Origin of the sequence: Phreatobacter sp. (assembly GCF_022843985.1) — a bacterium.
GTDB lineage: Bacteria > Pseudomonadota > Alphaproteobacteria > Rhizobiales > Phreatobacteraceae > Phreatobacter.
Window position 1 is genome coordinate 1 of the sequence record NZ_JALHMP010000026.1, and the last position, 55,376, is coordinate 55,376.

The following is a 55,376-nucleotide window of genomic DNA, read 5'->3' on the forward strand; positions in this document are numbered from 1 at the left end:
CCGGCCAGAAGCCGAATGGCGGCGCCCTGCTCGCCCAGGTGCCGGCGGCGCTGCACCGCGACCCGGCCTATCTCTTCGCCCGCGCCCAGTGGCTGCGGCGCGAGGACCGGGCCGGCGAGGCGGCGGCGATCCTCGTCGCGGCGCCGCGCGATCCGGCCGTGCTCGGCAAGGCCGAGGACTGGTGGGTCGAGCGGCGGGCGCTGGTGCGCAAGCTGCTCGATGCCGGGCAGGCGCGCACGGCCTATCAGGTGGCCGCCAGCCATGCCGTCCGCACCGGCGCCTCGCGCGTCGATGCCGAGGCCCATGCCGGCTGGCTGGCGCTGCGCCACCTCAACGATCCCGCCAGCGCGATCCGCCATTTCGAGGCCGCGCGTCAGGCGGCGGCGACGCCGATGTCGCAGTCGCGCGCGTCCTACTGGCTCGGCCGCGCCCATGAGGCCGCCGGCCACCAGGGCTCCGCGCGCGCGCATTACGAGGCGGCGGCGCGGCATTCGACCCACTATTACGGCCAGCTCGCGCGCGCGAAGCTCGGCCTCGCGGACCTGCCGATCCGCCGGCCGACCGATACGACCCCGGCGAGCACCGCCTATGCGCATGCGCTCACGCTCCTCTACCGGCTCGACGAACGCGACATGGCGCGGGCGATCCTCATCGATCTCGCCACGCGCGCGAGCGACCACGGCACGCTCTACCAGGCGGCGGCGGTGGCGGCGCGGGCGCGCGATGCCAAGGGGGTCGTGACCCTCGGCCGGCTCGCCAACAACCGCGGCCTGCCCTTCGACATGCAGGCCTTCCCGACCCAGGGAATTCCCGATTACGCCCATGTCGGGCCGGAGGTCGACCGCGCGGTGGTCTATGCAATCGCCCGCCAGGAATCGACCTTCGACCACCGCGCCGTCAGCCATGCGGGCGCGCGCGGGCTGCTGCAGCTCATGCCTGCGACCGCGCGCGCGACGGCGCGCAACCACGGCCTCCCCTTCGACGAGGGCCGTCTGACCAGCGATCCCGCCTATAACGCGCGCCTCGGCGCGGCCCATCTCGGCGAGCTCATCGCCGAATTCAACGGCAGCTACATCCTGACCTTCGTCGCCTACAATGCCGGCCGGTCGCGCGCCCGCGAATGGATCCAGAGATATGGCGATCCCCGCGATCCCCGCGTCGATCCTGTGGATTGGGTCGAGAGAATCCCCTTCGCCGAGACGCGGAACTACGTGCAGCGGGTCATGGAGAACGTCCAGGTCTATCGCGCCCGCCTGGGCGGCGGCTCGGCGCTGCGGATCGAAGCGGACCTGCGGCGCGGCCGCCCGAACTGACCGGCCGCTGCAGCTCAGATTCCGATTCAGGCTGGTTTGCCGAATCCGGTCAGCGGCTTGTGACGGATTGCGCAGGTTCTGATTCCGATTCAACACGGCGGGCATGGCGCTGCGGCCATGGCGGCAGGGTGCTGCGCCTGACATGATCGCGCACCCCGTCGGTGGCGCGCATGATCGAAGCCTTCACGCTCCTCGACCTCCTGCAACGGGTCGGCGACGTCACCGCCCACCTGACCGGCCTGCCGATCCCCGGGCCCGTCATCGGTCTCGCCCTGCTGATCGCGCTCCTGGCCGTGGCGCTGATCGCCGCCGTGCTGCTGGTCACCGGGACCCCCTTCGAGACCTATTTGGCCGGTGTCCGGCCTCTGCCGCACTGGCCGTACCGCTGTGACGCAAGCGGCGGGAGGTGCGACGCGCCCTTCTGCCAACGGCGGCAGGCCCTGCTGGCCGGATCCCTCACCGGCATCGTCTCGGCCCTGGCTCTCGCCTGGATGGCCGGTGCGCCCTCCGCCATCCTGGCGAGCGCGGCGCCGAAATCGGTCATGGCCGGCATCGCCATGGGCATTGCCGAGCCGCTCGGCGGCCTCGCGGCGCTGACTGCCGTGGTGCTGGTGGCCACGGGTGTTTTCGTCGCGGTCGCTGCCGGTCCCCTGTTCGACGCCATTGGGATCAGGGACGTCCGCGCCCGGGGCTGCGCGGCGGGCCGCGCAGCGCATGGCCTCGGCACAGCGCGGACCTTCCAGGTGACCGGACGATGGACACCTTCGCCGGCATCGCGCTCGGGCTCAACGGCCTGTTGACGGCAGCCCTGGTGCCGCTGGTCGGGCGCTGGCTCGGCGCCTGACCCACCTCAGCCGCGCAGGGCCTTGCGCAGCGGCGCGCTCTGCGTCTTCGCCGGCTCCATCGCCTGGACCAGTTGGCAATAGGACGATCCCGGCAGCGGCGGGGCAAAGACATAGCCCTGCGCCGAACGCACGCCGCGCCGGCGGAGCGCCTCGACCTGTTCGAAGGTTTCGACCCCCTCGGCGATCACTTCCATGTTGAGGTGTGCTGCAAGATCGATGAGGCTGTCGACGATGGCGGTGGACTGCCGCTCGGCGCCCAGCGCGTCGATGAACAGTTTGTCGATCTTCATGACGTCGACCCTGAGCTTCAGCAGATAGCTCATGCCGCCATGGCCGGTGCCGACGTCGTCGAGGGCGACACGGACGCCCATCTCCTGGAAGCGGGCGATGATGGCGCGGGCGCCATCCATGTCAGGGAGCGGATCGCGCTCGGTGACCTCAAGCAGGATCTGGGTGAGCTTGAGGTCCGAATGCGAGAAGATCGACGCCACATCCCCGACGATCCGCTCGTCGCGGAAATGGGCGGCGCAAAGATTGAAGCCGCATTTGAGCCCCGGCCGGGTGGCATAGGTCGGCCCAAGTTCCTCCGCCGCCTGCCGCATCAGGTCGAGTGTCAGCGGGAAGATGAAACCGGAGCGCTCGGCCTCGCCGATGAAAGCGCCGGGCGGGATGAGCCGCCCGTCGGGTTTGCGCCAGCGGACCAGCACCTCGCAGCCGAGAATGCGGCCGGTATCGAGGTCGATCACCGGTTGGTAATGGGGGATGAACTCGCCGTTGCGCAGGGCCCGATACATGTCCGCCACCGGGCCGCGCTCGCGCCAGCCGAACAGGACCAGACCGGCCAGGGCAATGCCAAGGGCCATCCCGCCGCCAACCGCTGCCCCGACGATCCAGCCCTTCTGCTGACGCCAGGCCCCCGACGAGGCCGAGACCTCGACGCGAACCGGATAGTGTTCTGACACGAGCGCGGTCCTGACGTCGGCTGTCCCTGCGACACCGCCGGGTCCATGCACGGAAACAAGACGCCCGCCGGGCACCAGTTCGACATCGATGCCGAGACCGAGATTCGACACCTGGACCTCGCCATAGGGCACGAAAAGCCCGACCGCGATGATACCGCCGGTCATGGTGCCGGACGGGGATGCCAGGGTCAGGCGCAACGCCCGGCCGTGGGTCCCGCGCGTCAGGGCCACCGAGAGGGCAAGATGGGGGATGCGGGTCACATAGGGGGTCGAGGCCGCCGTGATCTGCGCCAGGCTGCCGATATTGTTGCAGCGGATCCGGCCGTCGGACCCGATGACGGCGATTTCCTTCAGCACCGGGGATTCGAAGACGAGCAGGCTCAGCGCTTCGCGATCGGCGGCGTTGCAGAACGCGATGTTGCGGGCCTGGGCCTCCTGCAGGGACAGTGTCGCCCGCTCGATGGCATTGTCCATGCGGCCCAGCACGATGGCCGCCTTTTCGGCGATCTGGACCCGCAACGTGCGGTGAAGCCAGGTCTCGGCGGCGAAATATGCGGCCATGGGCACGCCGGCGACCAGCATCGCGGACACCAACCAGACCAGGCCTCTTTTTCGCGAGACCGTATGCAAGGCTACCCCTTCGCCTGCCACGCAACCGGCGATCAACAGCCGAGATCACGTAAAATTTTCAGCAGTTTAGGGGGGGCGGCTTAATGGTGTCTTTCTTGACCTAACGTCATGGGATCGTTTCTTCCGCCCGCTCCTGCGCCTCGACCACGGCCAGCGCCGTCATGTTCACCACGCCGCGTGCGGTGACGGAAGAGGTGAGAATATGGGCGGGCCGTGCCTGGCCCACGAGAATGGGCCCCACCGGCAGGGCGTCGGCGAGGACCTTGATGACCTGGAAGGCGATGTTGGCGGCCGACATGTTTGGCATGATGAGGACATTGGCCACGCCCTTCAGGCGCGATGCGGGGAAGACGCGCTCGCGCAAGTCGGGCAGCAGGGCCGAATCCGCGTGCATCTCGCCCTCGACCTCCAGGTCCGGCGCCCGGTCGCGGATGATCTTCAGGGCCTTCTGCATCTTCAGCACCTGATCATCGTCATGGCTGCCGAAATCGGAATGGGACACCAGGGCGATCTTCGGCTCGAGGCCGAAGCGACGGACGTGCTCGGCGGCGGTGCAGACCATGTCGGCCAGTTCGTCCGGGCTAGGATCGGCGGTGACATGGGTGTCGGCGAGGAAGAGCGGACCCTTCGAGGTGATGAGCAGCGATAGCGCCGCGAGGCCGTTGGCGCCCTCCTTCAGGCCGATGACCTGGCGGATATGCCGCAGATGGGTGTTGAAACGCCCCTCGACGCCGCAGATCATGGCATCGACGTCGCCGCGCTCCAGCGCCACCGCTGCGATGGCGGAGTTGGAGGTGCGCATGATGGTGCGCGCCGCATCCGGGGTGACGCCGCGGCGGCCGGTCCGCTCGTGATAGGTCGCGACATAGTCGCGGTAGCGGGGATCGGATTGCGGATCGATGAGTTCGAAATCGACGCCCGGCTTCAGCGACAGGCCGAAGCGCTCGAGGCGCTGCTCGACGACGGCCGGGCGGCCGATGAGCACGGGGAAGGCCAATCCTTCCTCGACCACGACCTGGGCGGCGCGGAGGATGCGTTCGTCCTCGCCTTCGGCATAGATGACGCGCTTGGGGTTCTGCCGCGCCTTGTCAAAGACGGGCCGCATCAGCAGACCCGAACGGAAGACGAAACGCGACAGTTCCGCCTCATAGGCCTTGAAATCGGTGATGGGCCGGGTGGCGACGCCGGTCTCCATCGCCGCACGGGCAACGGCCGGCGCGATGCGGAGGATGAGACGCGGGTCGAAGGGTGACGGGATGAGGTTGCCGGCACCGAAAGTGCCGACCTCGCCGCCATAGGCCCGCGCCACAACGTCGGAGGGCGCTTCGCGGGCGAGCCCGGCAATGGCCCGCACCGCCGCCAGTTTCATCGGTTCGTTGATGGCGGTGGCGCCGCAGTCGAGAGCTCCGCGAAAGATGTAGGGAAAGCACAGGACGTTGTTGACCTGGTTGGGAAAATCCGACCGTCCGGTGCAGATCATCGCGTCGGGACGGGCGGCGCGCGCCTCGTCCGGCATGATCTCGGGATTGGGATTGGCCAGCGCCATGATCAGCGGGCCCTTGGCCATCTTCTGGACCATGGCGGGCTTGAGCACATTGGCAGCGGAGACCCCGAGGAAGATGTCGGCATCGCCGATGATGTCATCGAGGGTGCGGGCATTGGTGTTCTTGGCATAGACCTCCTTGTAGGGGTCCATCAGCTTCTCGCGGCCCTTGTAGACGACGCCCTCGAGGTCCGAGACCCAGATGTTCTCGACCCGGGCGCCGAGCTCGCGCAGCAGGTTGAGGCAGGCGATGGCGGCGGCGCCGGCGCCGGAGGCGACGATCTTCACGTCCTCGATCTTCTTGCCCATGATTTCAAGGGCGTTGGACACGGCGGCGCCGACGATGATGGCGGTGCCATGCTGGTCGTCATGGAAGACCGGAATGCCCATGCGCTCGCGCAGGCGGCGCTCGACCTCGAAACATTCGGGTGCCTTGATATCCTCCAGATTGATACCGCCGAAGGTCGGCTCCAGCGCTGCCACCACCTCGACGATCCGATCGACATCGAGGGCGTCGATCTCGATGTCGAAGACGTCGATGCCGGCGAATTTCTTGAACAGGACCGCCTTGCCCTCCATGACCGGCTTGGAGGCGAGCGGGCCGATATTGCCCAGGCCCAGAACGGCGGTTCCATTGGAGATGACGGCGACCAGATTGGCGCGGATGGTCAGTTCGGCGGCCTGGGCCGGATCGGCGACGATGGCCTCGCAGGCGGCGGCGACGCCGGGCGAATAGGCGAGCGCGAGGTCACGCTGGTTGCCGAGCGGCTTGGTGGCCTGGATCTCCAGCTTTCCCGGCCGCGGCTGCCGGTGATAGACGAGGGCGCCGGATTTGAGATCGTCCGTGATCGACTTTGTCATGCCATTGGTCTCCTCGGCAGGTCATGCGCAGGCCGGCCCGCCAGCGTCAATGTCCGGGATTGTCGCGCTGGCGGGAAGTCCCTCCCCGCGGCGAGCATCCTTGCCGCCGGGGAAAAGACCGTGGCGGGCGGCTTCGCCGTTGCGGGGCGGCGGAACAAGGGCTAATCGGGCTCTTCCAGCGAGACGAGCGCCGTGACCGACACATCCCCACCGAAGACCGGACTGACCTATTCGCAGGCTGGCGTCGACATCGACGCGGGCAACCGGATGGTCGACATGATCAAGCCGCTGGTGCGGGCCACCGCGCGTCCGGGCGCCGATGCCGAGATCGGCGGGTTCGGCGGGCTGTTCGACCTCAGGGCGGCGGGCTTCACCGATCCGGTGCTGGTGGCGGCCAATGACGGCGTCGGCACCAAGATCAAGATCGCCATCGAGACCGGCCGCCACGACACGATCGGCATCGACCTCGTCGCCATGTGCGTCAATGATCTCGTGGTGCAGGGCGCCGAGCCGCTGTTCTTCCTCGACTATTTCGCCACCGGCAAGCTGTCGCCGGAGGCCGCAGCGCAGGTGGTGAAGGGAATCGCGCTGGGCTGCCGGCAGGCGGGCTGCGCCTTGATCGGCGGCGAGACGGCGGAGATGCCCGGGCTCTATGCCGACGGCGATTATGACCTCGCCGGCTTTGCCGTCGGCGCTGCCGAACGTGGCACGCTGCTGCCGCGCCGGGACGTCGCGCCCGGCGACGTGGTGCTCGGCCTGCCCTCCTCCGGCGTCCATTCCAACGGCTATTCGCTGGTGCGCAAGATCGCCGCGGTCGCAGGCCTCGGCTGGGACGCGCCGGCGCCCTTCGAGACGGGCATGAGCCTCGGCGCGGCGCTGCTGGAGCCGACGCGCATCTATGTGAAGAGCATCATGGCGGTGCATCGCGGCACCGGCGCCCTCAAGGCTCTGGCCCATATCACCGGCGGCGGCTTCGTCGACAATATTCCGCGGGTGCTGCCGGAGGGCATGGGCGCGGAGATCGACCTCGCCGCCATTGCCGTGCCGAAGGTGTTTGGCTGGCTGGCGCAGGGCGGCAATCTCGCCCAGGCAGAAATGGTGCGGACCTTCAACTGCGGCATCGGCATGGTGATCGTTGTGGCGGCGAGCGAGGCGGCGCGGGTCGGCGAGGCCTTCGCCCTGGCCGGCGAGAGCGTCGTGACGCTCGGCCGCATCACGGCGGCGGCGGGAGAGCCGCGCGTCACCTTCACCGGAGCGCTCGCCCTGTGAGCGCGGGCTTGCCGGCGCGCAAGCGCGTCGCGATCCTCATTTCCGGGCGCGGCTCGAACATGGCGGCGCTGATCGCCGCGGCGAAGGCTGAGGATTATCCGGCCGAGATCGCCCTCGTCCTGTCCAATGTGCCGGCGGCCGGCGGTCTCGCCATCGCCGCGGCAGAGGGCATCGCCACAGCCACCATCGACCATCGCGCCTATGGCCGCGACCGCGAAGCCTTCGAGCGCGCCATGCAGGCGGTGCTGGAGGCGCACCGGATCGACATCGTCTGCCTCGCCGGCTTCCTGCGCATCCTGACCCCCTGGTTCGTCGGGCATTGGGAGGGGCGGATGATCAACATCCACCCTGCCCTGCTGCCCGCCTACAAGGGCCTGGACACCCATGCGCGGGCACTCGCCGACGGTGCCACCGAACATGGCGCGACGGTGCATTTCGTCACGCCAGGGATGGACGAGGGCGAGACCATCCTGCAGGAGGCGGTGCCGGTGCTGCCCGGCGACACGCCGGAGACGCTGGGCCAACGCGTGCTGGCGGTCGAGCACCGGATCTATCCGCTGGCGCTGCGGATGATCGCCACGGACTACACGCTGCTCTGACGCCCGGAATGGGCTGTGTCAGGCCGCCCGGATCCAGGCCTTGTTGTCGTGGAAGGCGGCGCCGCCGAAGGGCGCCACGGCGTCGGCGCCGGTCAGCACGTTGATGCCGCGTCCGCCCTCGTGGTCGGCATTGGCCCAGAGCCCCTCGGCGATCAGGGTCCCGGGACGGGTCTGGTCGGTCACCTTGGCGTGCAGGATCACCGTGCCGCGCGGCGACCCGACCTCGACCCGGGCGCCCTGGGCGAGGCCGAGACGGTCGGCGTCGGCGGGGTTGATCATCACCTCCGGTCGGCCCTCGCGCTTGCGGGAGGTCGGCGTCTCGGCGAAGGAGGAATTGAGGTAGCTGCGCGAGGGCGAGGTGGCGAGCTTGAAGGGATAGGTGGCGTCCGGCTCCTCGGTCACCGCCCAGTGGTCGGGCAGCGAGGGCATGGAGTCGACCGGCCCGAGCGTGCCGATGCTGGCATAGGGCACGTTCGGCCAGTCCGGCTTGAAGCGGAAGCGCCGGTCGCCATAGGCGAAGCCCTTGAGATAATGCGCGTCCTCGAATTTCGGCTGGACGTCGCGGAAATTGGTGACCTCCAGCTCGGCGAGCGTGCCCCAGCCGGAATTCTGCAGCGTCCAGTCGATGATCGCGCGCGGCGTCATGCCGAAACCCGGATGTTCGGCGCCGAGCCGCCCGGCGAGATCGCTGATCAGGTCGTGGTTGGAGCGGCACTCGCCGGGGGGATCGATCAGCTTCAGGCCGAGCATGATGTGCTGGTGCCCGCCGCCCTGGTAGAGGTCGTCATGTTCCATGAACATGGTGGCGGGGAGCACCAGATCGGCCATCTTGGCCGTGTCGGTCATGAACTGCTCGTGGACGACGGTGAACAGGTCGTCGCGGGCAAAGCCCTCAACGACCTTGGTCTGGTCGGGCGCGACATTGACGGGATTGGTGTTCTGGATGAGCAGCGCGGTGACCGGCGGGCCGTCGGAACCATCGGGCCGGCGCAGCGCCGCCCGCTCGCCGGTGAGGATGGCGCCGATGCGCGACTGGTCAAGGGTGCGGACGGCCGTGTCCTTGGCGTCGAGCCCCTCGATGAGCGACTTGCGCCAGTGATAGATGGCGCCGTTGTTGTGGAAGGCTCCGCCCCCCTCAACTTTCCAGGCGCCGGTGACGGCGGGAATGCAGGAGGCGGCATGCATGTTGACGGCGCCGTTGCGCTGGCGGCCGAAGCCGTAGCCGAGGCGGAAGAAGGTCTTCCTGTTCTCGCCGACCAGCCTGGCGAAGGCCTCGATCTCCGCCACCGTCAGGCCGGTGATGGCGGCGGCCCAGGCGGGGTCGCGGGACTGAAGATGGGATTCCAGTTCCGCCGGTACGTCCGTGAAATCCCTGAGATAATCGCGGTCGGCGAAACCGTCGCGGAAGAGCACGTGCATGACCGCGCAGGCCAGCGCCGCATCGGTTCCGGGGTTCAGCACGAGGCCGAGATCCGCCTGTTTCACCGTGTCGGTGCGGTAGATATCGACCACGACGATCTTGGCGCCGCGTTCCTTCCGCGCCTTCATGGCGTGGGTCATGACATTGACCTGGGTGGAAACCGGGTTGGTCCCCCAGATCACCACGACATCGGCCTTGGCCATTTCGCGCGGGTCGGCGCCGGCGAGCCGGCCTGTGCCGGCGATGAAGCCCGACCAGGCCATGTTGGTGCAGATGGTGGAATAGAAGCCGGAATATTTCTTGACGTGGCGCAGCCGGTTGATGCCGTCGCGCTGTACGAAACCCATGGTGCCGGCATAATAATAGGGCCAGACCGTCTCCGCCCCGTAGCGCCTCTCCGCTTCGAGGAACCTCTCGGCGGTCATCGCCAGGGCCTCGTCCCAGGAGATGCGCTGAAAGGCGCCGGAGCCCTTCGGCCCCTTGCGGATCAGCGGATGAAGGAGCCGGTCGGGGTGGTGGATGCGCTCGGCATAGCGGGCGACCTTGGCGCAGATAACGCCGGCCGTGTAGCTCTGCGCGGGATCGCCGTGGACGCGGCCGATCGTCGTGCCGTCGAGAACCTCCACCTCCAGCGAACAGGCCGAGGGGCAGTCGTGGGGGCAGGTCGTCTTCAGGCGCTCGACGCGGACGGGGGCGTTCATGGCGGCTCCGGTGTGCAGTGCGAAACTGGATCGTATCCAAACTGCAGGGCCTGGCGCCAATGAAAAAGGCGGGCCGCAGCCCGCCTTCGCGCATGGGTCGTCGAATTGCCGCCAGGGGGACGGCCAGTCCCCCGCACCCCGGCTATCAGGCCGGCAGGATCTCGTTCTGCGAGAAGAACTGGGCGATCTCGATACCGGCATTCTCGACCGAGTCCGAACCATGGACCGAGTTTTCGCCGACGGAGACGGCGTAGAGCTTGCGGATGGTGCCCTCGGCGGCCTGGGCCGGATTGGTGGCGCCCATGATCTCCCGGTACTTGGCGACGGCGTTCTCGCCCTGCAGCACCTGGACCACGACCGGGGCCGAGACCATGAAGTCGACGAGCTCGCCGAAGAAGGGGCGCTCGGAATGGACCGCGTAGAACTTGCGGGCCTCGGGCAGCGACATGCGGATGCGCTTCTGCGCGACGATCTGCAGGCCGGCGGCCTCGATGACGGCGTTCACCGCGCCGGTCAGGTTCCGCTTGGTGGCGTCCGGCTTGATGATGGAGAAGGTGCGCTCGATGGCCATGGATCGTTCCTTGAGGGATCGGGTGGGACAGGTGGCGCGCTTCTAGCAGCGCCCCGGTGCTCCCGCAACGTCCCCGCGGCCGCAGGCCTGCGGCCGGCTGAACCACGGGTGAAGGACCGCCTCAGAACGCATTCAGCGCGCCGGCCGCATTCTGTTCCCATGATCGCTGGTGCAGCGGTCGAACGACTGGAGATGGTGACGATGCGCAGCCTGGTTCTGTCCACCCTTGCAGGCCTTGCCGCCTTGTCGGCGGTGGTCATGGCCCCCTCCGACGCCGAGGCGCAGGTCGCCATCGGAATCGAGATCGGTGCCATGCCGGTGCAGTGGGGGCCGCAGCCCCACTGGGACGGCCCGCGCCGCCGCCATGGCCCGGCCCATGACGGTTTCTACCGCCCGCGCGGCCCCTACCACGGCTTCAACCGCCCGGCGCCGCACCCTTATGGCGGCCATGGCGGCTTCCATCCGCACCGTCCGGCCCGGTGGGAGCAGACCTGCTGGCGCGAGCGCCGCTGGGTCGAAACGCCCTGGGGCCGGGAAGTCCGCAACGTCCGGATCTGCCGCTGACGCCTGCTGGGCGGTCAGCCCGGAAGCTTCACGCGCGGGTCACCCTGAGCCCCACCCAGACCCGACCTGCGCGGGTACGGGCCCGCCACCGGAGACATCCGGCGGCGGGCTTCGTCCATTCTGCTCCCCGTCAGGCCTCGAGAATCCTGGCCTTGAAGAGCGCGCCGGCGGCATAGGCGGCGACGAGCGGCACCACCAGGAAGAGCCAGAGCTGCGACAGCGCGGTGCTTCCGACGAAGAGCGCCGGCCCGAAGGAGCGCGCCGGATTGACCGAGGTGCCGGTTACGGGGATCAGCAACAGGTGGATGGCAGCGAGCGTCAGGCCGATGGCGAGGCCGGCGAGGGCTGGCGATCCCGCCTTGGCGGTGACGCCGAGAATGGTCACGAGGAACAGGAAGGTGCCGACGAACTCGCCGATGACGGCCGAGCTCACCCCGTAGCCCTTGGCCGCATCCCAGCCATTCTGGCCGAGCCCGGCCGCGGTGACGTCGTAGCCGCCGGCCTTGCCGGCCAGCATGATGTAGAGAATGGCGGCGCCGACAGTGGCCCCGGCGAACTGGGCGATGATGTAGCCGGGAACTTCAGAGGTCGGCATGCGGCCGGCGGCCCAGACGCCGACCGTGACGGCCGGATTGACGTGGCAGCCGGAGACCGGACCGATACCATAGGCCATGGCGACGATGGCGAGGCCGAATGCGAGCGCGATCGGCAGCGTTGCGAGCGCCGAATAGGGCTGGCCGGCGCCGAAAACGGCGCCCTGCCCGCCGAGTGTCACGACACCGCAGCCGATAATGACCAGTGCGGCTGTGCCGATGAATTCGGCGACGTATTTCTTCATGGTGGCGTTCATAACCCCTCCTCCTCAGTTCCCCCGGTTGCATGGCTGGCCGGAGCTCGCGTCACCATAGCACCAGTGACGGTGACGGCACGGGGTTTCAACGGCTTTTGCAGCGCCCGGAGCCACGGCCTCCGGCGGCCGGCTTGCATTGCCCGCCGGCCTCCTTCAAAAGCCGGCCATGTTACAGATCAACGACCTGACCGTGCGGGTGGCAGGCCGCGTGCTCATCGACAATGCGTCGGTGACGCTGCCGCCGAATGCGCGCGTCGGCTTCCTTGGCCGCAACGGCACCGGCAAGTCGACCCTGTTCAAGGTCATCCAGGGCGAGATGGCCGCGGATGGCGGCTCGTTCAAGCTGCCGGCGCGGGCGCGCCTTGGCGGGGTGGCGCAGGAGGCGCCAGGCGGCCCGCAATCGCTGCTCGCCTTCGTGCTCGACGCCGACAAGGAGCGGGCCCGCCTTCTTGCCGAGGCGGAGACGGCGACCGACCCGCACCGGATCGCCGAGATCCAGACGCGGCTCGTCGATATCGACGCCCATTCGGCCCCGGCACGCGCGGCGGCGATCCTCGCCGGACTCGGCTTCGATACCGCAGCCCAGGCGCGACCCTGTTCGGATTTTTCCGGCGGCTGGCGGATGCGCGTTGCCCTGGCCGCGGTGCTGTTCACCGCCCCCGACCTGCTGCTGCTCGACGAGCCGACCAACTATCTCGACCTCGAAGGCACGCTCTGGCTGCAGGACTATCTCGCCAGCTATCCGCACAGCGTTCTCCTGATCAGCCACGACCGCGACCTTCTCGACGCCTCGGTCGAGCACATCCTGCATCTCGACCAGGCCAAGCTGACGCTGTGGAAGGGCTCCTACACGACCTTCGCCAAGTCGCGGGCCATCGAGATGGCGGTGCGCGAGAAGGCGGCCAGGAAGCAGGAGGACAAGCGGGCCCATCTGCAGAGCTTCGTCGACCGCTTCCGCGCCAAGGCGACCAAGGCGCGGCAGGCCCAGTCGCGGTTGAAGATGCTGGAGAAGATGGAGGCGGTGTCGACCATCATCGACCGGGACGTGCCGCCCTTCGTCATCCCCGAGCCGGCGCGCAAGGCCTCACCGCCGATCATCACCATGGAGGGCGCATCGGTCGGGTATACGGAGGGGCAGTCGATCCTGCGGCGGCTCGACCTCAGGATCGACGACGACGACCGCATCGGCCTCCTCGGCGCCAACGGCAACGGCAAGTCGACCTTCCTGAAGCTGATCTCGGACCGGCTGAAGGCCATGAGCGGTCGCATGGTGCGCGCCGACAAGCTGAAGATCGCCTATTTCGCCCAGCACCAGCTGGACGAGCTCCGGCCGGCGGAAAGCGTCTACCAGCACCTCAGGCGCCTGATGCCCGACGACCCCGAGGCGAAGGTCCGCGCCGCCTGCGCCCGCTCAGGCTTTTCCGGCGAGCGTTCGGACACGAAGGTGTCCTCGCTTTCCGGCGGCGAGAAGGCGCGCCTCCTCTTCGCCCTCGCGGTCTTCGAGGGCCCGCATCTCCTCATTCTCGACGAGCCGACCAACCATCTCGACATCGACAGCCGCGCCGCGCTGGTGGAGGCGCTGAACGGCTATTCGGGGGCGGTGCTGATCGTCTCGCATGACCGCCACCTCCTGGAATCGACGGTGGACCGGCTCTGGCTGGTGCGCGACGGCACGGTGAAGCCCTTCGACGGCGATCTCGACGACTACCGCAAGATCGTCCTGTCGGGCGCGACGCCGGGTCCCGACAAGACGGATCGGCCGGACAAGGTAAGCGAGTCGAAGCCGGCCGCCCCGGCGCGCGGCGAGGCCAAGGCGCTGGCGAAGCGCGTCGCCGAGATCGAGGCGACGATGGAGAAATTGCGCGCGGATATCGAGAAGATCGACCGTATCCTCGCCCAGCCCGGCTATTTCGAGGCCCATCCCGACAGCGCGGCGCAGGCGGCGAAGACCAGGGGCCTCAGGGAAAAGCAGCTCGCCGAGGCGGAAGAGGCCTGGCTCGAAGCGAGCGGGGAGCTGGAGGCGGCGGGCTAGCCGGCCCGGGCCGTGACCTCGACGAGATTGCCGTACATGGCGGCGGGGGACAGCGTGAAGCCCGCCCCGGCGGGCGACACGGGGATATCGGCGCGGCGGGCGAAGCCGGCCAGCACGGCGGGATCGCGGGCGCGCAGGCGATAGCCGACATAGAGCGGGTCCGCGGGTGGCTCCATGTCCAGGCCGTAGCGGGTCGACAAGTCCTCTGGCGCGAAGATGTCGAGCGTGACGCCCCCCGCCGCGACGATGTGGCAGCCGTCGTGCCGGCGCACCGGACAGTGCAGGATACGGGCGAACCGGTCCGCTAGGGCGGCGGGATCGGGCGCGACGACGAGCGCCGCATCGAGGCCGGTCACACCGTTGGGATGGGTGGTCCAATCCGGCCGCCGGTAATGCTCGACATTGTGGTAGCGGCAGGCGTTGAAGGTCAGCCCGGCCGTCTGCGGCAGGATGACGTCGAATTCCGGATGAACGGACGTGCCGTCGTCCAGCCGCCATTCGCGCCGCACGTGGATCGGGGCGGCGAAGGGCAGTCCCTGCGCCGCCAGATGGGCATGGCAGCGAAAGGCGTCCTCGGTCGAGAGCACCATGGACTTGATGCGCTCCTCGCCGCCGAGCAGGGCGGCCATGGGCGGCGGCAGCCGGGCCGGATCGGAGACCGACATGAGCTCGATGAAATTCGCCGTCCCCGGCGCGGCATCGGCGAACAGCACCATCTGGTTGGTGATGCCCATGCTCTCGATCTGGCTGACCGGCGAGAGGGTGAAGCCGAGGCGGCGGAACGTGTCGGCTGCCGCCGCGCCGTCGCGGACATAGGTCAGAAGATGATCGATCGCAGCGATCACCGGTTCAGCGGACTCTGTCGTCATCGGTCGATCTCCGCCACCGCGGCCTCCGCATGGCATGTCACCGCGTCGATGACCGGCACCCGATCATATCCGCGCCAGGTGAGCAGCGGCAGTTCGGTGCAGGCGAGAAGGACAGCCTCGGCACCCGCTGCCACGAGATCGTCCGCGATCTCCCTCGCCCGCCGCTCGGCGGAAGCCGTGACGAGACCGTCGGTCAGCTCGTTCTGGATGATGCCGTCGAGGTCGCATCGGCCCCGGTCGTCCGGGAGGCGCCAGGCCAGCCCCGCAGCCGCGATGCGCGCGAGGAGGGGGCCGGCGGCGAGACTGTGGGACGTGCCCAGCAGGCCGACGCAGCCGATGCCGCGCTCCTTCAGCACGGCGATGGCCGGGTCGAGGACATGGAGCAGGGGAACGGGAGAGGCGGCGGCGATCCGGTCGAAAATGCGGTGGGGGGTGACCGCGGTCAGGAGGCCGAGCGAGGCGCCTGCCGCCGCCGCCCGCCCGAACGCGGAGACGATCGCCCCCGCCACGCCGTCCCAGTCGCCGGCCCTGCCCTGCCCGAGCAAGACGTCGTAGCGCAGCGAGACGATGACGCTCTCCGCATTGGCATGCCGGCCGCCGCGCCGCTCGCAGGCCTCGTTGATCCGCTGGTGATAGAGCGCGGTCGAGCGCCAGCTCATGCCGCCGATGAGGCCGATCATTGCTTCTCGATCGCCAGGTCGGCGAAGACCCTCCCGACGATCTCGAGCTCGGACTCGATCGCCTGGCGAAACGCGGCGGGCGGCAGGGCGACGGGCGAAAAGGCGAGCGACTGCATGCGCGCCGCAACGGGCGGTGCGGTGATGACGGCGCGCGTCTCCTCTGCAAGCCGCTCGACGATGGCGGCCGGTGTCCGCGCCGGTGCCAGCATTCCCAGCCAGATGCCCATTCCGAAGATCGGCTCCTTCAGGCCGATCTCCGCGAACGTCGGCACGTTCGGCAGGAGCGGCGTGCGCGCCTCTCCCGAAACCGCGACCGCCTTCAACGCGCCGCCGTGGATGTGCTGCTGCGTGTTGGCGACGGAGGCGGTCGCGAGGCTGATGTGTTTCGCCACGAGATCCGTCACGGCCGGGTTCTCCCCCCGGTAGGGAACGGCATTCAAGCCGAGGCCGAGCTTCCGGTTGAACGTTTCCCCGAGAAGGTGCCCGAGGCCGCCAAGCCCCCAGTGGCCGTAGCTCGCCTTTGCCGGGTTCGCCTTGAAATGGGCCGCGAGGTCGGCGGGGGCGGTGGATGTCAGCTCGGCGCTGGCGGCCAGGATGATCGGCGCGCGGAAGGCCATCGTGACGGGGGTGAAGTCCTTCAGCGAGTCGTAGAGCGGCCGCCTGAACAGCAGCATGTTGTTCACCTGCGTGTCCGTCACGGTGAACAGGAGCGTGTGGCCGTCGGGGTCGGCCTTTGCCACCTCGGCCGCGCCGAGCATGCCGCTGGCCCCGGTCTTGTTCTCCACGAAGATCGTCTGCCCCAGGCGACGGCCGAGGCCTTCGGCGACGACGCGGGCGGTCGAATCGAGAGGGCCACCGGCCGCATAGGGCACGACGAGGCGGATGGGACGGCCGGGATAGCCCGTCTGGGCCCGCACCCCCGGCGACGCGACCGCGGAGGCCGCCAGCCCGGCGACAATGGATCGGCGCGTGATAACCATGGCATCCCTCCGTGTTTCGACGGGATCAGGACACCACGGCCGCCGCTGATCGTCAACATAGTTGACGATATCGACCGACAGATTTTTACCGTCGTCGCCGCCGCGCCACGTCGGCCGGCGGCTCCAGCGTGCGGTTCTTGCCCCGGACCAGGCGCAGGATGCGGCGCAGCGCCTCGAGTTCGCCCTGACCGATCAGCGCCGCGAGGTCGTCCTCGGCCTGGCGCAGCGCGGCGACCCCATGGGCCAGCAGGTCGCGGCCGGCATCGGTGACGACGACGACCTTGTTGCGTCCGTCCTGAGCGTCATCATCGACCCGCAGGAGCCCCCTAGCGCGGAACTGCATGACCAGCTTGCTCATCGCCTGTTTGGAAATCCGCGCCTGCGCCGCCATGGCGCTGATGCCGGCCCCGTCGAGCTGCATGGTGCGCATCACATGGACATGCGAGGCATTGATCCAGGGATAGCCGCGGGCCCGCAGGTAGGCCAGGGCCGCATGGTCGAAGCCCAGATGCACCTCGTCGAGCAGGCGCCCGAGATTGGTGAAGCGCAACTGTTCCAGGGATTGATGGGTCAGCGTCATGAGCTGACTATGCCTGACGTCGGCTGATTCATCACCTCGGGTCGGCGGGCGCGAACGCTCGCGCCGTCAGTTCTCCTTGATCGTCTTCCTCCACCGCGCCCGCAGCACGCTGGGGCGCTCGGGATAGCGCTCGTCGAGGAATTCGGCGGAGGCGATGCGGTCGGTGCGGAAGGAGCGGAAATCGCGGCGCAGTTCGCACCAGGCGATGAGGTGGCGGACGCTGTCGAAATAGCCGACCGCCACCGGCCAGAGGATGCGCTGGGTCGCCCTTCCCTGTTCGTCGCTGTAGCCCAGGGCGATCTTCTTGCCCTCGTGGATCCAGCCGCGGACGCGGGCGAGGTCGATGCGGTCCTCCGTCGGCTCCCAGGCCGGGCCGGTGCGGGAGACCGGGTCGAGCGCCACGTCGCGCAGCTTCTCCGGCACGATGGCGGCGAGCTTGGCGATGAGGTCGGCGGCGGCGCGCGCCAGGGCGGGATCGCCACGCGACTGGACCCAGCGGGCGCCGAGGGCGGCGGCCTCGATCTCGTCGGAGGTCAGCATCAGCGGCGGCAGGTCGAAGCCGCCCTCCAACACATAGCCGAGGCCGGCCTCGCCGCGGATCGGTACGCGCTGGCCGATCAGGGTGGAGATATCGCGGTAGATCGTGCGTTTCGAGGTCTCGAGCTCGGAGGCGATGGCCTCGGCCGTCAAGGGCCGGCGCGAGCGGCGCAGGATCTGGATGATCTGGAAGAGTCGGTCGGAAGGTCTCATGGCGACATCCTGCCGCAGTCCTGCTGCCATCGTTATGACAGCAGTCTGGCAACAGAACCAGCGTCAGCGGCGAAAACGCCGCGACCAGGCCAAGACGAGGACCAGCGCGAGGCCGAGGCTCGACACCGACAGGGCGAGCATGACGGGCACATAGCCGACGGCGCCGATGGCCAGGCTCGCCGGCAGGGCGACGAGGGTCATGGCGGCGAAGAACACGGCGTTGAACACCGCCATGGGCGTCGCCCGCTGCTCGGGCGGCGTGCCGTCGCAGATCCAGGCGGAGAGCACCGGAAAGCCGAGGGAATGGCCGAGGCCGAAGACGAAGCCGGCGACCACGACGCCGGTGATGGTCTGGGCCAGGGCGACCAGCGCCAGTCCGGTCGCCAGAAGCACGGCCCCGCCGGCAACGACGACGCGGCGGTCGATGGTCTCGATCAGGCCGAGGCCGCCGAAGCGGACCGCGAAGATCGAGATGGTGAAGGCGGTGAAGAAGGCGCCGACGATGACGCCGCGCTCCACCAGGAAGGGCGCGGCATAGGCGCTGATGAAGCCGAACATGTAGCCGTAGACGATGGCGGCGGTCAGCGGCAGCCAGATCCGTGGGCTCGCCAGCAGGCCGAGAATGCCGCCGACCGGACCCTCGGTCCTGTTGACTGGGCGGATCGTCCACAAGAGCGGCAGGCCGAGGACGGCGGGCAGCGCGCCGGCGATGAAGTACCCGCGCGTACCGAAGCCCTGGTAGAGGATTTCGGCGACGATGGGGCCGAAAGCATAGGGCAAGGGTGCCATGGCCGAGAGGAGGCCGAACAGCCGCACGAAGCGCGCGCGGGTCAGCCGCGTCGAGCCATAGGTCATGACCGGCGCATGGAAAAGCGCGAAGCCGGTGCCTTGGACGAGGCGCGAGGCGAGCGAGCCGAGGACGGTCTCGTGGGTGAAATAGAGACTGATGAAGCCGAGGGCGGTGAGCACCGCGCCGATCCGCACCGTCTGGAGGATGCCGATCCGGTTGGCGATGGGCCCGGAGAACAGGCTCATCAGCACCAGGGGAATGCCGTAGACGGCGATCAGCAGGCCGATGTCGTGGTGCGGGAAGCCGGCATCCTCCCAGACCACGGCGAGCAGCACGGATTGCTGGTTGGTCATGGCGGTCAGGAAGATGATCACGGCGAGACGCCAGAACTCGGACCTGGCGGCGCGATCGATGAAGCCGAGGGCAGGATCCGCTGACGGCAGGGCGTTCACGCCCGCTTCCCCCAGCGGCCGTTCTCGTCCTGCTGCCAGTAGGTGCAGGCATGGCCGGCGGATTTCGCCGCCTTCCAGCTGGCGCGGGCCTGGTCGAGGGCGTCGGGGTCGTTGCCGTCGAACATCAGCACGATGCGCTCATAGGCCGCGATGTCGGCGGGCAGCGCCGCACCGTCGACGAGAAAGCGGACGGTGGCGCCGTTGGCGCGGTCCGGGCCGGCCGTGAGCAGCACGGGCTGCAGCGCCGCATCGGCCTCGCGGTCGGTGCCATGCGGCAGGAAGCTCTCGTCCGCGTACGTCCAGAGCAGCGCGTCGAGGGCCTCGACCCTCTCGGGCGAGGCGGCCTCGACGGCGACCTTCCAGCCGCGTTCCACCGATTTTTCGAGCAGCACCGGCAAGACCCTTTCGAGCGGCTGGTTCTGCAAATGGTAGAACAGGATGTCGGTCACGAGTTCCGTCGTTTTTGCATGGCTCCGGGCGATCAGCGCTCGTAGCCGTCGGCGACGAACCTGTCGAGGAGCCTGACGCCCCAGCCGGCACCCCAGCTGCGGTTGAGATCGCCCTTGTTGGAATTCATCGCCGTGCCGGCGACGTCGAGATGGGCCCAGGGCGTATCGCCGACGAAGCGCTGGAGGAACTGCGCCGCGGTGATGGCGCCGCCATAGCGCCCGCCGGTGTTCTTCATGTCGGCGAACTGGCTGTCCATCAGCTTGTCGTATTCGGCGGCGAGCGGCATGCGCCAGACCTTCTCGCCGGTGACGAGGCCGGCCTCGGTGAGGCCCTTGGCCACGTCGTCATTGTTGGAGAAGAGACCGGCATTCTCCTGTCCGAGGGCCACCATGATGGCGCCGGTGAGGGTGGCGAGATTGACCATCACCTTCGGCTTGAAGCGGTCCTTGGCGTACCAGAGCACGTCGGCAAGGACGAGACGGCCCTCGGCGTCCGTGTTGATCATCTCGATGGTCTGGCCGGACATGGAGGTGAGAATGTCGCCGGGCCGGTAGGCGTTGCCGTCGGGCATGTTCTCGACGAGGCCGATGAGGCCGACGACGTTGACCCGCGCCTTGCGGGCCGCCAGCGCGTGCATGGCGCCGACGACGGCTGCGGCACCGCCCATGTCGCCCTTCATGTCCTGCATGCCCTCGCCGGGCTTCAACGAGATGCCGCCGGAATCGAAGCAGACGCCCTTGCCGACAACGCAGACCGGCGCCTCGCCGTCCTTGCCGCCGTCCCAGCGCATGACGACCACATGGCTGTCGCGGGTGGAGCCCTGCCCCACCGCGAGCAGCGCACCCATGCCGAGCTTCTTCATGTCCTTTTCGTTCAGCACCTCGACATCGACACCGAGGCGGGCGAGATCGCCGGCGCGCTTGGCAAATTCGGTCGGGTAGAGAACGTTTGGCGGCTCGTTGACGAGATCACGGGCGAGATCGACGCCGTCGGCAATGGCCTCGCGGGCCTTGTAGGCCTTGCGCGCGGCCTTGTCGTCTGCGACGAGGAGGGTGATCGCCCGCTTTTTGGCAGCGGTCTCGCCATCCTTCTTCTTCGTCTTGTAGCGGTCGAAGCTGTAGAAGCGCAGGCGCAGGCCCAAGGCGAAATCGGCGGCCTGGTCGGCATCGAGCGGGCCGGCCGCTGTGGACAGGATCACCGTCGCCTCGGTCGATGCGTCCGGCAGGCGCGCGCAGACGGCACCGCCCAGCTTGATGACATCAAGCTCCTTCCAGTCGGACGGCTTGCCGATCCCGGCGGCAACCAGCCGCGTGGCCGCGACCTTCTCCGGCGCGATGAGGTCGAGAAAGGATCCCGCCTTGCCCTTGAAACCGTCTTCGGCGGCGGCGCGGGCGAACAGGTCCTTGGCCGGAGCCAGGATGGCCGCCGTATCGCTGGACAGGGCCATATCCTCGCCAACGAGGCAGACCACGAGGCCGGATGCGGCAGCGGAGAGCGGAGCGAAGCTGATCTTCAGAGTGTCGGGCATGGGGCCAACTTGCTGTGGATGAGAATCGGGCGCAATGCCCTGATGCATCACACTAACGCGACGTTGTGGCCGACGGGAGACGCAGCGGCGGGAATCCGCATTGCGGAACGCCGCCACCTTGCCGCCGCCACGATCCGCTTCTAACGCTGGAGATGACGCAAGCGCGGGTTGGCGGACCCTGCTACCAGCATGAGCCGGGAATGGGATCCCTCGAACGCTACATCTTCCGGCAGGCAGCCCTCGCCTTTGCGGCCGGGCTGTTTATCCTGACATTGGTCGTCTGGATCACGCAGGTTCTGCGGCAGCTCGACCTCGTGACCAATAGCGGCCAGACCATCGCCCTGTTCTTCATGATGACGAGCCTCGGCATCCCGGTGCTGCTGGCCCTCATCGCGCCCATCGCCCTGTTCATCGCGGTCGTGCAGACGCTGAACAAGCTGAACGGTGATTCCGAGCTCATCGTGATGTCGGCCGCCGGTGTCTCGCCCGCCCGCATCGCCCGTCCGCTCGTCATTCTGACGGCTCTGGTCAGTCTCTTCGTCGGCTCGCTGTCACTGTGGCTGACGCCGACGTCGATCCGGCATTTCCGCCTGCTGTTGACACAGGTCCAGGCGAATCTCCTGACCGCCATCGTCCGCCCCGGCCAGTTTACCCAGGCCGACCGCGGCCTCACCTTCCATATCCGCGACCGCGCGCCCGGCGGCGTCCTGCTCGGCATCGTCGTCGCCGACACCCGCGACCCCCAGGTACACATGATTTATGTGGCCGAGCGCGGGGTCATCACCGAACAGCCGCAGGGCACGTTCTTCGTCCTGGAAAACGGCAATCTGCAGCGCCGGGAAGTCAAGGATGGCAACACGTCGATCGTCGTCTTCGACCGCTACGCCTTCGACCTGTCGCAACTGACCCAGGCGGCCGAAACGATTTATAGACCATCGGAGCGCTATACGTCCGAGCTCATGAACCCCGACCCTGCCGATCCCATGCTGGAGAGGTGGCGTGGGCGTTTCCGTCAGGAGCTGCACGACAGGTTTGCCGCGCCGCTCTACCCACTGGCCATGTTATGTATTGCGTTCGCCATGCTGGGACAGGCCCGTACGACGCGGCAGAGCCGCGGAGCCGCGATCGCCGGCGCGATCATTATCATGGCTGCCTTCCGCGGCAGCGGCTTCGCCGTGTCCGGCATCGTAGCGGCGCGCCCCCTGGCGGTGCCGCTCGTCTATCTCCTGCCGATCGCGACGATCCTGTTCTTCGGCGCCATGTCGCTGGGCTACATCAAGGTCCGGCCGCCCGCGGTGCTGGCGCGCCTGTCGAACGATTTCTCCGACCGCGTCTCCCGCCTGATCGCTGCGCGACTGGCACCGCGGGGCAATGCCTGATGGTGTCGACCTTCTCCCGCTACATGACGCGGAAGTTCCTCGCGGCGGTGGGCGGCACGTTTCTCGGGACGTTCGGCCTGGTCCTTATCGTCGACTTCGTCGAGCAGTTGCGCCGTGTCGAGGATGCGACGCGGGCGCCGACCCACCTCGTGGCGCTCCTGACCATCTATCGCGTTCCCGCCTTCATCGAGATCGTGCTGCCTTTCGCGGTGCTGGTCGGGGCCATGCTCTGCTTCCTCGGACTGTCGCGGAAACTCGAGCTGGTGGTGGCGCGGGCCGCCGGATTGTCCGCCTGGCAGTTCCTCACTCCGCCCATCTTGCTGGCCCTGCTGCTCGGCGTCTTCGCGGCCGCGATCTACAATCCTGTCGCGTCGGATTTCCGCGAGCGCAGCTTCAAGCTGGAATCGGAGCTGTTCGGCCGCGCTGTCTTCGTCGACCAGCGCACCAATTTCTGGCTCCGGCAGGCGACCCCCGCCGGCCAGGCCGTGATCAATGCCGCATCCGCGACCGAGCGGGGCCAGCGGCTGACCGGCGTCAGCGTCCTTGTCTATGGAGCGGACGGCACGTTCAAGGAGCGGATCGATGCCGAAGGCGCCGATCTCGGCGACGGGTACTGGCTGCTTCGGAAGGCCATCGTCACGCCGGTCGGGGCCGAACCGGTGAAGCACGAGACCTATCGCCTCGCCACCCAGTTGACCGCCGACCAGGTGCGCCAGAGCTTCGTCATGCCCGAACAGGTTTCGTTCTGGGAACTGCCACAATTCATCGAGCTCGCGCGCCGCTCGGGCCTGCCGACGGCCCGTTTCGAGCTGCAGTACCAGCTTCTCCTGGCCAGGCCCCTGCTGCTCGTCGCCATGGTGCTGGTGGCCGCCGCAGCGAGTTTGCGCTTCGCCAGGCTCGGCGGGCTGGGCAAGACGATTCTGGGTGGCGTGGTCGCCGGATTTTTGCTTTACGTGGGATCTGAACTTGCCGGCAATCTGGGGCGCTCGAATCTCGTGCCCCCGGTCCTTGCTGCCTGGTCGCCTGCATTTATCGGTGCGTTGATGGGTTTCATGGTTCTTCTGAAGCTGGAGGATGGCTGATGCTTCGCGCAGCACGCCGCCCGGCGGCTTCTACGGCCCGAATCGCCCGCTCTGCCCTGACCGCGACCGCCAGCCTCCTGGCCCTGGTCGTCGCGGCGGGCGGGTTCGCGCCCCTGCGCGCCCAGTCTGCCGGCGACTCGCCCGCGGCGCGGCCCCATATCCTCGATCCGACCCAGGTGCAGAACCAGCCGGTGCAGCGGCCTGCAGCGCGGCCCGCCGACCCTCTGCCGGCGGTCGGACCGACCTTCACCTCGACGCCGCCCGGCACGCCGATGCAGGTCAATGCGGGGCAACTCGTCTATGACGAGCGGACCAGCCGGGTGTCGGCGCGCGGCAACGTGCAGATCTACTATGACGGCCGGACCATCGAGGCCGATGTCGTCACCTACGACCAGCGCTCCGGCCGCGTGCGCGCCACCGGCAATGTCCGCATCACCGAGCCGTCGGGCAACATCGCCCACGGACAGGACATGGAGTTCGACCAGCAGTTCACCAATGGCTTCATCCAGTCGCTGAACATCGAGACCCCGGATCGCCGCTTCATCGGCGCCGCCCAGGTGACGCGGGAGGGTGGCGACGTCACCACGTTCGAGCGCGCCGCCTACACGGCCTGCGCCTCCTGCCGCGCCGACCTGTCGAAACCTCCGACCTGGGTCATCAAGGCCAAGCGCATCATCCACCGCGAATCCGAGCGCACGATCTATTTCGAGGATGCGCGCTTCGAGATGTTCGGGATTCCGATCGCCTATATGCCGCGTTTCTGGTCACCCGATCCGACGGTCCGCAAAGCCTCCGGTGTCCTCGTTCCCGGCATCGCAGGCTCCAACCGCACCGGCGTCGGCGTCGAGATCCCCTATTTCTGGAATATCCAGCCGAACTATGACCTTTTGATCGCGCCGCGCTACTATTCCCGCCAGGGCTTCATGCCGCTGGTCGAGTGGCGGCACGGGTTCGAGAGCGGCTTTTATTCCATCCGTGCCGCCGGCATCCGGCAGAACGACCCGAGCGTCTTCGCCTATTCGGACGGGACCCGGGAAGTCGGCAACCGCGAATTCCGCGGCATCCTGCACACGACCGGCATGTTCCGGATCAACGAGCGCTGGTCCGTCGGCTGGGACCTCAACCTCATGTCGGACACGGCGTTCCTCAGGGACTATTCCCTGTCGCTGCCGGGCCAGACCGAGGCCAATTCCCGCCTCTTCCTGCGCGGCCAGGGCCCACGGAGCTGGTTCGACCTGTCGGCGACGCGCTATGTCGGTATCACCGCCACCGACACCAACAACAAGATCCTGCCGACCTCGCATCCGGTGCTCGACTACTTCCGGGTCCTCGACCGCTCGGTCGCCGGCGGCGAGTTCTCGTGGCGCACCAGCGTCGTCAGCCTGAGCCGAGAACAGGCCGACGTCGCCACACGCAACTCGACTTTGACCGAGGTGGTTGGCGGCACCGCCCTGCCGCTGTTCTGCTATGCGACCCTGCCGCAGGGGCCGCAGCCGACCTATGTCAACCGCGTCGACCCGCGGAATTGCCTGGTGAACGGCATCGACGGCAATTATTCGCGGGCCTCGGTCGAGGTCGCCTGGCGGCGGCGCGTCATCGACGCGATGGGCCAGATCTGGGAACCCTTCGTCTCGGTGCGCGGAGACGTGACCTATCACCTGCTCAAGGACAGCAGCCCGCTCGTCGGATCGTTCTCGCGGCTCGCCCAGGACGACCGGATCTACACGCGGTTCATGCCGACCGTCGGCATCACCTACCGCTATCCCTGGATCGCGGCGACCGAATACGGGACGACAACGGTCGAGCCGATCGTCCAGTTCATCGCCCGGCCGAACGAGACCCAAATCGGCAACATCCCCAACGAGGATGCCCAGAGCCTCGTCTTCGACGATACCAACCTGTTTCAGGTCAACAAATTCTCCGGATGGGACCGGATCGAGGGCGGAGGCCGCATGAATTATGGCCTCAACGTCACCCACCGCTTCACCAACGGCACTTGGGTGAACGTCATGTTCGGCCAGTCGCTGCACCTGTTCGGCATCAACTCCTTCGCCGCCGGCGCCCTCTTCGACATGGCGTCGACAGGCGCCAATTCGGGCCTGAACAAGCAGCGTTCCGACTATGTGGCGCGGTTCCAGTACCAGATGGATCGCAATTTCCGCGTGTCGGCCTTCGGCCGGTTCGACGAGCGCACCTTCGCTCTTCAGCGTGGATCGGTAGATGCGACGGGACGTTTCGGCAATTTCGCCCTGACCGGGACCTATGGCTTTCTCGCGCCGCAACCCGACCTCGGCTACCAGGTCACGCGCAGCGCCATCGGCGCCGCGGTATCCTATACCCTGGCGACGAACTGGACCGTCTACGGCGCCGCCCGCTTCGCCTTCCAGCGGCAGAACCTGGCGGCGACCGTCGTGGCGGATCTGACCGAGCGGAACAAAATCGAAGGCCTCACCGTCGGCGTCAACTATCTCGACGATGCGATGCAGCTTGGCTTCTACTATTCCCGCGACTTCGCCGCCGAGGTCGTGACGCTGAACACCGTCGCGACGACGCGTGACGTCCACCGCTTCATGTTCAGGTTCAACCTGCGCACGATCGGCGAACTGAGCCTGTCCCAGAACGTCTCGAACTGGTTCAATCCGCCCTCGCAATGAGCCCCCTGCCCTGATTGCGCCACCCTCTTGGGCGAGGGAGCAGGCTCGGCATTCGTCCAATCCCCAAGGAGGCGCCACCATGGTCCCCGTGCGACCCTTGCTCGTCGCTGCTCTCGCCATCGCTGTTGCGGCAGGTGGCCTTACCGCCACGACGCCCGTCCGGGCGCAGGAAGGCCGCGTCATCGCCACGGTGGGCGGCGTCCCGATCACCAGTTTCGACATTCCCCAGCGCCAGCGCCTGCTGCAGATCCGCGAAGGACGGCCGCATTCGGCCGAACAGGCGCTGCAGGACCTGATCAACGACCGCATCAAATTCGCCGAGGCGCGGCGCTTCCGCGTCGAGGCCAGCGAGCAGCAGGTGGAGGCCGCCTATGCGCAGGTCGCCCAGCGCTCCGGCATCGATCCGCGCGGCTTCGACCAGGTGCTGCGCTCCCAGGGGATCGAGCCGCGGGTCTACAAGGGCAAGCTGCGCGCCGACCTGTCGTGGTCGAACCTGATCGGGGCGCGTTTCGGCCGCACGATCTTCATCACCGACACGCAGCTCGTCGAGGCCCTGGCGCGGCGGCAGGGCGCCACCCGCCCGGTCAATTTCGTGCTGCGCCCGATCGTCCTGCTGGTGCCGGCCACGGCGCCGGCGGCCCAGGTCCAGCGGCGGATGGGCGAGGCCAATGCGCTGCGCGGCCGTTTCTCCAGCTGCGCCACCGATCTGGAACAGGTCGGCCGCATTCCCGACGCCGCCGTGCGCGAGCAGTTCCGCCGCCTCAACACCGATCTCAGCCCGGCGTTCCGTCAGGTTCTCGACCAGACCGCCGTCGGCAAGCTCACGCCACCGAGCCGCACCCAGCAGGGCATCGAGATGATCGCCGTCTGCGCCAAGGAAGAGGCGAGCACCAGCGATACCGCTGCCCGCAACCAGGTGCGCGAGGAGATGACCACGGCGGAGATGAAGCGGATTTCGGACAGCTACCTCGCCCGGATCCGCCAGACCGCGGTGATCACCTATCGCGACGGCCGCGGCGACCGGCGCTGAACGGGCTGCCATGATCCTGCCTCTCGCCATCTCCATGGGGGAACCGGCCGGCATCGGTCCGGACATCGCCCTGATGGCCTGGCGGGACCGGGCAGCGCATCGCCTGCCGCCCTTCTACCTCATCGGCGACGCAAGCCTGATGGAGGCGCGGGCCTCCCGCCTCGGCATCGGCGTGCCGGTCGTGCCCTGCCTGCCGGAAGAAGCGGTCGAGACCTTCACCTTCGGCCTGCCAGTGCTCGATATCGGCGAGGGCATGGCCGACCGGCCCGGCGTGCCGACGGCGGAGACCGGGGGCGTCGTCATCGAGGCGATCCGCGCCGGCGTCGACCATATCCGCAGCGGTCGGGCCGGGGCCATCGTCACTGCACCGATCTCCAAGGCGGTGCTGGCCGAGGCCGGCTTCGCCCATCCGGGCCACACGGAGTTCCTCGGCGAGCTGGCCCGTGCCTTCCGCGTCGGGCCGGTACGGCCGGTGATGATGATCTGGAGCGCAACGCTCGCCGTCGTCCCCGTCACCATCCATATCCCGCTCGCCGCCGTGCCGGGGCGCCTGACGACGAACCTGATCGTCGAGACCGGCGCCATCGTCGCCCATGACCTCGCGACCAAATTCGGCATCGCCCGCCCGCGCCTCGCCGTCTGCGGCCTCAATCCCCATGCCGGCGAGGACGGCCTGATCGGCCGCGAGGATATCGAGATCGTCGCGCCGGCGGTGGCAGAGCTCAACCGCCTCGGAATCGCCGCCACCGGCCCGCACCCCGCCGACACGCTGTTCCACCCGCAGGCGCGCTCAACCTATGACGCCGTCCTCGGCATGTATCACGACCAGGTTCTGGCGCCGGTGAAGACCATCGCCTTCGACGAGGGCGTCAACGTCACCCTCGGCCTGCCGTTCATCCGCACCTCGCCCGATCACGGCACGGCCTATGCCCTCGCCGGCACCGGCCGGGCCCGCCCGGACAGCATGATCCAGGCCATCGCGCTGGCCGGCCGGCTCGCCCACAAGAAGCCCGCCGCTTGAGCGCCCCCGACCCCCTGCCGCCGCTGCGCGAGGTCATTGCCCGCCACGGGCTGATGGCAAAGAAGGCGCTGGGGCAGAACTTCCTGCTCGACCTCAACCTGACCGGCCGCATCGCCCGCGCCTCCGGGCCATTGGAGGGCGCAACGGTCGTCGAGGTGGGCCCCGGGCCCGGCGGCCTGACGCGGGCCCTGCTCGCCGGCGGGGCGGGCCGCGTCATCGCCATCGAGCGCGACGCCCGCTGCCTGCCGGCACTGGCCGAGATCGCTGCGGCCTATCCCGGCCGGCTCGAGGTGATCGAGGGCGATGCGCTGAAGGTCGATTTCGGGTCGCTGACAGCCGGCGCACCGGCGCGGATCGTCGCCAACCTGCCCTACAATGTCGGGACGAACCTCCTGACGGGCTGGCTCACGGGGGAGGCCTGGCCGCCCTGGTACCAGTCGCTGACGCTGATGTTCCAGAAGGAGGTGGCGCAGCGCATCGTCGCCGCCCCGGGCTCGGACCCCTATGGCCGGCTCGGCGTGCTGGCCGGATGGCGCACCACGGCCCGGATCATGTTCGACGTGGCGCCCTCGGCCTTCGTGCCGCCGCCGAAGATCACCTCCTCGGTCGTGCATCTGGTGCCGCGGGCGGAGCCCCTGCCCTGCGCGGTCAGGATGCTGGAGCGGGTGACCCTCGCCGCCTTCGGCCAGCGCCGCAAGATGATCCGCCAGAGCCTGAAGGGCCTCGTCCGCGATCCCATGCCGCTCATCGAGGCGGCCGGCCTCGACCCGACCGAGCGGGCGGAGAACCTGACGATCGAGGATTTCTGTCGGCTGGCGTGGCTGGCGGCGGCCTGATGATCAGGCCGACGGACCCGCGGCCGGGAGAGTGCCCAGCGCCAGAATGCCATCGAGATCCCTGCCAAGCTCGGCGATCAGCGCCTCGAGCTTGGGGCGGCGGCGCTGCTTCAGCCGCTCGGCATGGAGGATGGCGCGCAGCTCCATGAAGGCGCGATCGAGATCGTCATTGACCAGGATATAGTCGAAGTCGGCCCAGGCCTGGATCTCGGTGCGGGCCGTCTTCAAGCGCTTGAGGATGGCGGCATCATCGTCGCTCGCCCGCCGCTTCAGGCGCGAGACCTGCTCGGCCACGGAGGGCGGCAGCAGGAAAACCGTAGCCATGTCCTCGCGCACCATGGCGGCGAGCTGCCGCACGCCCGCGACGTCGATGTCGAAGAGGACATCCTTGCCGGCGGAGAGCGCCTCCTCCACCGCCCGGCGCGGCGTGCCGTAGAAGTTCCCGTGGACCTCAGCCCATTCCAGCAGCTCGCCGGCATCGCGCATCTGGATGAAGCGCTCGGGCGAGAGGAAAAAATAATGGACCGTGTCGATCTCATCGGCCCGCTTCGGCCGGGTGGTGACCGATACCGACAGCGCGATCTCGTTCTCGACCTGCAGGAGCTGGCGCGTCAGGGTCGACTTTCCTGCCCCCGACGGCGAGGTGAGGATGAGCATGAGGCCGCGGCGGGCCGTGACGGGATCGGCCATGCCTACTCCAGATTCTGGACCTGTTCGCGGAACTGCTCGACCACCGCCTTGAGCGCGAGGCCGGTGGCAGTGAGGGATACGTCATTGGCCTTGGAGCAGAGCGTGTTCGTCTCGCGGTTGAATTCCTGGGCGAGGAAATCGAGCTTGCGGCCGACGGCGCCGCCCTCCCCGATCAGCTTGCGCGCAGCGGCGACATGGGCGTCGAGACGGTCGAGCTCCTCGCGGATATCGGCCTTGGAGGCAACCATCAGCGCCTCCTGGTGCAGGCGGTCGGGATCGAAGTTGCGGCCCGGCTCCAGGAGTGCGGCGATCTGCTCGGCGATCTTTGCCCGGATCGCTTCGGGGCGCCGGCAGGGATTGTCCTCGGCCTCGCGCTTGAGGGTGGCGATCTCGTCGAGGCGGTCGGTGAGCACCGCGCCGAGGGCCGTGCCCTCGCTGCGGCGCATGTCGAGGAGGCGGGCGAGCGCGATCTCGAGGCCGGCAAGGACTTCGGCGGCGAGACGGGCCTTCTCCTCCTCGCTCTCCTCGGCCTCGACCACGTCGATGACACCCCGGATGGCGAGAAGACCGTCAATGGCGGGGGCGCGGGCATCGATCCGCTCGGCGACAAGTCGGGCGGCCTCGGCCACCTGCGCCAGCACGGCCTCGTTGATGCGGACCTCGGTCGTCGCGGTCTCGCGCTTGACCGTGAGGGAACAGAAGAGCGAGCCGCGGACGACGGCGGCAGAGACCTTCTGGCGGATGGCGGGCTCGGCGGCATCGAGGCTCGGCGGCAGCCGCAGCTTGACGTCGAGGCCCTTGGAATTGACGGATTTGATTTCCCAGGCCCAGAGGGCACTGCCCGCCACGCCTTCGGCACGGGAAAATCCCGTCATGCTGGACAGGGCCATGGCTTCCTCTGCGGCGGACTGACCTGCAGGGCGTTAAGTCGGAGCCACGGCGAGGTCAAGCGCCGTGGCCGCGGGCGGGGTCAGCGGGTCGCGCGCGCCGGCGTTCCGGCGGGGGCTGCCGGCGTATCCGCCGTGGCGGCAGGCGTGCCCGCGGCTTCGGCGCGCTCCCGCTCGATCCGCCGCCAGTTGGCGACGTTGCGGTTGTGCTGTTCGAGCGTCTCGGCAAAGGCGTGGCCACCGGTGCCGTCGGCAACGAAGAAGATGTCGCGGTGCCGCTGGGGATTGGCCACCGCTTCCATGGCAGCGCGGCCGGGATTGGCAATGGGCGTCGGCGGCAGGCCGTCGATCTGGTAGGTGTTGTAGGGCGTCAGACGCTGGATTTCCGACTGCAGGATCGGCCGGCCAAGCGAGCCGCGGCCGCCGACGATACCATAGATGATGGTGGGATCGGACTGCAGGCGCATGCGGCGGTTGAGGCGGTTGACGAAAACGCCGGCGACACGCGGGCGCTCCTCCGCCTTGGCGGTCTCCTTCTCGACGATGGAGGCGAGGATCACCAGTTCCTCCGGTGTGCGCAGCGGCAGATCGGCGCTGCGGCGCGCCCAGATCTGCTGCAGGAGACGCGCCTGGAACTGCGTCATCTGGTCGACCATCTGCTGACGGGTCGTGCCGCGGGTGAAGCGGTAGGTGTCGGGCAGGAGGGAGCCTTCGCGCGGGATGCGGGCGATGTCGCCGGTCAGGACGTCGTTGTCGCGCAGGCGGCCGACGATCTGCTCCGAGGTCAGCCCCTCGGGGATGGTGACGCGGTATTCGATGGGCTTGCCGTCGAGGACGATGGCCAGCGCCTCGGCAGTGGAGGCGCCGCGGGGGAACATGTACTCGCCCCATTTCAGGTCGCCGCGCACACCGTAGAGCTGGACGGCGGCGGAGAAGAGCAGCGCGCTGTCGATGACGCCGTTGCGCTCGAGCGTCTGGGCGATCGCTTCGGCCGTCGAGCCGCGCTCGATGAAGACGGCGCGGTCCTGCTGCAGCGGTCCCCTGGCGACGAAAGCCTGGCGCGCATAGAGGAAAGCGGCCATGCCGCCGACCAGGCCGACCAGCAGGATGGTGATGATCAGATTGCCGATGACGACCCACTGGTTGCGGGCATGGCGCGAGGCCGGGGGCGGCGGCGGGGCCGATTCGGGCTCAAGGGCCGCCCGCGGCGACTTGATGGCCGGGCGGGACCCGTTCTGAAGCGGGTTGGGTCCGGGATGATCGCTCATGGGGCCGCGCTCTGATCAGGTGCTCGCATCACCGGGAGTGATGCGCAGGGAATGTGGCGAAAGGCGGGTCCCGCCTCAGGCAGCAGCCCGGAAGATGACCGAGGCGTTGGTCCCGCCGAACCCGAAGGAGTTGGACAGGACGGTCTCGATGGCCCGCTGGCGCGCCACGTGCGGCACCAGGTCGATGGCCGTTTCGACGGAGGGATTGTCGAGATTGAGGGTCGGCGGCGCGATCTGGTCGCGGATGGCGAGAATGGAGAAGATCGCCTCCACCGCTCCGGCAGCACCGAGGAGATGGCCGATGGAGGATTTGGTCGACGACATCGATATCTTCGAGGCGGCATTGCCGACCAGGCGCTCGACGGCGCCGAGTTCGATGCCGTCAGCCATGGTCGAGGTGCCGTGGGCATTGATGTAGTCGATGTCGGAAGCGCTGATGCCGGCCCGCTTGAGGGCGGCCTGCATGCAGCGGAAGGCGCCATCGCCGTCCTCGGCCGGGGCGGTGATGTGATGGGCATCGCCCGACAGACCGTAGCCGATCACCTCGGCATAGATCTTCGCACCGCGCGCCTTGGCGTGCTCGTATTCCTCGAGCACGACCATGCCGGCGCCCTCGCCCATGACGAAGCCGTCACGGTCGCGGTCATAGGGGCGGGAGGCGCGGGTCGGCTCCTCGTTGAAGGTGGTGCAGAGCGCCCGGCAGGCGGCGAAGCCGGCCAGCGACAGGCGGCTGATCGGCGATTCGGTCCCGCCGGCCACCATCACGTCGGCATCGCCGAAGGCGACGAGGCGGGCGGCATCGCCGATGGCATGGGCGCCGGTCGAGCAGGCGGTGACCACCGCGTGGTTCGGGCCCTTGAGGCCATGGGCGATGGAAACGTAACCGCCAGCGAGATTGATGAGGCGACCGGGAATGAAGAAGGGCGAGATGCGGCGCGGGCCCTTCTCGCGCAGGATCAGGGCCGCCTCGGCGATGCCGTCGATGCCGCCGATGCCGGAGCCGATGAGCACGCCCGAGGCGTTCTGCTCCTCGGCCGTCCGCGGTTGCCAGCCGGCATCGTCGAGCGCCTGCTTGGCCGCACACATGGCGAAGATGATGAATTCGTCGACCTTGCGCTGTTCCTTCGGCTCCATCCAGTCGTCCGGATTGAAGGCGGCCGGCGCGTCGCCGCGCGGAATCTGGCAGGCGATCTTGGCGGCGATGTCGGAGACGTCGAAATGCGTGACCTTCGAGGCCCCGCTCTCGCCCTTGATGAGCCGAGACCAGGTTTCCTCGACGCCGCAGCCGAGCGGTGTCAGGAGGCCCATTCCGGTCACAACAACGCGACGCATCATCGTCTCACCCATTTCCCGCCCGGTGAACGAAAAGCCGGAGACGCTGCGCGCTCCCCGGCTCTTCGGTCGTCAAAGTCGCAGTTGACGGTGCTGAAATCAGGCGCTGGCGGCCTTGTCGAGGAATTTCACGGCGTCGCCGACCGTCAGGATCGTCTCGGCTGCGTCATCCGGGATTTCCACGCCGAACTCTTCTTCGAACGCCATCACGAGTTCGACGGTATCGAGGCTATCGGCCCCGAGGTCGTCGATGAAGCTCGCGGTCGGAACGACCTTCTCGGCATCGACGCCGAGCTGTTCCACGACGATCTTCTTCACGCGTTCAGCGGTATCGCTCATTAGATTATCCTCGTTCCATCCGACGATGAGGCACCGCTCTCGTACGGATGCGGTGTGCGGCTTTCAAGTCTTGCAGGCGGCGCGCCGCGTCGCCATGAATTCCGGATCGATTGGGAAGCCCCCTGCCCGAACCTCAAGGCTCTCTATCACAGGCCTTCCGGTTTTGCCAGCATGCGTCCCGATCGCCAAAATCCCCAGTTAGATCATGGCCATACCGCCATTCACGTGGAGTGTCTGCCCGGTGACATAGGCGGCTTCCTCCGATGCGAGGTAGACGGCGGCGGCGGCGATTTCGCTCGCCTGGCCGAGACGGCCGGCCGGGACGCGCGTCAGGATCGTTTCCTTCTGCTTGTCGTTCAGCACGTCGGTCATGGCGGTCGCGATGAAGCCCGGGGCGAGGCAGTTGACGGTGACATTGCGGCTGGCGATCTCGGCAGCAAGCGACTTCGACATGCCGATGAGGCCGGCCTTGGCTGCCGCGTAATTGCCCTGGCCGGGATTGCCGGTGACGCCGACCACCGAGGTGATCTGGATGATGCGGCCCCAGCGCTTGCGCATCATCAGCTTGGCAGCGGCGCGGCTGAGGCGGAAATTGGCAGTGAGATTGACGGCGAGCACCTGGTCCCACTCCTCGTCCTTCATCCGGATGAAGAGATTGTCGCGGGTGATGCCGGCATTGTTGACGAGGATGTCGAGGCCGCCCATCGCCGCCTCGGCGGCGGGGACCAGGGCATCGACCTCGTCCAGGGCGGAGAGGTTGGTGGGGATGACATGGGCACGGCTGCCGAGCGCGGCGGCGAGTTCCTCGAGCTTCTCGCGGCGCGTGCCCGAGAGCGCGACGGTCGCACCCTGGCGGTGCAGGGCCTGCGCGATGGCCCCGCCGATTCCGCCCGTCGCGCCGGTGACGAGGGCGGTCTTCCCGGTCAAGTCGAACATGGTCTCGAACTCCCTGTTGCCGTTCAGCCGCGCGCGGCCTTGAAGGCGGCGATGTCGTCGGGCGAGCCCACGGCGATGCCGGAGGCGCCGTCGGCGATGCGCTTGACGAGGCCGGTCAGCACCTTGCCGGAACCGATCTCGTAGAAGGTGGTGACGCCAGCTCCGGCCATGACGTTCACGCATTCGCGCCAGCGCACCGTGCCGGTGACCTGTTCGACCAGGCGCCGGACAATCTCGGCGGGGTCGCTGATCGGCGCGGCGAGGACATTGGCGACGACCGGGACGACCGGCGCCTTCACCGCGACCTTCGCCAGGGCTTCCGCCATGGTATCGGCGGCGGGCTGCATCAGGGCACAGTGGAACGGCGCGGAGACGGGCAGCGGAATGGCGCGCTTGGCACCGCGGGCCTTGGCCAGTTCGCAGGCCCGGTCGACGGCGCTCTTGTGGCCGGAAATCACCACCTGGCCGCCGCCATTGTCGTTGGCCGCCTGGCAGATCTCGCCCGCGGCAGCGTCTGCTGCAATGGCGACAACGGCCTCGAAGTCGAGACCGAGAATCGCCGCCATGGCGCCGGTGCCGACCGGCGTCGCCGCCTGCATGGCATTGCCGCGGATGCGCAGAAGCCGCGCCGCATCGGCGATGGAGAAGGTGCCGGCGGCGGCGAGCGCCGAATATTCGCCGAGCGAATGGCCGGCGACGAAGGCCGCGTCGCGGGCGAGGTCGAGACCGGCTTCCGCCTCCAGCACGCGGATCGTCGCCAGCGACACGGCCATCAGCGCCGGCTGGGCGTTCTCGGTCAGGGTCAGCGTTTCGATCGGGCCGTCCCACATCACGGCGGACAGTTTCTGGCCGAGCGCCGCATCGACCTCGTCGAAGACCGCCCGGGCGACGGGAAAGGCGTCGGCCAGCGCCTTGCCCATGCCGACGCTCTGGCTGCCCTGACCGGGAAAGGTGAATGCGGCTGTCATGGACCGGACCTCGCGACGCCCCAGAAGAAGGTGCGCGGGACTGGCATCGGGCCGGCGCCAAGTCAAGCGATGGACCACGTGATTTCACACTGGAAAGGTTTCAAACGCCTCTTGCGGGGCCGGCGCCAAGCCCGATATGTAATATTATAACACACGAGGGTCCCATGAACGCCGATGCCCGCCTGCCCGTCACCGTCCTCTCCGGCTTTCTCGGGGCCGGCAAGACGACCCTGCTCAACCACATCCTCAACAACCGCGAGGGCCGGCGGGTGGCGGTCATCGTCAACGACATGTCTGAAGTGAACATCGATGCCGACCTTGTCAGGGACGGTGGCGCCAACCTGTCGCGGACGGACGAGAAGCTGGTCGAGATGACCAATGGCTGCATCTGCTGCACCCTGCGCGACGACCTGCTCACGGAGGTGCGGCGCCTCGCCGAGAGCGGCCGCTACGACTACCTGCTGATCGAGGGCACCGGAATCGCCGAGCCGCTGCCGATCGCGGCGACCTTCTCCTTCCGCGACGAAGAGGACCAGGCGCTGGAGGATGTCGCGCGGCTCGACACGATGGTGACGGTGGTCGACGCCATCAACCTCCTGAAGGATTTCGGCAGCCGCGACTACCTGAGGGATCGCGGCGAGACGGCCGGCGCGGAGGACGAGCGCACCCTCGCCGACCTTCTCACCGACCAGATCGAATTCGCCGACGTCATCATCGTCAACAAGATGGCAGACGTCAGCGCCACCCAGGCCGACCTGGTGCTCAAGGTGGTGCGCGGGCTCAACCCGGATGCCCGGGTCATCACCACAGACTTCGCGAAGGTCGCTCTCGACGAGGTCCTGGCCACGGGACGCTTCGACCCGGACAGGGCGGAGATGCACCCGCTCTGGGCCAAGGAGCTCTACGGCTTCAAGGACCATGTGCCGGAGACCGAGGAATATGGCATCTCCTCCTTCGTCTATCGCGCCGCCCGGCCCTTCGATCCCGTCGCCTTCGACGCCTTCCTCAAGGCGACCTGGCCGGGGCTCATCCGCGCCAAGGGCCATTTCTGGCTGGCGACGCGCCCGAACTGGTGCGGGGAATTGTCGATCGCCGGCGCGGTCTGCCGCACCTCGGCCATGGGGTTCTGGTGGATCGCGGTGCCGAAGGCGCGCTGGCCGCAGTCGGACGAATGGCGGGAGATGCTGAAGCGTCACTGGCACCCGGTCTATGGCGACCGCCGGCAGGAACTCGTCTTCATCGGCACGGGCATGGACGAGGCGGCCATGCGCGCCGCGCTGGACGGCTGCCTTGTCGGGCGGGCCTCGGCGACGCGCTTCAATCCCGAGGATCATGCCCGCCTCGCCGACCCCTTCCCGGCCTGGCGCCGGGAGGCCGATGCGGCCTGACCCTGACGGCCAGGCTCAGTGGCCGGCGCGTTCGGTGAGCGCGACGACGAGTTCCTCGCCCTCGAAGAACAGCGTCTCGGTGCCGGCCGCATCGGGCGCCTCGTCGGCGAGCAGCTCTGTCTCGCCGCGGGCCACCGCGGCCAGCAGGGCGCGCCCGAGGGCGTGCCGCGCCCGATCATCCTCGGCATAGACGCCGAGCTCCTCGCAGGTCCGGTCGAACTTGCGCTTGATCATTGTCAGATCGCGCGCGGTCAGGACGCAGCCGCGGCGGGTGGTGTGGTGGATGTCGGCCATGGAGTCGCTCCCGGAAGGGTCCGCCTCGCGAACTATTGCGGTTTCTTTCATTCCATCACGGCAGGATCATGGCGGTCAGTCGGCGAGGCTGTAGCGCTTCTTCGGTTTCGGCGGCGCGCCGCGGGTGAGGTCGTCGGGCTCGCTGGGCTTGTCCGCGAAGGTTCCCGCGCCGATCTCGTCGCCTCCGGCCTTGTCGTCGCCGCGGTTGCCGGCCGCACCGCTGGGGGCAGAACCTGCAATGTCGCGCGAGGGGCGCCGGAGACCGGACTGGGGCTTGGCTGCCATTGTCGCCTCCTCATGGTCACCGGTGCGAGAACCCGCGAGCGGCGCATCGGGTTCCGTCGCCCGGCGCAGGAGGCCGCGGCGACCGGGGGTGCCGTCTGCAGGAACAGCCTTGAATCCCGGCGCGGTTCGCGTATAAGGCCGGCTTCGCTTCGGTCGGCCGGTGGCTGTACGGACGGCAGGCTTGCCTGCAGGATGGGTTCATCCGGCGTCCGGTGTCTCCGCCTTCGAGAAAACTGTCGGGCCTGTCCAGGGCTCGGGGGGCTTCGCGCCGAACAAAGCGTCACTCGAACCGGAGACAGGCCGAATGCCTCTCTATGAACATGTGTTCCTGGCGCGCCAGGACGTGACGTCTCAGCAGGCCGAAGCGCTTGCCGAGCAGTACAAGGGCGTTATCGAAGCCCATGGCGGCGCGGTGCCCAAGGTCGAGCCCTGGGGTCTCAAGTCGATCGCCTTTCGCGTTCGCAAGAACCGCAAGGCCCATTACACGCTGATGAACATCGATGCTCCCCCGGCGGCGGTCGCCGAGATGGAGCGTCAGATGGCGATCAACGAGGACATCCTCCGCTTCATGACCGTCAGGGTCGAGGAGCTCGAGGAGGCCCCGTCGGCCATGCTGCAGAAGCGCGACCGTGACGATCGTGGCGAGCGCGGCTTCGGCGGCGACCGCGGCTTCGGCGGCGGCGGCGGTCGTGACCGCGGCTTCGGCGGCGGTGGCGGCGGCTTTGGTGGTGGTGGCGGTGGCGGCGGTGCGCGCCGGTTCCGTGACCGTGATGGCGGGGATGTCGAAGCCTCCGCCGAAGTCGAACAGACGGAGGAGTGACCATGTCTGCCGCAGCCGGTGGCGCCCGTCGCCCCTTCTTCCGTCGTCGCAAGACCTGCCCCTTCTCCGGCCCGGGCGCGCCGAAGATCGACTACAAGGACGTCCGTCTCCTGCAGCGCTACATTTCAGAGCGCGGCAAGATCGTTCCGTCCCGCATCACGGCGGTGTCCGCCAAGAAGCAGCGCGAACTCGCCCAGGCGATCAAGCGCGCCCGCTTCCTCGGCCTTCTGCCCTACGTGATCAAGTAAGCTTGCCCCGCGTGGCGGGACGCCCCGCGTCCCGCCGCCGGCGGCTCGAAACGTGCCTTCTCACGACGTGACTCGTCGGCCGTGCCGGTTCCAACCGCCACGGCTGAAGCTGGGGATCTTCCCCTAACCCTCAGAAACGAGCGGGACAGCTGACGATGGGACCGACCCTCGCCATCGCCTTCGGGGCAGGACTTGCCTCCGCACTCCTCTTCGCGACGCTTGCGTCGGGGAGCCCGATGGCGCTCGTCCTGTTCTATTTCGCCGCGCTGCCCGTGCTGATCGCCGGGCTCGGCTGGGGCCACTATGCCGGCGCCTTCGCCGCGGCGATCGGGGCGCTGGCCCTGTCGCTGGCCCTGCGCTCGCAGTTCGGCCTGTTCTTCTTTCTGTCCGTCGGTCTGCCGGCCTGGGTTCTGACCTATGCCGCCCTGTCGCTGCGCCCGGCGCCGACGGAGGAGGATCCGCAGGCCGTCGAGTGGATGCCGGCCGGCATGATCCTGACGGTGATCGGCGTCGGCGCGGTGGGTCTGACCCTGTTCGCCATCATCGCGCTCTACGGGCTCGACTATGTCGCCTTCCAGGCGTCGATCCGGCAGGCCGTCGGCCGAACGCTGGAACAGGTCAACGTCGGCAGCACCGACCGCGAGGCGCTGGTGGCGCTGATGTCGGCGGCCGTCCCCGTCGCCGGCGCGGTGGTGTGGACTTTTGTCACCACCATCAACTTCTATTTCGCCGGCCGCATCGTCAGAGCCTCCGGCCGCCTCATCCGCCCATGGCCTGATCTCGCCGCCCTCAAGCTGCCCAAATGGACCGCGCTGGCCCTGCTCGCCGGCTCCATCGGATCCTTTGCGGGCGGTTTCCCTGGCCAGATCGCGTCCATCATCCTCGCGGTCGGCCTCGCCATCTACGCCCTCCAGGGCTTCGCCCTGGCCCACGACGTCACCCGCGGCTGGGGGATGCGCGGCTTCGCGCTCGGACTGCTCTACGCGCTCGCCATGGTGATCGGCTGGCCCATGATCTTCGTCGCGCTCGCCGGTCTGGCAGACGTGCTCTTCGACATCCGGGCACGGCGAAAGCCGCCCGCGCCTCCCTTCAACACATGACATTCAACTGACTGAACAAGGAGCATCATCATGCAGGTCATTCTTCTCGAGCGCGTCGCCAAGCTCGGCTATATGGGCGAAGTCGTCGACGTGAAGCCGGGCTATGCCCGCAACTTCCTGCTGACCACCGGCAAGGCGCTGCGCGCCACCGAGGCCAACCGCAAGAAGTTCGAGACGATGAAGGCCCAGCTTGAGGCCCGCAATCTCGAACTGAAGAAGGATGCCGAGGCGGTCGCTGCCGAACTCGACGGCACCTCCTACGTGCTGATCCGCCAGGCCGGCGAAACCGGCCAGCTCTACGGCTCGGTCTCGGCCCGCGATCTGTCCGACGCCATCACCGCGGCCGGCATCACCGTGTCGCGCGCCATGATCCAGCTCGACACGCCGATCAAGGCGATCGGCCTGCACAAGGTCACCGTGTCGCTGCATCCGGAGGTCGATGCGACCGTCACCGTCAACGTCGCCCGCTCCGCCGGCGAGGCCAACCGCCAGACCGAGGGCGAGGATCTCACCCAGCGCGCCGACGAGCCGACCTTCGAGACCTTCAACCCGGAAGAGTTCGGCGATTCCGAGGGCTGATCCCCGGTCCGGCCGGGTTCGCGCGGCGGGCCTTCATCCAACGCAAAACGCCCGGTCGCGAGACCGGGCGTTCTGCTTTTCGGTGGGGCTGGCCGGGGGGCGGCGACCTGTCCCCGCAATCAGTAGCGGGCGATGATCGGGGCTGCCGCCAGGGCCGGCCCGCCGAACAGGTAGCTCACGCCGAAGCGGAAGGCGTGGGTCTCGACGCGGTTGTTGATGTCGGAGGCATTCGGATCGATCGAGCAGGCGGCGGTGGCGAGGCAGGAGCGCGAACCGAAATTGGTGTAGCGGTACTCGGCGCGGACCGACCAGTTATAGTTGAACTTGTGCTCGATGCCGGCGCCGACCGTCCAGCCCATGCGGGTGTTGGAATAGCGGACGACGTGGTTGGCGCCGTTGATGCAGTCGTCGAGCACCGTGCAGACCGTCATATTTGCGAAGGCGAGGCCGCCGGTGACGTAGAGCAACGACTTGTGGTGCGCGAAGCCAAGGCGACCCCGCAGCGAACCCTGCCAGTTGAGCGCGACGCGCTGCTGGTAGATGTTGCCGGCGACGCCGCCGGAATAGGCGGGGTTGCCATTGTACCAGGGCGAATGGATGCGCGCCTGCGGACCGTCGAAATCGAGCTCGGCGCCGATGACGAACTGACCGAACATGCGCTGGAGGCCCATGTGCAGGCCGTAGCTGAAACGCGCGCCGGCATAGTCATAGTGGTAGTTGGGGAAGTTCGGGTTCGCCGCTCCCGTCGCGTCCGAATGGAAGCCCGAATTGCGGACCACCTGCATGCCGACCGCGGCGCCGACATAGACACCGCTCCACTTGTCGACATGATCGTAGGCAGGCTCGACGACTTCGGAGCCACGCAGGATGGGGGCGCCGAGGTCGGCCGCCCCGGCGACACCGGACGAGAGGAGAACCGCGGCCGCGGCCATGGGTATTGCGACACGCTTGAACATGGGAGCGCCCCTTGGAAATGAACGATTCACCGCGATTGCGGTTCCCACGATGGATCGCACGTTAATCTTAACGTCGCGTTTCCAAGGGCGGGCCAAGTAACGCTGCCGCCGAAGTCTTGGCGCCCGCCACGCTTGCTTGGTAGCGACCGTGGCGCCGCCGCCACAGCCGGGCACCCGCGCCCCCGCACGCAACGGGGGGCGGAGTCAACCGGCTGCAGCGGTTTCTCCCTCTCGCATCGTCCGAGGCTGTGAGAATCGGGGAGATCGGGCGATGATGGTGTTTGCTGCCACCGGCCTTGCTCCGGCCTGCTAGACAGGCTCGTCCCAGCCCAGACCCAGAAGCTCCATGTCCGCCCTGCCCGCCCTGAAATCCATCGGTCCGTCCGACCTGCCGTTCCGCCAGGCCCCGCACAATATCGAGGCGGAGCAGGCACTGCTGGGCGCGATCCTGGTCAACAACGAGGCCTTCTACCGCATTTCGGACTTCCTGGAGCCGAAGCACTTCTTCGATCCGCTGCACCAGAAGATCCACGAGATCGCCTCGCAGCTGATCCGGGCCGGCAAGATCGCGACGCCGGTGACGCTCAAGACCTTCATGAACGACGCCGCCATCGATGTCGGCGGCATGACCGTGGCGCAATATCTCGGACGCCTCGCGGCCGAGGCCACCACCATTATCAATGCGGAGGATTACGGCCGGGCGATCTATGACCTCGCCATTCGCCGCAACCTCATCCTCATCGGCGAGGGCATGGTCAATATCGCCTATGACGCGCCGGTGGACATGCCACCGCGCACCCAGATCGAGGACGCCGAAAAGAGCCTGTTCGAACTCGCCGAGACCGGCCGCTATGACGGCGGCTTCCGGCGCTTCACCGACGCCATGGCGCGCGCCCTCGACATGGCCGCGGCAGCCTATCAGCGTGATGGCAAGCTGTCGGGCATCTCAACCGGCCTGACCGATCTCGACCAGCGCCTCGGCGGCCTGCAGCATTCCGACCTCGTCATCCTCGCCGGGCGCCCCGGCATGGGCAAGACGGCGCTGGCCACCAACATCGCCTTCAACATCGCCAAGGCCTACAAATTCGAGGTCGAGCCTGACGGAACGCACAAGACCACGAATGGCGGCATTGTCGGCTTCTTCTCGCTGGAAATGAGCTCCGACCAGCTCGCCACCCGTATCGTTGCCGAACAGGCGGCGATCCCCTCCTACAAGATCCGCCGCGGCGACCTGCGCGAGGACGAGTTCTACAAGCTCACCCAGGCGGCGCAGGAGATCCAGGCGCTGCCGCTCTACATCGACGATACCGGCGGCCTGTCCATCGTCCAGCTGGCGGCGCGGGCCCGGCGCCTGAAGCGCCAGCGCGGCCTTGATTTCATGGTGGTGGACTATCTCCAACTGCTGTCGGGCTCGTCGAAGAAAGGCGAGAACCGGGTGCAGGAGCTGACCGAGATCACCACCGGCCTGAAGGCGCTCGCCAAGGAGCTGCATGTGCCGATCATGGCGCTCTCGCAGCTCTCCCGTCAGGTGGAGAGCCGCGACGACAAGCGCCCGCAGCTGTCGGACCTGCGCGAATCCGGCTCCATCGAGCAGGATGCCGACGCCGTCATGTTCGTGTTCCGCGAGGAATATTACCTCAAGAACAAGGAGCCGAAGCCCGGCACCGAGGAACATCTGAAATGGCAGACCGACATGGCGCAGGTCCATGGCCGCGCCGAGGTCATCATCGGCAAGCAGCGCCACGGCCCGACCGGCACGGTCATGCTGCAATTCGAGGATTCGGTGACGCGCTTCTCCGACCTCGCCGATGCCGACCGCCTGCCCGAACGGTTCGAGTGAGCGCATGACCATCCCGCTGCACGAGGCCGGCGCCGTCCTGACCATCGACCTCGGCGCCCTCGCCGCCAATTACCGGGTCCTCGCCGCCATGGGCGGCGGCGTCGCCACGGCTGCGGTGGTCAAGGCGGACGCCTATGGCCTCGGCATCGACAAGGCCGGCCCGGCGCTCGCCGGGGCCGGCTGCACGACCTTCTTCGTGGCACACCTCTCCGAGGCACGCCGCCTGCGGGCGGTGGCGCCGGGCGCCACGATCTATGTTCTGAACGGCCTTTTCGGCGCGGCGCTCGACACTTACCTGCAGCACGATATCCGCCCGGTCCTTGGCAGCCGCGAGGACGTGGAGATCTTCGCCGCCCATTGCGAGACGGTCGGCCGCCGCCTTCCCGCCGCGATCCATGTCGATACGGGCATGAACCGGCTCGGCCTCGACCTCGCCGAGGCTGCCCTGCTCGCCGAGCCCGGCGCAGCATCGCTGGCCTTCGAGCCCGCCCTTCTCATGAGCCATCTGGCCTGCGCCGACGAGCCGGGCCACCCGCTCACCGCCCGGCAGATCGACCGGTTCCATCAGATCCGGGGGCTGTTTCCCGGCATTCCCGGCTCGCTGGCCAATTCCGCCGGCTGCACCCTCCCCGCCGCCCGTCACGACCTGATGCGGCCGGGAATTGCGCTTTACGGCGCCCGTTTCGTGGCGGGACGCGACCCGCTGGCGGCGGTCGTCCGCCTTGACGCGCCGATCGTCCAGGTGCGCGGCATCCGGGCCGGCGACACGGTCGGCTATGGGGCCGCCTGGACAGCCGGGCGCAACAGCCGCATCGCCGTCGTCTCGGTAGGCTATGCCGACGGCTATCTCCGCCAGGCCGGCTCCACCGATCGCAAGACCGGCGCGCCGATGCGGGTCAACGGCGTCATCTGCCAGCCCGCCGGCCGGGTTTCGATGGACCTCCTCGCTATCGACGTGACCGATGCGGGACCGGTCACCGCCGGTGACAGCGCGACCCTCATCGGCGACGGTATCGGTGTCGACGATGTCGCGGAGGCCGCCGGCACCATCGGCTACGAGATCCTGACGAGCCTCGGCAAACGCTACCATCGCCGCTATACCGGCTGACATGGCCCGCTCGACCACCACATTTGTCTGCCAGTCCTGCGGCGCTACCTATGGCCGCTGGCAAGGCAAGTGCGAGAGTTGCGGCGCATGGAACACCATCGCCGAAGAGACCGTGGCGACGACCGGTGTCGGCGGCGCCCCGGCGAAGGGCGGCAAGACGCGCGGCCGGGCCTTCGCGCTGGCCGGACTCGACGGGGTCAACGATCAGGCGCCGCGCACCGAGACGCAGGTCGGCGAACTCGACCGGGTCTTCGGCGGCGGCCTCGTCAAGGGCTCGGTGATCCTGATCGGCGGCGATCCCGGCATCGGCAAGTCGACCCTGCTCATCCAGGCCTCGGCGCGGCTCGCCCGCATGGGCCACCGGGTCGTCTACATCTCCGGCGAGGAGGCGGTCGGCCAGGTGCGGCTGAGGGCCGAAAGGCTGGGTCTTACGGCGTCGCCGGTCGAACTCGCCGCCGAGACCAATGTCGAGGACATTGTCGCGACCCTGTCGGAGGGCGTCACGCCACGGTTGGTGGTGATCGACTCGATCCAGACCATGTGGACGGATTCGGTGGAAAGCGCGCCCGGTACGGTCAGCCAGGTGCGCTCGGCCGCGCAGGTGCTCATCCGCTATGCCAAGAAGTCCGGAGCCGCCGTGATCCTCGTCGGCCATGTCACCAAGGACGGGCAGATTGCCGGCCCGCGCGTCGTCGAGCACATGGTCGACGCGGTGATGAGCTTCGAGGGCGAAGGCGGCCACCATTTCCGCATCCTGCGGGCGGTCAAGAACCGCTTCGGCCCGACCGACGAGATCGGCGTCTTCGAGATGACCGGCAAGGGCCTGCGCGAGGTACCGAACCCCTCGGAACTGTTCCTCGCCGGGCGCGATCTCGGCGCTCCCGGTACCGCCGTCTTTGCGGGAATGGAGGGCACGCGGCCAGTGCTGGTCGAGATCCAGGCCCTCGTCGCCCCCTCCACCCTCGGGACACCGCGGCGGGCGGTGGTGGGCTGGGACCCGGCGCGCCTGTCGATGGTGCTGGCGGTGCTCGACGCCCATTGCGGCGTCAGGCTCGGTGGCTACGATGTTTATCTCAACGTCGCCGGCGGCCTCAGGATCGCCGAGCCGGCGGCGGATCTGGCGGTTGCCGCGGCGCTGGTGTCGTCGCTGTCCGGCGCGGTCCTCCCGGCGGACGCGGTCTATTTCGGCGAGGTCAGCCTCTCCGGCGCGGTCCGGCCGGTGGCGCAGGCCGCGGCCCGCCTCAAGGAAGCCAAGAAACTCGGCTTCACCAAGGCCGTCGTGCCGGAGATCGCCCGCGGCGAGATGAGCGAAGCCGGTCTTTCGGTCCAGGCCGTCACCGGACTGTCAACGCTGGTCGCCGACATCGCGGCCTCCGGCGTGGGACGGGACAGACCGAAAGCGGCGGCCGGGGCCTGACCCGGCGCGAGGGGGAGATTGACCATGGGCAATCTGAGACGCGTCTTCCTGGCCGGCGTCCTCCTGCTGCTGCCGCTGGCGGTGACCGCCTTCGTCGTCGTCTGGTCGGTGACCTTCGTCTACGGCTTCGTCGGCCCCGGAACCGGGGTCGGCCGGTTCCTGACCTCGCTCGGCCTCGGATTTTCGTCTTCGTCCCTGGCTGCCTATCTCGTCGGTATCCTGATGGTCGTCGGGCTGATCTACCTTCTCGGCCTGATCGCCATCGTGCTGCAGGAGCGGCTGCAGGATGCCCTTGACCGCATCATGCGGCGGATCCCGCTGATCGGCACCGTCTACGAACTGTCACGCCGTTTCGTCTCGATGGTCGACCGCAAGGATGCTGACGGGTTGAAGAGCATGAGCCCCGTCTGGTGCTTCTTCGGCGGCGAGCCGGGCGGGGCAGCGGTGCTCGCCCTCCTCCCCTCGCATGAGCCTGTCATGGTGGGCGATCAGCGCTATCTCGGCATTCTCGTGCCGACCGCGCCAGTGCCCATCGGCGGTGGCCTGATCTACGTGCCGGAACACTGGGTAAGTCCAGCGGATATCGGCATCGACCAGTTGATGAGCATCTATGTCTCGATGGGCGTGACGCCGCCCAAGGCCGTGACATTGCCCGCAGCCAGTCCGCGACCCTAGCGCGACACATGTTGCCGGCGCACGCCATAATTCCGGCCGCGATCCATGGTGAGGATCGCCCGCACCCTTGACGGGGTGACGCGGGCCACCCGCCTCGCTATAAGCGCGAGGTCGCGCACGGGTTCTGGTGACTCGCGGCGCCCGAACACAGCATTCCGGAGCCGAAATCGATGCCGGTCACCTATCTCGATATCGGCCTCGCCGCGATCATGCTGATCTCCGCGCTGCTGGCGATGGTACGTGGCTTCGTCCGCGAGGTTCTGTCGATCGCCTCGTGGGCCCTGGCGGCGATCGCGACCTGGTACGCCTATCCGCGGCTGCTGCCGATCGCTCAGACCCAGGTCTCGAACGAATTGCTGGCAAAGGCGATCGTCATCGCCGGTGTGTTCCTGACCGTGCTGGTCGTGGTGTCGCTGATCACCATCAAGATCTCCGACGCCATCCTCGACTCCAAGATTGGCGTGCTGGACCGTACCCTCGGCTTCCTTTTCGGCCTGGGACGCGGGCTCGTCATCGTCGTTGTTGCCTTCGCTTTCTTCACCTGGCTTGTTCCGGGCCCGAACCGGCCGGACTGGGTGACCCGCGCCAAGTCCTATGCCCTGCTCGAACAGACCAAGGACTGGCTGATCGCCCAGTTGCCGCAGGACATCGAGGGATCTGACATCCTGCGCCGCCTCAACCGGACGACTCCCGGCACCACGCCGCCGGCGGCGGGCACGCCGCCCGCGACCGCGACACCGCCCGCCGCACCGGGGGCGACGCCGCCACGCCAGCCCTGAGGCTTGTGCCGGCTGTTCTCTCGGCGCATGGTCGCCGTGCATGGGAGGGACCTATCGTTCCGGCGGATCAGCTTGCATATGACGCGACGGGCTGACGACCGAGGTTTTCCAGCGATGAGGATGCGATGACGCAATCCCTTGAAGTCCGCCACGACGAGGCTGACGAGCCGGCCGGCGACGGGCTTGTGCTCGACGTCGATACCGACCGGCTGCACGAGGAATGCGGTGTCTTCGGTGTCTACGACCATCCCGACGCCGCGGCGCTGACCGCGCTCGGTCTGCATGCCCTCCAGCACCGTGGCCAGGAGGCGGCGGGCATCGTCTCGTTCGACGGGGCACGATTTCATTCCGAGCGGCGGATGGGCCTCGTCGGCGACAATTTCTCCCGCCGCGAGGTGATCGAGCGTCTGCCAGGACAGTCCGCCATCGGCCATACCCGCTATTCGACCACCGGCGGCAACATCCTGCGCAACGTCCAGCCGCTCTTCGCCGAACTCGAGACCGGCGGCTTTGCCGCCTGCCACAACGGCAACCTCACCAACGGCCTGACGCTGCGCCGCCGCCTCATCGCCGACGGGGCCATCTACCAGGCGACTTCGGACACCGAGGTGATCCTCCACCTTGTCGCCCGGTCGCGCCGCAACCGCTTCGTCGACCGTTTCATCGATGCGCTGGGCCAGATCGAGGGCGGCTATGCCTTCGTCGGCATGACCAACAAGAAGCTCATCGGCGCCCGCGACCCTCTCGGCATCCGCCCGCTGGTGATCGGCGAGCTCGACGGCAAGTTCATCCTGACCTCGGAGACGGTGGCGCTCGACATCATCGGCGCCCGCTTCGTGCGCGAGGTCGAGAACGGCGAGGTGGTGGTGATTGACGAGCGTGGGCTCGAGTCGATCAGGCCCTTCCCGGCCCGCCGCAAGCGCCCCTGCATCTTCGAATATGTCTATTTCGCCCGTCCCGATTCCATCGTCGACGGCAAGAACGTCTACGGCATGCGCAAGCGCATCGGCGCCATCCTCGCCGAGGAATCGAACGTGCCGGCCGATGTCATCGTGCCGGTGCCGGATTCCGGCGTGCCGGCGGCCATCGGCTATGCCCAGGCCTCGGGCATTCCCTACGAGCTCGGCATCATCCGCAACCATTATGTCGGCCGCACCTTCATCCAGCCGACCCAGTCGGTGCGCGACCAGGGCGTCCGCATGAAGCATTCCGCCAACCGTGCGGTGATCGAGGGCCAGCGCCTCGTCCTCGTCGACGACTCGATCGTGCGCGGCACGACCTCGCGCAAGATCGTGCGGATGATGCGCGATGCCGGCGCCAGCGAAGTGCATTTCCGCATCGCCTCGCCGCCGATCAAGTTCCCCGACTATTACGGCATCGACATGCCGGACCAGGACAAGCTGCTCGCCGCGCATATGTCGATCGACGCGATGCGCGATTATCTCGGTGTGGACTCTCTGGCGTTCATCTCGATCGACGGTCTCTATCGGGCGCTCGGCGAGCCGGGGCGCAATGCTGCGCAGCCCCAGTTCACCGACCATTATTTCACCGGCGACTATCCCACGACCATCACCGACCTCGTGGGCGAAGGCGCCAAGCAGCTCTCGCTGCTGGCCGAGGCGAGCTGACGAGGACGGCCTCGAGGACCCCATGACCGACAGACCCTTTTCCGGACGCATCGCCTGCGTCACCGGCGCCTCGCGCGGGATCGGCCGCGCCACGGCCCTCGCCCTCGCCGCCGGCGGCGCCCAGATCATCGCCGTGGCCCGCACCCAGGGCGGCCTGGAATCCCTCGACGACGCCATCCGGCAGGCTGGCGGCCTTGCGCCCACCCTGGTGCCGCTCGACCTCCGCGATGGCGACGGGCTCGACCGCCTCGGCCTCGCGATCCACGAGCGCTGGGGCCGGCTGGACGTGCTGGTGGCCAATGGCGCCATCCTCGGCCCGATCTCCCCGCTCGGCCACGTCGTGCCGAAGGACTGGGACCAGATCGTCGCCGTGAACCTGACGGCGCAGTGGCGCCTGATCCGCTCCTTCGACCCGCTGCTGCAGGTGTCCGAGGCAGGGCGGGCGGTCTTCGTGACGTCAGGCGCCGCGACCAAGTGCCGGGCCTACTGGGGCCCCTATTCCACCACCAAGGCGGCGCTCGATGCCCTCGCCCGCAGCTATGCCGCCGAAAACGAGACGACGAAGGTTCGCGTCAATCTGTTCAACCCGGGGCCGATCCGCACGACCATGCGGGCCCAGGCCATGCCGGGCGAGGATCCGCAGACGCTGGAGCCGCCCGAGGCGGCCGCGGAGGCCATCGTCGCGATGTGCCGTCCGTCGGTCACGGAGAATGGCCGGCTCTACGATTATCCGGCGCGCAGCTGGAAGAGTTTCCGCGACCCGGCGTGAGCCGCCAGGGAGTCGAACACGGCTGCTGAACCCTCGGCACTGTGGTGGCCGCGTCACGGTGGACAGCCGGTTTTATGGTACCGTGTTCGCTCTTGGCGGAGGTTTGGGCATGGCGATTCGTTTTTTCGCGATCCTGGCAGTCGGACTGGCTGCGTCCACCGCGGCCGCCGCGCAAACCATTGCGCCGCTGCCGCCCGCCGCCGCGAATCTCTGGTCCGGCGGCTATGTCGGCGTGACCATCGGTGCGGCGGTCGGCTCTCGTGGCCTGACCTACACAGGCAATGACGAGGCCATCATCCGCCGACTGACCGGTGTCTCCTCGTTCGCGGGCAACCAGGCGGTCCCCTCCCACGGGGTCTCGCTGTCGGGCGTCACAGGCGGGTTGGTGGCCGGCTATGACATGCGCTCGGGTACGCTGGTCGCCGGCATCGTGGCCGACCTGAACATCACCTCGCTCGCTGGCCGCGGCTCCGGGACGAGTAACCTGTTACCGCCCTCGTTCACCCAGACGATCACGGCGGAGCAGCGCGTCGGATGGTGGGCGACGCTGCGCGGCCGTCTTGGCCTGGTGGCGTCCGACCGTGTCCTTGTCTATGCGACCGCAGGCCTCGCGCTCGCCGACGTGCGGAACGGCAGCAGCTACCGGTTCGACGGCCCAAGTGCATTTGTCAGCGGAGGCTTAGGAGGGGTTTCGTACATCTGCACGGCTCCCGGCATCCCGTGTTTCACTGGCTCTCAGTCGAGCATCAAAGCAGGGCTCGCGGCCGGGCTCGGCATGGAATTCGCGATTGACGCCCAGTGGAGCGTCAGCGCCGAGTATCTCTATGTGCGACTCGCGAACAGCAACGCCACCGCAACGACCGTAAGAACGATTTCGCCCGGCGATCGGCCGAGCAGCTATCGCGCCGCGTTCGGCGCGACGGATTTCCATACCGGCCGCATTGGTCTGATCCGGCGGTTCTGACGGTCGCCGCAGGCTTCGGACCCGCGGGACCTGTGAACCTAAGCCGGGATTGAGACGGTACCAGAGTTCCTATCCCTGCCGCTGCTCCGCGTCGTAGCGGGCCTGTGCGGCCTCGACTGCGGCGATATGCGTCTCCGCCCAGATCCGCAGCGGATCGACGGCGGCGTGCAGCGTTCGGCCCAGCGGCGTGATCGAATATTCCACCGTCACCGGCACGGTCGGAATGGCCCGGCGCGCGACGAGCCCGTCGCGCTCGAGGCTCTTCAGCGTCTGCGACAGCATCTTCTGGGACACGCCACCGATCATGCGCTTCAGGGCGTTGAAGCGCTTGGTGCCATCCGCCAGCAGGATGAGGATGAGCACGGCCCATTTGTCGGCGACGCGGTCCAGAACCCGGCGTGTCGGACACTCCGCCACGAAAACATCCGGCGTCAGGTCCTTCGGCAGGGGCCGAGGCGCCAGTTCGATGATGCGGGGCTCACCCATGGTTCCCTCCACGTGACCACGTGACCGAAAAGTGCCTTCTTTCGAAAGCGATTACCATTCGCTATCTAGTCTCCATCGGATACTAGCATAAGGAGATACCCGATGAAAGTCGTCCTGCTTGGCGCCTCCGGCATGGTCGGATCGCGCATCCTCGCCGAACTCTCCAGCCGCGGCCATACGGTCACCGCGCTGGCCCGCAAACCCGACGGCATCGCCGTCCTGCCGGGCGTCACGGCGAAGGCCGTCGACGCTTTCGACCGCATCGCCCTCGCCGAGGCCTATCGTGGCCACGACGTGGCGATCTCGTCGGTGCACTATCTCGCCTCCGATGCGGACACCCTGATCGGTGCGGCGAAGGAATCGGGCGTGCCGCGCTATCTGGTCGTCGGCGGCGCCGGCAGCCTTGAGGTGGCGCCGGGCGTGAAGCTCTTCGACACGCCGCAGTTTCCGGCCATCTATCTCAACGAGGCCAGGGCGGGCGGCGCCTTCCTCGACAAGCTCAAGACCGAGCCGAAGCTGAACTGGACTTTCCTGTCGCCGGCGGCCGTCATCCAGCCGGGCGAGCGTACCGGCCAGTTCCGGCTTGGCGGCGACCAGTTCTTCGTCGATGCGGAGGGCAACAGCGCCATTTCGGCGGAGGACTATGCGATCGCGTTCGTGGACGAGCTGGAAACGCCGAAGCACGTCCGCAAGCGTTTCTCCGTGGCCTACTGAGCCAGCAGGCGGGGGCGCCCCGGCGTCCCCTCACTGGATCTTGCGGCCGGTCTCGGCATAGGGGTTGTCGGTCTTCTTCAGGTGAAAGCGGATCGGCGTTCCCTGCAGGTCGAAGCTCTCGCGCAGCCCGTTGACCAGATAGCGCAGATAGCTTTCGGGCAGCGCCTCGGGGCGCGAGCAGAAGGCGACAAAGGTGGGCGGCCGCGTCTTGGCCTGCGTCATGTATCGCAGCTTGATGCGGCGGCCGGTCACTGCCGGCGGCGGGTGGTGGTCGATGGTCTCTTGCAGCCAGCGCACCAGGGTGCTGGTGGAGATGCGCTTCTGCCAGGGCACGCGGGCGTCGAGGATGGCCTGCATGACGCGGTCGAGTCCCTGACCGGTCTCGGCCGAATTGGCGACGACCGGACAGCCCTTGATCTGCGGCAGCCAGTGATCGGTCTCCTCGCGGAGCTTGGCCGCCTTGCCGCCCTTGTGCGGCACGAGGTCCCATTTGGTGAAGGCGATGACGACCGCCCTGCCCTCCTTGGAGGCGAGATCGGCGATGCGCAGATCCTGATCCTCGAAGGGCTTGGTGGCGTCCATGCAGACGACGACGACCTCGGCGAAGCGGATCGACCGCAGCGCGTCGGCCACCGACAGCTTCTCCAGCTTGTCCTCGATGCGCGCCCGCTTCCGGAGCCCTGCCGTGTCGACGAGGCGGAACTTTCGGCCGCCCCACTCCCAGTCGACCGAGATGGAATCGCGGGTGATGCCGGCCTCGGGGCCGGTCAGCAGACGGTCCTCGCCGATCAGGGCGTTGACCAGGGTCGACTTCCCCGCATTCGGGCGGCCAACGATGGCGACGGCGATCGGCTTCGACAGGTCCTCCGGCGGCGCCTCCTGGTCGCCCTCGGGGACATCGGGCGCAGCCTCGTCCTCATCCGGGTCAGCGTGGACGGGCGGCGGCATCAGGGCAGCGAGAGCCTCGTAGAGCTCGTTGATGCCCTCGCCATGCTCGGCCGAGAGCGGCACGGGATCGCCGAGGCCCAGCGCGAAGGCCTCGTAGGCCCCGGCCATGCCGACCTTGCCCTCGCTCTTGTTGGCCGCGAGGATCACCGGCTTGCCCGACTTGCGGACGAGTTCGGCGAAAGCGCGGTCGTCGGGAGTCAGGCCGATGCGCGCATCGATCATGAACAGCACGGCATCGGCGAGGCGGATGGCCTCCTCGGTCTGGGCCCGCATGCGGCTCTCCAGGCTGCCCTCGCGGGTATCCTCGAGGCCGGCCGTGTCGATGATGGTGAATTCAAGGTCGCCAAGGCTCGCCTCGCCCTCGCGCCGGTCGCGGGTCACGCCCGGCCGGTCGTCGACCAGCGCGATGCGCTTGCCCACGAGGCGGTTGAACAGCGTCGACTTGCCGACATTGGGCCGGCCGACGATGGCGAGCGTGAAGGTCATTGTGGGGGCGATGCGGGTCAGCGGCCGCGCGCCGGTGCGGCGGCCGGGGGGGGCTCGGCGGGAGGCGGCGCGGCACCGATCGGCGAATTGGCCGGCTGCTGGATCGAGCGGTCGATGCCGGGTACGCCCTCGGGGAAGACCGGGCGACGGTCGCCGGCCAGCGGCGGACTGCGACGCTCGAACATCGCGGGAATATCCTGCAGCGTCTCGCAGCCGGCGAGGGCGAGGCCCAGGCCGGCGAGCATGCCGGTACGCAGGAGGAGTCGGCGGTCGGGGCGATAGGTGGTCATGACGGTTTCCCGAAAGTGCTCAGCTGCCGCTGGCGGAAAAGACGGTGGACATGAGATCGGCGCGGCCGCGCACGCCCTGGGGCGACTCGCGGTCATCCTGGATGGCCTTGATCCAGCGTTCGGCGGCCGGGCGATCCCCGGCCTTGAGGGCTGCCAGCGCCAGGATCTCGCGCGCCGAATGACGGAAAGAGCCGTCGGCGGTGGCGAGCGGCTCAGCGCGGCGGGTGAGTTCGGCCGGCGGGGCGCTGTCGATCAGCGCATAGGCGGCGCGCAGGCGCGCCAGATCCTGGAGAACGGGCCCGATGCCAGCATCGGCAGCGAGCGCGTCGAAGGCCGCGGCGGCGGCAGGCTTGTCGCGGACGGCCAGTTCGGTCGCCTGGCGGAACCGCGCCAGGATCCGGTAGCCGGACGGGGCTTCGGCGGCGAGCGCGGCGAACTGGGCTTCGGCCTCGGTGCCACTGGTCCGCGACAGGCGCAGGGCCGACTCGAAGCGCGCTCCGGCGGCGGCCGACCGCTGGGCCTGAAGGTGATCGTAGAAGCGCCAGCCGCCGACCACGAACACGACGGTGACGGCCGCGCCGACGATGACGGGCCAGAACTTCTTCCACAGGGTCTCGAACCGCGCCCGCCGCAGGTCTTCTTCAACTTCGTCGAAAATATCGGCCATGGTCTCAATCCAGCTGCGACGCCCGATGCGGGTCGCGCGAGCCCCTGTCGGAAGCGGCGGAACCTATCAACTCCCCCTGTCGGACGCAAACGCGGCACGAAGGCGGCGGCATAGCCTCTGTCGACCAGAAAAACCAAGTTTGTGGAGAAAAGCAGACAGACCCGGCGGTGAAATTCGGGCTGCTCCCCATCACCGCCACATTTGCAGATCATGCAGGGATCGCGTTCATCGCTATTGGCCCGCGGCTGGCTCCTCGCGGCGGGACATGGTAGCGGTCCATTGCTTCACCTGCCCTTGGTCGAATGAAACACGTTCCAGTGACATTTTCCGACGCAGCGCAGCCCATCCCGTCCGACGCCGCGGCGCTCGTCGGCACGGCCCCCTATGATCCGATTCAGGAACGCATGGTGGCGCGCCGCCTGCGCGGGGCCCGCTGGCGCCGTTTGTTCATGATCAGTGTCGCCGTCGCGATGGCGGCTGGAACCGCCGCCGTGTTCACCATGTCCAATCGCGAGATGATCGAGGCCGAACTGACCCCCGCGCCGGTGATGGCCGTGCCGGCGGCGGTGCCCGAGGCCCCGGCGTTGGCATCGAGCCAATCACGCCCAGTCAGCCTGCCCGGCACCGAGGCCGATCCCAACAAGGCCCAGGCGCGGGTGATCGTCCCGGCCGATCCGGTGCCGCCCGTCGCCACGGCTGGTGCGCCGACCGATCCGGCGCCGCTGCAAATGCGGGCACCGGCGGCCGCCGCGCCACGCAGCATTTCCTTGCCGGGCGTCCCGCCGCAGCCCGGCGCCCCCGCCGCGGAGGAGGATCCGGCGCTTCCAGGCACGGCTCTCGGTTTCGCGCCCCTTCCGGCGCCGCGCCCGGCCCGCGCGCCGTAGCGGCGCAGACCCTCTCCCCTGCGTCGAAACATGGTTCCTGCCGGGAGGCGTGGAGCCGCAATCTCCGCCGCGCCATGATGCCAGGGCCGGACGACCGGCGTGGGGGAACGATGATGCGCATTTTCGGTTGGGCACTGCTCTGGGCGGTGATCGGTCTCGTCGGCGGTTTCGTCGCAGCCGTCATCATCGGCGCGATGCTCTTCGACTTCTTCAAGGTGTCGCAGTTCGAGGGCGCCGCCGCGATGGGGCTGTTCTTCGTCATTGCTCCCATCGTCGCCTGCATCACCGCGCTCGTCGCCGGAACCAGCGCCGCTTTCGTCACGCATCGCCGCCAGAGACAGCGTGCCGACGGACAGGCCGCCCCTTCACAGCCCTGGGGACGCGGCCCCC

Annotated in this window: 55 protein-coding genes (1 of these 55 running past the window's edge); 28 read left to right on the plus strand and 27 right to left on the minus strand. The window is 68.2% G+C overall.

Annotation, left to right across the window (positions count from 1 at the left end; all coding sequences use genetic code 11):
* Positions 1 to 1,313: lytic transglycosylase domain-containing protein (locus Q0C57_RS16385; RefSeq protein ID WP_296577696.1), on the plus strand; the 1,313-nt coding region annotated here is incomplete at its 5' end.
* A 170-nt stretch (positions 1,314 to 1,483) separates the two neighbouring features.
* Positions 1,484 to 2,113: an LrgB family protein gene (locus Q0C57_RS16390; protein ID WP_296577698.1), complete on the plus strand. Its 630-nt coding sequence runs from the start codon at positions 1,484 to 1,486 to the stop codon at positions 2,111 to 2,113.
* A 50-nt stretch (positions 2,114 to 2,163) separates the two neighbouring features.
* On the opposite strand, the gene Q0C57_RS16395 is transcribed toward Q0C57_RS16390, so the two are convergent.
* Complete coding sequence (locus Q0C57_RS16395; RefSeq protein WP_296577811.1) at positions 2,164 to 3,702, minus strand: EAL domain-containing protein; 1,539 nt, start codon at positions 3,700 to 3,702, stop codon at positions 2,164 to 2,166.
* A 154-nt stretch (positions 3,703 to 3,856) separates the two neighbouring features.
* A complete protein-coding gene (locus Q0C57_RS16400; RefSeq protein ID WP_296577700.1) occupies positions 3,857 to 6,154 on the minus strand; it encodes an NADP-dependent malic enzyme in 2,298 nt (765 codons plus the stop codon).
* 192 nt (positions 6,155 to 6,346) lie between these two features.
* Here Q0C57_RS16400 and purM point away from each other — a divergent pair, with 192 nt between their 5' ends.
* Positions 6,347 to 7,423, plus strand: coding sequence for a phosphoribosylformylglycinamidine cyclo-ligase (purM, locus tag Q0C57_RS16405; RefSeq protein WP_296577702.1), 1,077 nt, complete (start codon positions 6,347 to 6,349; stop codon positions 7,421 to 7,423).
* On the plus strand, positions 7,420 to 8,022 hold the full coding sequence (purN, locus tag Q0C57_RS16410) for a phosphoribosylglycinamide formyltransferase (protein WP_296577704.1): 603 nt from the start codon (positions 7,420 to 7,422) through the stop codon (positions 8,020 to 8,022). The genes purM and purN overlap by 4 nt, the downstream gene beginning before the upstream one ends.
* An 18-nt stretch (positions 8,023 to 8,040) precedes the next feature.
* Here the strand turns inward: purN and Q0C57_RS16415 are convergent, their stop codons facing one another.
* The gene (locus Q0C57_RS16415; RefSeq protein WP_296577705.1) at positions 8,041 to 10,143 is read right to left on the minus strand and encodes a molybdopterin oxidoreductase family protein; all 2,103 of its coding nucleotides are present in this window, start codon (positions 10,141 to 10,143) and stop codon (positions 8,041 to 8,043) included.
* A 145-nt stretch (positions 10,144 to 10,288) separates the two neighbouring features.
* Positions 10,289 to 10,714 (minus strand): nucleoside-diphosphate kinase, encoded by a 426-nt coding sequence (ndk, locus tag Q0C57_RS16420; protein ID WP_296577707.1) that lies wholly within the window; start codon positions 10,712 to 10,714, stop codon positions 10,289 to 10,291.
* Positions 10,715 to 10,873: 159 nt separating this feature from the next.
* Between ndk and Q0C57_RS16425 the strand changes: the two genes are divergently transcribed.
* Positions 10,874 to 11,278, plus strand: coding sequence for a hypothetical protein (locus Q0C57_RS16425; protein WP_296577709.1), 405 nt, complete (start codon positions 10,874 to 10,876; stop codon positions 11,276 to 11,278).
* Between the two features lie 130 nt (positions 11,279 to 11,408).
* On the opposite strand, the gene Q0C57_RS16430 is transcribed toward Q0C57_RS16425, so the two are convergent.
* Positions 11,409 to 12,116 (minus strand): aquaporin, encoded by a 708-nt coding sequence (locus tag Q0C57_RS16430; protein ID WP_296577813.1) that lies wholly within the window; start codon positions 12,114 to 12,116, stop codon positions 11,409 to 11,411.
* Between the two features lie 178 nt (positions 12,117 to 12,294).
* On the opposite strand from Q0C57_RS16430, the gene Q0C57_RS16435 reads away from it, so the two are divergent.
* Positions 12,295 to 14,160 carry an ABC-F family ATP-binding cassette domain-containing protein gene (locus Q0C57_RS16435; protein WP_296577710.1) on the plus strand — a complete coding sequence of 622 codons (1,866 nt, stop codon included), beginning with the start codon at positions 12,295 to 12,297 and terminating at the stop codon, positions 14,158 to 14,160.
* Here Q0C57_RS16435 and Q0C57_RS16440 read toward each other — a convergent pair.
* From Q0C57_RS16440 to Q0C57_RS16475, 8 genes are all read right to left on the minus strand, one after another.
* Positions 14,157 to 15,029 (minus strand): VOC family protein, encoded by an 873-nt coding sequence (locus tag Q0C57_RS16440; RefSeq protein ID WP_296577712.1) that lies wholly within the window; start codon positions 15,027 to 15,029, stop codon positions 14,157 to 14,159. The two genes, Q0C57_RS16435 and Q0C57_RS16440, sit on opposite strands and share 4 nt — an antisense overlap.
* Positions 15,026 to 15,709 (minus strand): amino acid racemase, encoded by a 684-nt coding sequence (locus Q0C57_RS16445; RefSeq protein ID WP_296577714.1) that lies wholly within the window; start codon positions 15,707 to 15,709, stop codon positions 15,026 to 15,028. The genes Q0C57_RS16440 and Q0C57_RS16445 overlap by 4 nt, the downstream gene beginning before the upstream one ends.
* Positions 15,706 to 16,689 carry a tripartite tricarboxylate transporter substrate binding protein gene (locus Q0C57_RS16450; RefSeq protein WP_296577716.1) on the minus strand — a complete coding sequence of 328 codons (984 nt, stop codon included), beginning with the start codon at positions 16,687 to 16,689 and terminating at the stop codon, positions 15,706 to 15,708. Before Q0C57_RS16450 ends, Q0C57_RS16445 begins: the two co-directional genes overlap by 4 nt.
* An 85-nt stretch (positions 16,690 to 16,774) precedes the next feature.
* Positions 16,775 to 17,269: a MarR family winged helix-turn-helix transcriptional regulator gene (locus tag Q0C57_RS16455; RefSeq protein WP_296577719.1), complete on the minus strand. Its 495-nt coding sequence runs from the start codon at positions 17,267 to 17,269 to the stop codon at positions 16,775 to 16,777.
* Positions 17,270 to 17,335: 66 nt separating this feature from the next.
* On the minus strand, positions 17,336 to 18,019 hold the full coding sequence (locus Q0C57_RS16460) for a YafY family protein (RefSeq protein WP_296577720.1): 684 nt from the start codon (positions 18,017 to 18,019) through the stop codon (positions 17,336 to 17,338).
* 63 nt (positions 18,020 to 18,082) lie between these two features.
* Positions 18,083 to 19,261, minus strand: a complete 1,179-nt coding sequence (locus Q0C57_RS16465) for an MFS transporter (protein WP_296577722.1) — start codon at positions 19,259 to 19,261, stop codon at positions 18,083 to 18,085.
* Positions 19,258 to 19,710, minus strand: coding sequence for a DNA polymerase III subunit chi (locus Q0C57_RS16470; RefSeq protein ID WP_296577724.1), 453 nt, complete (start codon positions 19,708 to 19,710; stop codon positions 19,258 to 19,260). Before Q0C57_RS16470 ends, Q0C57_RS16465 begins: the two co-directional genes overlap by 4 nt.
* 32 nt (positions 19,711 to 19,742) lie before the next feature.
* The gene (locus Q0C57_RS16475) at positions 19,743 to 21,239 is read right to left on the minus strand and encodes a leucyl aminopeptidase (RefSeq protein WP_296577727.1); all 1,497 of its coding nucleotides are present in this window, start codon (positions 21,237 to 21,239) and stop codon (positions 19,743 to 19,745) included.
* 200 nt (positions 21,240 to 21,439) lie between these two features.
* Here Q0C57_RS16475 and lptF point away from each other — a divergent pair, with 200 nt between their 5' ends.
* The 6 genes from lptF (at position 21,440) to rsmA (ending at position 29,241) form a co-directional block, all read left to right on the plus strand.
* The gene (gene lptF, locus Q0C57_RS16480) at positions 21,440 to 22,618 is read left to right on the plus strand and encodes an LPS export ABC transporter permease LptF (protein WP_296577729.1); all 1,179 of its coding nucleotides are present in this window, start codon (positions 21,440 to 21,442) and stop codon (positions 22,616 to 22,618) included.
* Positions 22,618 to 23,700, plus strand: coding sequence for an LPS export ABC transporter permease LptG (gene lptG / locus Q0C57_RS16485; protein WP_296577731.1), 1,083 nt, complete (start codon positions 22,618 to 22,620; stop codon positions 23,698 to 23,700). The genes lptF and lptG overlap by 1 nt, the downstream gene beginning before the upstream one ends.
* Positions 23,700 to 26,354: an LPS assembly protein LptD gene (gene lptD / locus Q0C57_RS16490; RefSeq protein ID WP_296577733.1), complete on the plus strand. Its 2,655-nt coding sequence runs from the start codon at positions 23,700 to 23,702 to the stop codon at positions 26,352 to 26,354. Before lptG ends, lptD begins: the two co-directional genes overlap by 1 nt.
* 79 nt (positions 26,355 to 26,433) lie before the next feature.
* The gene (locus tag Q0C57_RS16495; protein ID WP_296577735.1) at positions 26,434 to 27,384 is read left to right on the plus strand and encodes a SurA N-terminal domain-containing protein; all 951 of its coding nucleotides are present in this window, start codon (positions 26,434 to 26,436) and stop codon (positions 27,382 to 27,384) included.
* Positions 27,385 to 27,394: 10 nt separating this feature from the next.
* Complete coding sequence (gene pdxA, locus Q0C57_RS16500) at positions 27,395 to 28,405, plus strand: 4-hydroxythreonine-4-phosphate dehydrogenase PdxA (protein ID WP_296577737.1); 1,011 nt, start codon at positions 27,395 to 27,397, stop codon at positions 28,403 to 28,405.
* Positions 28,402 to 29,241 (plus strand): 16S rRNA (adenine(1518)-N(6)/adenine(1519)-N(6))-dimethyltransferase RsmA, encoded by an 840-nt coding sequence (rsmA, locus tag Q0C57_RS16505; protein ID WP_296577738.1) that lies wholly within the window; start codon positions 28,402 to 28,404, stop codon positions 29,239 to 29,241. The genes pdxA and rsmA overlap by 4 nt, the downstream gene beginning before the upstream one ends.
* Positions 29,242 to 29,244: 3 nt before the next feature.
* Here rsmA and gmk read toward each other — a convergent pair whose 3' ends face one another.
* The 7 genes from gmk to fabD all read right to left on the minus strand — a co-directional run bounded on the left by gmk (position 29,245) and on the right by fabD (position 35,661).
* A complete protein-coding gene (gmk, locus tag Q0C57_RS16510) occupies positions 29,245 to 29,931 on the minus strand; it encodes a guanylate kinase (protein ID WP_296577741.1) in 687 nt (228 codons plus the stop codon).
* 2 nt (positions 29,932 to 29,933) lie between these two features.
* Complete coding sequence (locus Q0C57_RS16515; RefSeq protein WP_296577743.1) at positions 29,934 to 30,821, minus strand: YicC/YloC family endoribonuclease; 888 nt, start codon at positions 30,819 to 30,821, stop codon at positions 29,934 to 29,936.
* Between the two features lie 80 nt (positions 30,822 to 30,901).
* Positions 30,902 to 32,086, minus strand: a complete 1,185-nt coding sequence (gene mltG, locus Q0C57_RS16520) for an endolytic transglycosylase MltG (RefSeq protein WP_296577745.1) — start codon at positions 32,084 to 32,086, stop codon at positions 30,902 to 30,904.
* Between the two features lie 75 nt (positions 32,087 to 32,161).
* Positions 32,162 to 33,418: a beta-ketoacyl-ACP synthase II gene (gene fabF, locus Q0C57_RS16525; protein WP_296577747.1), complete on the minus strand. Its 1,257-nt coding sequence runs from the start codon at positions 33,416 to 33,418 to the stop codon at positions 32,162 to 32,164.
* A 99-nt stretch (positions 33,419 to 33,517) separates the two neighbouring features.
* Complete coding sequence (locus tag Q0C57_RS16530) at positions 33,518 to 33,757, minus strand: acyl carrier protein (protein ID WP_106747857.1); 240 nt, start codon at positions 33,755 to 33,757, stop codon at positions 33,518 to 33,520.
* A gap of 198 nt (positions 33,758 to 33,955) precedes the next feature.
* Positions 33,956 to 34,693, minus strand: a complete 738-nt coding sequence (gene fabG, locus Q0C57_RS16535) for a 3-oxoacyl-[acyl-carrier-protein] reductase (RefSeq protein ID WP_296577751.1) — start codon at positions 34,691 to 34,693, stop codon at positions 33,956 to 33,958.
* Positions 34,694 to 34,716: 23 nt separating this feature from the next.
* Positions 34,717 to 35,661 (minus strand): ACP S-malonyltransferase, encoded by a 945-nt coding sequence (gene fabD, locus Q0C57_RS16540; protein WP_296577753.1) that lies wholly within the window; start codon positions 35,659 to 35,661, stop codon positions 34,717 to 34,719.
* A gap of 164 nt (positions 35,662 to 35,825) precedes the next feature.
* Between fabD and zigA the strand changes: the two genes are divergently transcribed.
* The gene (gene zigA / locus Q0C57_RS16545; protein ID WP_296577754.1) at positions 35,826 to 37,049 is read left to right on the plus strand and encodes a zinc metallochaperone GTPase ZigA; all 1,224 of its coding nucleotides are present in this window, start codon (positions 35,826 to 35,828) and stop codon (positions 37,047 to 37,049) included.
* A gap of 15 nt (positions 37,050 to 37,064) precedes the next feature.
* Here the strand turns inward: zigA and Q0C57_RS16550 are convergent, their stop codons facing one another.
* Together Q0C57_RS16550 and Q0C57_RS16555 are read right to left on the minus strand one after the other, a co-directional pair.
* A complete protein-coding gene (locus tag Q0C57_RS16550) occupies positions 37,065 to 37,343 on the minus strand; it encodes a hypothetical protein (protein WP_296577756.1) in 279 nt (92 codons plus the stop codon).
* A gap of 75 nt (positions 37,344 to 37,418) precedes the next feature.
* Entirely contained in the window at positions 37,419 to 37,628 is a 210-nt protein-coding gene (locus Q0C57_RS16555; protein WP_296577757.1) for a hypothetical protein, read from the minus strand.
* Positions 37,629 to 37,932: 304 nt separating this feature from the next.
* On the opposite strand from Q0C57_RS16555, the gene rpsF reads away from it, so the two are divergent.
* The 4 genes from rpsF to rplI all read left to right on the plus strand — a co-directional run bounded on the left by rpsF (position 37,933) and on the right by rplI (position 40,375).
* Entirely contained in the window at positions 37,933 to 38,448 is a 516-nt protein-coding gene (gene rpsF, locus Q0C57_RS16560) for a 30S ribosomal protein S6 (RefSeq protein WP_296577759.1), read from the plus strand.
* Between the two features lie 2 nt (positions 38,449 to 38,450).
* Positions 38,451 to 38,696 (plus strand): 30S ribosomal protein S18, encoded by a 246-nt coding sequence (gene rpsR / locus Q0C57_RS16565; RefSeq protein ID WP_296577762.1) that lies wholly within the window; start codon positions 38,451 to 38,453, stop codon positions 38,694 to 38,696.
* Positions 38,697 to 38,851: 155 nt separating this feature from the next.
* The gene (locus Q0C57_RS16570) at positions 38,852 to 39,796 is read left to right on the plus strand and encodes a DUF2232 domain-containing protein (protein ID WP_296577764.1); all 945 of its coding nucleotides are present in this window, start codon (positions 38,852 to 38,854) and stop codon (positions 39,794 to 39,796) included.
* A gap of 30 nt (positions 39,797 to 39,826) precedes the next feature.
* Entirely contained in the window at positions 39,827 to 40,375 is a 549-nt protein-coding gene (gene rplI, locus Q0C57_RS16575; RefSeq protein WP_296577766.1) for a 50S ribosomal protein L9, read from the plus strand.
* Between the two features lie 119 nt (positions 40,376 to 40,494).
* Here rplI and Q0C57_RS16580 read toward each other — a convergent pair whose 3' ends face one another.
* Positions 40,495 to 41,331: an outer membrane beta-barrel protein gene (locus Q0C57_RS16580; protein ID WP_296577768.1), complete on the minus strand. Its 837-nt coding sequence runs from the start codon at positions 41,329 to 41,331 to the stop codon at positions 40,495 to 40,497.
* 346 nt (positions 41,332 to 41,677) lie between these two features.
* On the opposite strand from Q0C57_RS16580, the gene Q0C57_RS16585 reads away from it, so the two are divergent.
* The 8 genes from Q0C57_RS16585 to Q0C57_RS16620 all read left to right on the plus strand — a co-directional run bounded on the left by Q0C57_RS16585 (position 41,678) and on the right by Q0C57_RS16620 (position 50,511).
* Positions 41,678 to 43,171: a replicative DNA helicase gene (locus tag Q0C57_RS16585; protein WP_296577770.1), complete on the plus strand. Its 1,494-nt coding sequence runs from the start codon at positions 41,678 to 41,680 to the stop codon at positions 43,169 to 43,171.
* Positions 43,172 to 43,175: 4 nt separating this feature from the next.
* Entirely contained in the window at positions 43,176 to 44,279 is a 1,104-nt protein-coding gene (gene alr / locus Q0C57_RS16590) for an alanine racemase (protein WP_296577771.1), read from the plus strand.
* A gap of 1 nt (position 44,280) precedes the next feature.
* On the plus strand, positions 44,281 to 45,696 hold the full coding sequence (gene radA, locus Q0C57_RS16595; RefSeq protein ID WP_296577773.1) for a DNA repair protein RadA: 1,416 nt from the start codon (positions 44,281 to 44,283) through the stop codon (positions 45,694 to 45,696).
* 24 nt (positions 45,697 to 45,720) lie between these two features.
* Positions 45,721 to 46,371 carry a DUF502 domain-containing protein gene (locus Q0C57_RS16600; protein WP_296577775.1) on the plus strand — a complete coding sequence of 217 codons (651 nt, stop codon included), beginning with the start codon at positions 45,721 to 45,723 and terminating at the stop codon, positions 46,369 to 46,371.
* A 170-nt stretch (positions 46,372 to 46,541) separates the two neighbouring features.
* A complete protein-coding gene (locus tag Q0C57_RS16605) occupies positions 46,542 to 47,150 on the plus strand; it encodes a CvpA family protein (RefSeq protein ID WP_296577777.1) in 609 nt (202 codons plus the stop codon).
* 125 nt (positions 47,151 to 47,275) lie between these two features.
* Positions 47,276 to 48,778 carry an amidophosphoribosyltransferase gene (gene purF, locus Q0C57_RS16610; protein WP_296577779.1) on the plus strand — a complete coding sequence of 501 codons (1,503 nt, stop codon included), beginning with the start codon at positions 47,276 to 47,278 and terminating at the stop codon, positions 48,776 to 48,778.
* A 22-nt stretch (positions 48,779 to 48,800) separates the two neighbouring features.
* Positions 48,801 to 49,547: an SDR family NAD(P)-dependent oxidoreductase gene (locus tag Q0C57_RS16615; protein ID WP_296577781.1), complete on the plus strand. Its 747-nt coding sequence runs from the start codon at positions 48,801 to 48,803 to the stop codon at positions 49,545 to 49,547.
* Between the two features lie 109 nt (positions 49,548 to 49,656).
* Entirely contained in the window at positions 49,657 to 50,511 is an 855-nt protein-coding gene (locus Q0C57_RS16620; protein ID WP_296577783.1) for an outer membrane beta-barrel protein, read from the plus strand.
* A 69-nt stretch (positions 50,512 to 50,580) separates the two neighbouring features.
* Here Q0C57_RS16620 and Q0C57_RS16625 read toward each other — a convergent pair whose 3' ends face one another.
* Positions 50,581 to 50,997 (minus strand): helix-turn-helix domain-containing protein, encoded by a 417-nt coding sequence (locus tag Q0C57_RS16625; RefSeq protein ID WP_296577784.1) that lies wholly within the window; start codon positions 50,995 to 50,997, stop codon positions 50,581 to 50,583.
* A gap of 102 nt (positions 50,998 to 51,099) precedes the next feature.
* Here Q0C57_RS16625 and Q0C57_RS16630 point away from each other — a divergent pair, with 102 nt between their 5' ends.
* Entirely contained in the window at positions 51,100 to 51,711 is a 612-nt protein-coding gene (locus Q0C57_RS16630) for an NAD(P)-dependent oxidoreductase (RefSeq protein WP_296577786.1), read from the plus strand.
* A 30-nt stretch (positions 51,712 to 51,741) separates the two neighbouring features.
* On the opposite strand, the gene der is transcribed toward Q0C57_RS16630, so the two are convergent.
* Genes der through Q0C57_RS16645 form a run of 3 tightly spaced genes read right to left on the minus strand, consistent with a single transcriptional unit; the run spans position 51,742 to position 54,102 of the window.
* A complete protein-coding gene (der, locus tag Q0C57_RS16635) occupies positions 51,742 to 53,145 on the minus strand; it encodes a ribosome biogenesis GTPase Der (RefSeq protein ID WP_296577788.1) in 1,404 nt (467 codons plus the stop codon).
* A 17-nt stretch (positions 53,146 to 53,162) separates the two neighbouring features.
* Positions 53,163 to 53,435 carry a hypothetical protein gene (locus tag Q0C57_RS16640; RefSeq protein ID WP_296577789.1) on the minus strand — a complete coding sequence of 91 codons (273 nt, stop codon included), beginning with the start codon at positions 53,433 to 53,435 and terminating at the stop codon, positions 53,163 to 53,165.
* 19 nt (positions 53,436 to 53,454) lie between these two features.
* On the minus strand, positions 53,455 to 54,102 hold the full coding sequence (locus tag Q0C57_RS16645) for a tetratricopeptide repeat protein (RefSeq protein WP_296577790.1): 648 nt from the start codon (positions 54,100 to 54,102) through the stop codon (positions 53,455 to 53,457).
* Positions 54,103 to 54,509: 407 nt separating this feature from the next.
* On the opposite strand from Q0C57_RS16645, the gene Q0C57_RS16650 reads away from it, so the two are divergent.
* Together Q0C57_RS16650 and Q0C57_RS16655 are read left to right on the plus strand one after the other, a co-directional pair.
* Positions 54,510 to 54,986, plus strand: a complete 477-nt coding sequence (locus tag Q0C57_RS16650; RefSeq protein WP_296577792.1) for a hypothetical protein — start codon at positions 54,510 to 54,512, stop codon at positions 54,984 to 54,986.
* 113 nt (positions 54,987 to 55,099) lie between these two features.
* Positions 55,100 to 55,376 carry the 5' portion of a hypothetical protein gene (locus tag Q0C57_RS16655; protein ID WP_296577793.1) on the plus strand. 224 nt of this gene lie beyond the right edge of the window, so only the first 277 of its 501 coding nucleotides appear in the window; it begins with the start codon at positions 55,100 to 55,102; its stop codon lies off the right edge, out of view.

Coding starts and splice junctions, on each gene's coding strand:
- Q0C57_RS16645 (WP_296577790.1), bottom strand. CDS start 54,102: ATGGCCGATATTTTCGACGAAGTTGAAGAAGACCTGCGGCGGGCGCGG.
- mltG (WP_296577745.1), bottom strand. CDS start 32,086: ATGAGCGATCATCCCGGACCCAACCCGCTTCAGAACGGGTCCCGCCCG.
- rpsF (WP_296577759.1), top strand. CDS start 37,933: ATGCCTCTCTATGAACATGTGTTCCTGGCGCGCCAGGACGTGACGTCT.
- lptF (WP_296577729.1), top strand. CDS start 21,440: ATGGGATCCCTCGAACGCTACATCTTCCGGCAGGCAGCCCTCGCCTTT.
- ndk (WP_296577707.1), bottom strand. CDS start 10,714: ATGGCCATCGAGCGCACCTTCTCCATCATCAAGCCGGACGCCACCAAG.
- lptD (WP_296577733.1), top strand. CDS start 23,700: ATGCTTCGCGCAGCACGCCGCCCGGCGGCTTCTACGGCCCGAATCGCC.
- Q0C57_RS16400 (WP_296577700.1), bottom strand. CDS start 6,154: ATGACAAAGTCGATCACGGACGATCTCAAATCCGGCGCCCTCGTCTAT.
- purF (WP_296577779.1), top strand. CDS start 47,276: ATGACGCAATCCCTTGAAGTCCGCCACGACGAGGCTGACGAGCCGGCC.
- Q0C57_RS16440 (WP_296577712.1), bottom strand. CDS start 15,029: ATGACGACAGAGTCCGCTGAACCGGTGATCGCTGCGATCGATCATCTT.
- Q0C57_RS16640 (WP_296577789.1), bottom strand. CDS start 53,435: ATGACCACCTATCGCCCCGACCGCCGACTCCTCCTGCGTACCGGCATG.
- Q0C57_RS16625 (WP_296577784.1), bottom strand. CDS start 50,997: ATGGGTGAGCCCCGCATCATCGAACTGGCGCCTCGGCCCCTGCCGAAG.
- Q0C57_RS16455 (WP_296577719.1), bottom strand. CDS start 17,269: ATGACGCTGACCCATCAATCCCTGGAACAGTTGCGCTTCACCAATCTC.
- Q0C57_RS16515 (WP_296577743.1), bottom strand. CDS start 30,821: ATGGCCCTGTCCAGCATGACGGGATTTTCCCGTGCCGAAGGCGTGGCG.
- Q0C57_RS16570 (WP_296577764.1), top strand. CDS start 38,852: ATGGGACCGACCCTCGCCATCGCCTTCGGGGCAGGACTTGCCTCCGCA.
- Q0C57_RS16415 (WP_296577705.1), bottom strand. CDS start 10,143: ATGAACGCCCCCGTCCGCGTCGAGCGCCTGAAGACGACCTGCCCCCAC.
- Q0C57_RS16615 (WP_296577781.1), top strand. CDS start 48,801: ATGACCGACAGACCCTTTTCCGGACGCATCGCCTGCGTCACCGGCGCC.
- Q0C57_RS16605 (WP_296577777.1), top strand. CDS start 46,542: ATGCCGGTCACCTATCTCGATATCGGCCTCGCCGCGATCATGCTGATC.
- Q0C57_RS16475 (WP_296577727.1), bottom strand. CDS start 21,239: ATGCCCGACACTCTGAAGATCAGCTTCGCTCCGCTCTCCGCTGCCGCA.
- Q0C57_RS16390 (WP_296577698.1), top strand. CDS start 1,484: ATGATCGAAGCCTTCACGCTCCTCGACCTCCTGCAACGGGTCGGCGAC.
- Q0C57_RS16585 (WP_296577770.1), top strand. CDS start 41,678: ATGTCCGCCCTGCCCGCCCTGAAATCCATCGGTCCGTCCGACCTGCCG.
- gmk (WP_296577741.1), bottom strand. CDS start 29,931: ATGGCCGATCCCGTCACGGCCCGCCGCGGCCTCATGCTCATCCTCACC.
- fabG (WP_296577751.1), bottom strand. CDS start 34,693: ATGTTCGACTTGACCGGGAAGACCGCCCTCGTCACCGGCGCGACGGGC.
- rplI (WP_296577766.1), top strand. CDS start 39,827: ATGCAGGTCATTCTTCTCGAGCGCGTCGCCAAGCTCGGCTATATGGGC.
- lptG (WP_296577731.1), top strand. CDS start 22,618: ATGGTGTCGACCTTCTCCCGCTACATGACGCGGAAGTTCCTCGCGGCG.
- Q0C57_RS16530 (WP_106747857.1), bottom strand. CDS start 33,757: ATGAGCGATACCGCTGAACGCGTGAAGAAGATCGTCGTGGAACAGCTC.
- rpsR (WP_296577762.1), top strand. CDS start 38,451: ATGTCTGCCGCAGCCGGTGGCGCCCGTCGCCCCTTCTTCCGTCGTCGC.
- Q0C57_RS16600 (WP_296577775.1), top strand. CDS start 45,721: ATGGGCAATCTGAGACGCGTCTTCCTGGCCGGCGTCCTCCTGCTGCTG.
- Q0C57_RS16495 (WP_296577735.1), top strand. CDS start 26,434: ATGGTCCCCGTGCGACCCTTGCTCGTCGCTGCTCTCGCCATCGCTGTT.
- der (WP_296577788.1), bottom strand. CDS start 53,145: ATGACCTTCACGCTCGCCATCGTCGGCCGGCCCAATGTCGGCAAGTCG.
- Q0C57_RS16435 (WP_296577710.1), top strand. CDS start 12,295: ATGTTACAGATCAACGACCTGACCGTGCGGGTGGCAGGCCGCGTGCTC.
- Q0C57_RS16430 (WP_296577813.1), bottom strand. CDS start 12,116: ATGAAGAAATACGTCGCCGAATTCATCGGCACAGCCGCACTGGTCATT.
- fabD (WP_296577753.1), bottom strand. CDS start 35,661: ATGACAGCCGCATTCACCTTTCCCGGTCAGGGCAGCCAGAGCGTCGGC.
- Q0C57_RS16445 (WP_296577714.1), bottom strand. CDS start 15,709: ATGATCGGCCTCATCGGCGGCATGAGCTGGCGCTCGACCGCGCTCTAT.
- Q0C57_RS16550 (WP_296577756.1), bottom strand. CDS start 37,343: ATGGCCGACATCCACCACACCACCCGCCGCGGCTGCGTCCTGACCGCG.
- alr (WP_296577771.1), top strand. CDS start 43,176: ATGACCATCCCGCTGCACGAGGCCGGCGCCGTCCTGACCATCGACCTC.
- fabF (WP_296577747.1), bottom strand. CDS start 33,418: ATGCGTCGCGTTGTTGTGACCGGAATGGGCCTCCTGACACCGCTCGGC.
- zigA (WP_296577754.1), top strand. CDS start 35,826: ATGAACGCCGATGCCCGCCTGCCCGTCACCGTCCTCTCCGGCTTTCTC.
- Q0C57_RS16580 (WP_296577768.1), bottom strand. CDS start 41,331: ATGTTCAAGCGTGTCGCAATACCCATGGCCGCGGCCGCGGTTCTCCTC.
- Q0C57_RS16620 (WP_296577783.1), top strand. CDS start 49,657: ATGGCGATTCGTTTTTTCGCGATCCTGGCAGTCGGACTGGCTGCGTCC.
- pdxA (WP_296577737.1), top strand. CDS start 27,395: ATGATCCTGCCTCTCGCCATCTCCATGGGGGAACCGGCCGGCATCGGT.
- radA (WP_296577773.1), top strand. CDS start 44,281: ATGGCCCGCTCGACCACCACATTTGTCTGCCAGTCCTGCGGCGCTACC.
- Q0C57_RS16425 (WP_296577709.1), top strand. CDS start 10,874: ATGATCGCTGGTGCAGCGGTCGAACGACTGGAGATGGTGACGATGCGC.
- Q0C57_RS16460 (WP_296577720.1), bottom strand. CDS start 18,019: ATGAGACCTTCCGACCGACTCTTCCAGATCATCCAGATCCTGCGCCGC.
- Q0C57_RS16450 (WP_296577716.1), bottom strand. CDS start 16,689: ATGGTTATCACGCGCCGATCCATTGTCGCCGGGCTGGCGGCCTCCGCG.
- Q0C57_RS16630 (WP_296577786.1), top strand. CDS start 51,100: ATGAAAGTCGTCCTGCTTGGCGCCTCCGGCATGGTCGGATCGCGCATC.
- Q0C57_RS16395 (WP_296577811.1), bottom strand. CDS start 3,702: ATGCTGGTCGCCGGCGTGCCCATGGCCGCATATTTCGCCGCCGAGACC.
- Q0C57_RS16555 (WP_296577757.1), bottom strand. CDS start 37,628: ATGGCAGCCAAGCCCCAGTCCGGTCTCCGGCGCCCCTCGCGCGACATT.